The organism is Enterobacter cloacae complex sp. P14RS, from assembly GCF_014895895.1.
GTDB lineage: Bacteria > Pseudomonadota > Gammaproteobacteria > Enterobacterales > Enterobacteriaceae > Enterobacter > Enterobacter bugandensis.
In genome coordinates, this window is the sequence record NZ_JADBQM010000004.1 from 56,532 (window position 1) to 113,980 (window position 57,449).

Below are 57,449 nucleotides of genomic sequence, written 5' to 3' on the forward strand. Positions count from 1 at the left end.
TTGTTGCCAAGCATGACTACAGGCTTGAGCGGATGTGCCAGACCTTTAAGGTGCTGTTTTTGTTTAGTACTCAGATTCATCGTATATTTTTGCTTACGTTGGGATTGAAAACGGTTCATTCTACCGCCATCTCCCTTATATCGCCAAATAGCTGCGTAGAAATTTACGTCACAGGCAAGCAACGATGAACCAGGACGGAAATGTTAAATGACAGGTAAAAAGCGTTCTGCCAGTTCCAGCCGCTGGCTTCAGGAACACTTTAGCGATAAATATGTTCAACAGGCACAGAAAAAGGGGTTACGTTCCCGTGCCTGGTTTAAACTTGATGAAATACAGCAAAGTGACAAACTTTTTAAGCCGGGGATGACGGTTGTCGACCTCGGTGCGGCACCTGGCGGATGGTCCCAGTATGCGGTAACGCAGATCGGCGGAACGGGCCGAATCATCGCGTGCGATCTTTTACCAATGGATCCCATCGTTGGTGTCGACTTCCTTCAGGGCGACTTTCGTGATGAATTAGTGCTGAAAGCGTTACTTGATCGTGTTGGTGACAGTAAGGTCCAGGTTGTCATGTCGGATATGGCACCAAATATGTGCGGAACACCGGCGGTGGATATCCCCCGCGCCATGTATCTGGTGGAGCTAGCGTTAGAAATGTGTCGTGATGTACTAGCGCCTGGTGGTAGTTTTGTTGTGAAGGTGTTTCAGGGCGAAGGTTTCGAGGAGTATCTTAAGGAAATTCGCTCCCTGTTTGCGAAGGTCAAAGTTCGTAAGCCGGACTCTTCCCGGGCCCGTTCCCGTGAAGTGTATATTGTAGCGACCGGGCGAAAATGATAACCGGGAGATTTCAGACGAAAGTTTGAATGAAACTGGATATAGAGTATCCTGACGCTGTTTTTAACACAGTTGTAATATGAGGTTAATCCCTTGAGTGACATGGCGAAAAACCTAATACTCTGGCTGGTCATTGCCGTTGTGCTGATGTCAGTATTCCAGAGCTTTGGGCCCAGCGAGTCGAATGGCCGCAAGGTGGATTATTCTACCTTCCTGCAAGAGGTCAATCAGGACCAGGTTCGCGAAGCGCGTATCAACGGACGTGAGATCAACGTTACCAAGAAAGATAGTAACCGTTACACGACTTACATCCCGGTGAACGATCCTAAGCTGCTTGATAACCTTCTGACCAAAAACGTCAAAGTGGTAGGCGAGCCGCCAGAAGAACCAAGCCTGCTGGCTTCTATCTTCATTTCCTGGTTCCCGATGCTGCTTCTTATCGGCGTCTGGATCTTCTTTATGCGCCAGATGCAGGGCGGCGGTGGCAAAGGTGCCATGTCGTTCGGTAAGAGCAAGGCGCGTATGCTGACGGAAGACCAGATCAAGACCACGTTTGCTGACGTCGCCGGTTGTGACGAAGCAAAAGAAGAAGTGGGTGAACTGGTTGAATACCTGCGCGAGCCGAGCCGTTTCCAGAAACTGGGCGGTAAGATCCCGAAAGGCGTCCTGATGGTAGGCCCTCCGGGTACCGGTAAAACCCTGCTGGCGAAAGCCATCGCGGGTGAAGCGAAGGTGCCGTTCTTTACTATTTCAGGTTCTGACTTCGTTGAAATGTTCGTGGGTGTCGGTGCATCTCGTGTGCGTGACATGTTCGAGCAGGCCAAGAAGGCAGCACCGTGCATCATCTTTATCGATGAAATCGACGCCGTAGGCCGCCAGCGTGGCGCGGGCCTGGGCGGTGGTCACGATGAGCGTGAGCAGACCCTGAACCAGATGCTGGTTGAGATGGACGGCTTCGAAGGTAACGAAGGTATTATCGTTATCGCGGCGACTAACCGTCCGGACGTACTTGACCCTGCGCTGCTGCGTCCAGGCCGTTTCGACCGTCAGGTTGTTGTCGGTCTGCCGGATGTTCGCGGTCGTGAACAGATTCTGAAAGTGCACATGCGTCGCGTACCGCTGGCGCCAGATATCGACGCGGCCATCATTGCGCGCGGTACCCCGGGCTTCTCCGGTGCGGACCTGGCTAACCTGGTCAACGAAGCTGCACTGTTTGCCGCTCGCGGTAACAAGCGCGTGGTCTCCATGGTGGAGTTCGAGAAAGCGAAAGACAAAATCATGATGGGTGCGGAACGTCGCTCCATGGTGATGACGGAAGCGCAGAAAGAGTCCACGGCTTACCACGAAGCGGGTCACGCGATTATCGGTCGCCTGGTGCCGGAACACGATCCGGTACACAAGGTAACGATTATTCCGCGCGGCCGTGCGCTGGGTGTGACCTTCTTCCTGCCTGAGGGCGACGCGATCAGCGCCAGCCGTCAGAAGCTGGAAAGCCAGATTTCGACCCTGTACGGCGGTCGTCTGGCGGAAGAGATCATCTACGGGCCAGAACATGTTTCTACCGGTGCGTCGAACGACATTAAAGTGGCGACAAACCTGGCGCGTAACATGGTGACTCAATGGGGCTTCTCCGACAAACTCGGTCCGCTGCTGTATGCAGAGGAAGAGGGTGAAGTATTCCTGGGTCGCTCCGTGGCGAAAGCAAAACATATGTCCGATGAGACGGCACGTATCATCGACCAGGAAGTGAAAGCGCTGATTGAACGTAACTACGGTCGCGCGCGTCAGATCCTGAACGACAATATGGACATTCTGCATTCGATGAAAGATGCGCTCATGAAATATGAGACCATCGATGCACCGCAGATTGACGACCTGATGGCTCGCCGCGAAGTGCGTCCGCCAGCTGGCTGGGAAGACCCAGGCGCTTCCAACAATTCTGACAACAATGGTACCCCGCGCGCGCCGCGTCCGGTCGATGAACCGCGTACGCCAAACCCGGGCAACACCATGTCAGAGCAGTTGGGCGACAAGTAAGTCACTGCTGTTGAAGCGTTTGTCTGTACCCCAAACCCTGGAGCTTGCTCCGGGGTTTTTCTTTTCCGTTAAACCATACTAAAACCAGGGATTTGACCATGAAACTCTTCGCCCAGGACTCGCATCTTGATCTTTCACATCCGCACGTGATGGGGATCCTGAATGTTACCCCTGACTCCTTCTCTGACGGCGGCACGCATAACACGCTTATCGACGCGGTTAAGCACGCAAATCTAATGATCAATGCGGGTGCCACCATCATTGACGTGGGCGGTGAATCGACGCGTCCCGGCGCGGCAGATGTTTCGGTGGAAGAAGAGCTGGCGCGCGTGGTGCCGGTGGTTGAGGCAATCGCGCAACGTTTCGAGGTGTGGATCTCCGTCGACACGTCCAAACCAGAAGTGATCCGTGAAGTGGCGAGAGTGGGCGCTCACATTATCAATGATATCCGCTCGCTGACCGAACCAGGTGCGATCGAGGCCGCTGCTGAAACCGGACTGCCGGTATGCCTGATGCACATGCAGGGGCAACCGAAAACCATGCAGGAAGCGCCGAAGTATGATGATGTCTTTGCCGACGTGAATCGCTTCTTTATTGAGCATATTGAACGCTGTGAGCGTGCAGGCATCCCAAAAGAGAAATTGCTGCTCGACCCGGGGTTCGGTTTCGGTAAAAATCTCTCACACAATTATGCGTTGCTTGCGCGCTTATCGGAATTTCATCACTTTGGTCTGCCGCTGCTGGTGGGTATGTCGAGAAAGTCGATGATTGGCCAATTGCTGAATGTAGGACCGAGCGAGCGCCTGAGTGGCAGCCTGGCCTGCGCGGTAATTGCGGCGATGCAAGGCGCGCACATTATCCGTGTCCATGACGTCAAAGAAACAGTAGAAGCCATGCGTGTGGTGGAAGCCACACTGGCAGCGAAGGAAAACAAACGCTATGAGTAACCGTAAATATTTTGGTACCGATGGTATCCGTGGGCGCGTAGGCGATGCTCCAATTACCCCTGATTTTGTTCTGAAGCTCGGCTGGGCTGCCGGCAAGGTGCTGGCGCGTCATGGCTCACGTAAGATCATTATTGGTAAAGATACCCGTATTTCGGGCTATATGCTGGAATCTGCGTTGGAAGCGGGTCTGGCAGCGGCAGGGCTTTCAGCCTCGTTTACTGGCCCAATGCCAACGCCTGCTGTTGCCTACCTTACGCGCACCTTCCGCGCGGAAGCGGGAATTGTGATCTCGGCGTCTCATAACCCGTTCTACGACAATGGCATCAAGTTCTTCTCCATTGACGGCACCAAGCTGCCGGACGAAGTGGAAGAGGCCATTGAAGCCGAAATGGAAAAAGAGATCACCTGTGTTGATTCCGCCGAGCTGGGTAAAGCGAACCGTATCGTCGATGCGGCGGGTCGTTATATCGAATTCTGCAAAGGCACCTTCCCGAACGAGCTGAGCCTGGCGCATCTTAAAATTGTGGTGGACTGTGCGAACGGTGCGACCTATCACATTGCGCCGAATGTCTTCCGCGAGCTGGGTGCGAAAGTGATCGCCATCGGCTGCGAGCCGGATGGTCTGAACATTAACGAAGAAGTCGGGGCGACGGACGTGCGCGCCCTGCAGGCGCGCGTGCTGGCGGAAAAAGCCGATCTGGGTATTGCCCTGGACGGCGACGGTGACCGCGTGATCATGGTTGACCACGAAGGTAATAAAGTCGACGGCGATCAGATCCTCTACATCATTGCCCGTGAAGGCCTGCGCCAGGGGCAGCTGCGCGGCGGTGCGGTAGGGACCCTGATGAGCAACATGGGTCTGGAGCTGGCGCTGAAACAGCTCGGTATTCCGTTTGTTCGCGCGAAAGTGGGCGACCGCTACGTGCTGGAAAAATTGCAGGAGAAGGGCTGGCGTATTGGCGCTGAGAACTCAGGTCACGTGATCCTGCTCGACAAAACCACTACCGGTGACGGCATTGTTGCCGCGCTTCAGGTGGTTGCCGCGATGGCGCGCAACCATATGAGCCTGCACGATCTGTGCAGCGGGATGAAAATGTTCCCGCAGATCCTGGTGAACGTGCGTTTCACTGCGGGTAAAGGCGATCCGCTGGAAAATGACAACGTGAAAGCGGTAATGGCTGACGTTGAAGCGGCGCTGGGCAGCCGTGGACGCGTGCTGCTGCGTAAGTCCGGTACCGAACCACTGATCCGCGTGATGGTGGAAGGCGAAGACGAAGCGCAGGTCACCGAATTTGCGCACCGTATTGCGGATGCCGTAAAAGCTGCATAATCTTGCATGCTAAATGTTTAAAAAGGCGGCGTTTGCCGCCTTTGTTTTAAGCAATTAATGGCTTTTTGCTGTTTTTTTCCGCAGTTGATACAATGCGTCGAAAATGCCCTTGCGAAGGTGATTCGCTTTGGTTAGTATTCACACCCGCTTCAGTGGGAAACAAAAATCCTGCTAATTGGTCGAAGCATTGGTATGCGGCAAATCCGCAAGGAACAGGTTGATTATGTACGAAGCTCTTTTAGTTATTTTCCTTATTGTAGCCATCGCTCTCGTAGCGCTGATTATGCTGCAGCAAGGTAAAGGCGCTGATATGGGAGCCTCCTTCGGAGCAGGCGCTTCCGGTACGCTGTTCGGTTCAAGTGGTTCTGCGAACTTCATGACCCGCACGACGGCGATTCTGGCTACGCTGTTCTTCATCATCAGTCTGGTGCTGGGCAATATCAACAGCAACAAGACCAGCAAAGGAAGCGAGTGGGAAAATCTGAGCGCGCCAGCCAAAACTGAGCAAACTCAGCCAGCTGCACCGGCTAAGCCAACCAGCGATATCCCGCAGTAAGTATTCCGTACCGAGGTGGTGGAATTGGTAGACACGCTACCTTGAGGTGGTAGTGCCCTAACGGGCTTGTGGGTTCGAGTCCCATCCTCGGTACCAATATTCCAGAAGAAAGACGTCGCAAGACGTCTTTTTTTTCGTCTGTAGCTTTTGCCTTTCGTAGGCCCGTTAAGCGCAGCGCCACCGGGCAAAATGGCGGGTGGCGCTGCGCTTACCCGCCCTACAAAAGCCAAACAAAAAGGCGCCCATTGGGCGCCTTTTGCATGTTACATCAGCGATTACTTCTTATCGCTATTCTCCAGGTTTTCAACCTGCGGCAGGCCGTTACCGGAATTCGCGGAGAGCAGACCATTCTCAACGTAGTTGAACAGCTTCTCACGGGTATCGGTGATGTCCAGGTTACGCATGGTCAACTGACCAATACGATCGTCCGGAGAAAACACAGACTCACCTTTTTCCATGGTCAGACGCTCGGCTTTATAGGTCAGGTTGTCCGACACGGTGTTAAGAATGGAGTAGTCGTTACCACGACGCAGTTCCAGCGTCACTTCACCGGTGATCGCGCTCGCTACCCAACGCTGCAGCGCGTCACGCAGCATCAGCGCCTGCGGATCGAACCAGCGACCCTGATACAGCAATTTGCCCAGTTGACGACCATGAGAGTGATACTGCTCGATGGTGTCTTCGTTGTGAATACCGGTCAGCAGACGCTCGTAAGCGATGTGCAGCAGCGCCATCCCCGGAGCTTCATAGATGCCGCGGCTTTTCGCTTCGATGATACGGTTTTCAATCTGATCGCTCATGCCCAGACCGTGACGACCGCCGATGCGGTTTGCTTCCAGCATCAGTTCAACGTCGTCAGAGAAGGTCTTGCCGTTCAGGGCAACCGGATGACCACGTTCGAAACGCACGGTCACCTCTTCTGCCGGGATCTTCACGCTCTCGTCCCAGAACTTCACGCCCATGATCGGGTTAACGATCTTCACGCTGGAGTTCAGGAACTCCAGGTCCTTCGCTTCGTGCGTCGCGCCCAGCATGTTGGAGTCGGTAGAGTAGGCTTTCTCAACGGACATTTTGTAGTCAAAGCCGCAGGCAATCATAAACTCAGACATCTCATGACGACCACCCAGCTCGTCGATGAAGTCGGTGTCCAGCCACGGCTTGTAGATCTGCAGCTCCGCGTTGGTCAGCAGGCCATAACGATAGAAACGTTCGATATCGTTACCTTTATAGGTGCTGCCGTCACCCCAGATGTTTACGCCATCTTCTTTCATGGCGGCAACCAGCATGGTGCCGGTGACGGCACGGCCCAGCGGGGTAGTGTTGAAATAGGTCAGGCCGCCCGTGGTGTTATGGAATGCACCGCACTGAATAGCGGCGATACCTTCAGCAACCAGTTGCTTACGGCAGTCAATCAGTCGCGCGTTTTCTGCGCCATACTCTTTAGCGCGACGAGGAATAGCATCGTAATCGTCCTCATCCGGCTGACCCAGGTTCGCAGTATAGGCATACGGAACCGCTCCCTTCTGGCGCATCCACAGCAGTGCAGCGCTGGTATCCAGGCCGCCTGAGAAAGCGATGCCAATACGTTGTCCTACCGGAAGATGCTTGAGAATCGTCGTCATAGAATAAAACCCTGCTTGATTGACTGATTAGAGACCGCTTTCGCTCTCTTGTGCATTTTTATGCAAAATAAGTGAGTATTCATTTAATCATCTTTTGTCGAAGACCGGAAGAGACTCATGCGTTTTTTGTAAAAAATTTGGTCTGTTCTCTCTGGCGGAAGCTGGGTTGACAGGTGGGGTCAACTATCAATATACTAAACGCCGATTTTACGTCCCGTCTTCGGTACCAAATCCCAGCATTATTTGCAAATTCTGTCCAAAACGCGTAGAATTTGCCACGTTTCAGGCGCGGGGTGGAGCAGCCTGGTAGCTCGTCGGGCTCATAACCCGAAGGTCGTCGGTTCAAATCCGGCCCCCGCAACCACTTTCCCATAAAGTTCTTTTTCAAATATACTGTGAAGACTTAGAGCCTTCGTAGCTGGATTTGAAAAAATTCTTTCGGAGAGTGCTCCAGGCCACAGTTGTGGCTATAGGGTTCAGTTATCTAAAGCCCCGATTTATCGGGGTTTTTTGTTATCTGACTACAGAATAACTGGGCTTTACGCCCTTTTTTTATGTCTTGGGGGTGGGCTTGTCCACATTAGAGCAAAAATTAACAGAGATGATTACTGCACCGGTCGAAGCACTGGGCTACGAACTGGTCGGCATCGAATTCGTTCGCGGCCGTACATCGACGCTGCGCATCTATATTGATAGTGAAGATGGCATCAATGTTGATGATTGTGCTGATGTCAGCCACCAGGTGAGTGCGGTTCTTGATGTTGAAGACCCGATTACCGTTGCGTACAACCTGGAAGTTTCCTCACCTGGCCTGGATCGCCCGATGTTCACGGCCGAGCACTATGTGCGCTTTACCGGTGAAGAAGTGGCTCTCGTTCTGCGTATGGCCGTACAGAACCGCCGTAAATGGCAGGGAATTATCAAAGCCGTTGATGGTGAAATGATCACGGTAACAGTCGAAGGCAAAGATGAAGTGTTCGCGCTGAGTAATATCCAGAAGGCGAACCTGGTTCCCCACTTTTAACAGTCTGGATTGAGGTGAAAAGCCCGCGATGAACAAAGAAATTTTGGCTGTTGTTGAAGCCGTCTCCAACGAGAAATCACTGCCGCGTGAGAAAATTTTCGAAGCGCTGGAAAGTGCACTGGCTACAGCAACCAAGAAAAAATACGAACAAGAGATCGATGTTCGCGTAGAAATCGATCGTAAAAGCGGTGACTTCGATACATTCCGTCGTTGGGTAATCGTTGAAGAAGTGACCCAGCCGACCAAAGAGATCACCCTGGAAGCGGCACGTTTTGAAGACGAAAGTCTGAACGTGGGTGACTACGTTGAAGATCAGATTGAATCTGTGACCTTCGACCGTATCACCACCCAGACCGCTAAGCAGGTTATCGTGCAGAAAGTGCGCGAAGCCGAGCGCGCGCTGGTTGTCGATCAGTTCCGCGATCAGGAAGGCGAAATCATCACTGGCGTGGTGAAGAAAGTGAACCGTGACAACATCTCTCTGGAAATTAAATCCGAAGGGATGCCGGGCAACGCTGAAGCCGTGATCCTGCGTGAAGACATGCTGCCGCGTGAAAACTTCCGCCCGGGCGACCGTATTCGTGGTGTTCTGTACGCCGTGCGCCCTGAAGCGCGTGGTGCACAGCTGTTCGTGACCCGTTCTAAACCAGAAATGCTGGTTGAACTGTTCCGCATCGAAGTGCCGGAAATCGGCGAAGAAGTTATTGAGATCAAAGCAGCAGCTCGCGATCCAGGCTCTCGTGCGAAAATTGCGGTGAAAACCAACGACAAGCGTATCGACCCGGTCGGTGCTTGCGTCGGTATGCGCGGTGCGCGCGTTCAGGCGGTTTCTACCGAACTGGGCGGCGAGCGTATTGATATCGTTCTGTGGGACGACAACCCGGCGCAGTTCGTGATCAACGCAATGGCTCCGGCTGATGTCGCGTCTATCGTTGTTGACGAAGACAAACACACCATGGATATCGCTGTTGAAGCGGGCAACCTGGCGCAGGCGATTGGCCGTAACGGTCAGAACGTACGCCTGGCGTCACAGCTGAGCGGCTGGGAACTCAACGTCATGACCGTTGATGACCTGCAGGCTAAGCATCAGGCTGAAGCCCATGCGGCGATCGATACCTTCACCAAATACCTCGACATTGACGAAGACTTCGCCACTGTTCTGGTAGAAGAAGGTTTCTCTACGCTGGAAGAACTGGCCTATGTGCCAATGAAAGAGCTGCTGGAAATTGACGGTCTGGATGAGCCAACCGTTGAAGCCCTGCGTGAACGCGCTAAAAACGCACTGACCACCCTGGCACTGGCTCAGGAAGAAAGCCTTGGCGATAAGAAGCCGGCTGATGACCTGCTGAATCTGGAAGGTCTTGATCGTGCGATTGCGTTCAAGCTGGCTGCCCGTGGTGTTTGTACGCTGGAAGATCTCGCTGAGCAAGGCGTTGATGACCTGGCCGATATCGAAGGTTTAACCGACGAGAAAGCCGGCGAACTCATCATGGCCGCACGTAATATTTGCTGGTTCGGCGACGAAGCGTAATAAACTGTAGCAGGAAGGAACAGCATGACTGATGTAACTGTAAAATCGCTGGCTGCTGAGATTCAGACCTCCGTGGACCGCCTGGTACAGCAATTTGCTGATGCAGGGATCCCGAAGTCCGCTGATGACTCGGTGACCGCGCAAGAAAAACAAACCTTGTTAACGCACCTGAACCGCGAACACGGTTCTACGCCTGACAAGTTAACGCTGCAGCGCAAAACGCGCAGCACGTTAAACATTCCTGGTACCGGTGGCAAAAGCAAATCGGTACAAATTGAAGTCCGCAAGACGCGCACCTTTGTAAAACGTGATCCGCAAGAGGCAGAACGCCTTGCCGCGGAAGAGCAGGCACAGCGTGAAGCGGAAGAACAAGCTCAGCGTGAGGCGGAAGCAGCCGCCAAACGTGAAGCAGAATTAAAAGCTGAACGTGAGGCCGCAGAAAAAGCGAAACGCGACGCCAGTGATAAAGTGAAGCGTGACGCTGCGGAAAAAGACAAAGTGAGCAATCAACAGACAGACGAAATGACCAAAACCGCCCAGGCTGAAAAAGCCCGCCGTGAAAATGAAGCTGCCGAGCTGAAGCGTAAAGCGGAAGAAGAAGCCCGCCGTAAGCTGGAAGAAGAAGCTCGCCGCGTCGCTGAAGAAGCGCGCCGTATGGCAGAAGAAAACGAGAAGAATGGCGTGAATACCGCTGAACCGACTGAAGACACCAGCGACTATCACGTGACCACTTCTCAGCATGCGCGTCAGGCTGAAGATGATAACGACCGTGAAGTAGAAGGCGGCCGTGGCCGTGGTCGTAATGCAAAAGCCGCGCGTCCGGCTAAGAAAGGTAACAAACACGCTGAATCTAAAGCTGACCGCGAAGAAGCTCGTGCAGCGGTTCGCGGTGGTAAAGGCGGTAAGCGTAAAGGTTCCTCTCTGCAGCAGGGCTTCCAGAAGCCAGCTCAGGCGGTTAACCGTGACGTCGTGATTGGCGAAACCATCACCGTTGGCGATCTGGCGAACAAGATGGCGGTTAAAGGCTCTCAGGTCATCAAAGCGATGATGAAGCTGGGCGCAATGGCGACCATCAACCAGGTTATCGACCAGGAAACCGCACAGCTGGTTGCCGAAGAGATGGGCCACAAAGTTATCCTGCGTCGTGAAAACGAGCTGGAAGAAGCAGTAATGAGCGACCGTGACACTGGCGCTGCGGCTGAACCGCGTGCACCGGTTGTGACCATCATGGGTCACGTTGACCACGGTAAAACCTCTCTGCTCGACTACATTCGTTCTACGAAAGTTGCCTCCGGCGAAGCGGGTGGCATTACCCAGCACATCGGTGCTTACCACGTAGAAACCGAAAACGGCATGATCACCTTCCTGGATACCCCAGGCCACGCAGCGTTCACCTCAATGCGTGCTCGTGGTGCTCAGGCTACGGATATCGTTGTACTGGTTGTTGCAGCAGACGATGGCGTTATGCCACAGACCATTGAAGCTATCCAGCACGCGAAAGCGGCGCAGGTGCCTCTGGTTGTTGCGGTCAACAAAATCGATAAGCCAGAAGCCGATCTGGACCGCGTGAAGAACGAACTGTCTCAGTACGGCGTTATGCCGGAAGAGTGGGGCGGCGAAGCGCAGTTCATCCCTGTATCTGCAAAAGCGGGTACTGGTATCGACGACCTGCTGAACGCTATCCTGCTTCAGGCCGAAGTTCTGGAACTGAAAGCCGTTCGTAAAGGTATGGCGAGCGGTGCGGTAATCGAATCCTTCCTGGATAAAGGTCGTGGTCCGGTTGCAACGGTTCTGGTTCGCGAAGGTACGCTGAACAAGGGCGACATCGTTTTGTGTGGCTTCGAATACGGTCGCGTTCGTGCGATGCGTAACGAACTGGGTCAGGAAGTGCTGGAAGCAGGTCCGTCCATTCCAGTGGAAATCCTAGGTCTGTCCGGTGTTCCGGCTGCCGGTGATGAAGTGACCGTTGTGCGTGACGAGAAGAAAGCGCGTGAAGTGGCACTGTATCGTCAGGGCAAATTCCGTGAAGTTAAGCTGGCGCGTCAGCAGAAATCTAAACTTGAGAACATGTTTGCGAACATGGCTGAAGGCGAAGTTCACGAAGTGAACGTCGTTCTGAAAGCGGACGTTCAGGGTTCTGTGGAAGCGATCTCCGACTCCTTGCTGAAACTGTCTACCGACGAAGTCAAAGTGAAGATCATCGGTTCTGGCGTAGGTGGTATCACCGAAACCGACGCAACCCTGGCTGCGGCATCCAACGCTATCCTGGTTGGCTTCAACGTGCGTGCTGATGCATCTGCTCGCCGCGTGATCGAAGCGGAAAGCCTGGATCTGCGCTACTACTCCGTCATCTATAACCTGATCGACGAAGTGAAAGCCGCGATGAGCGGTATGCTGTCTCCTGAGCTGAAACAGCAGATCATCGGTCTGGCTGAAGTGCGTGACGTGTTCAAATCACCGAAATTCGGTGCGATCGCGGGCTGTATGGTTACCGAAGGTACCATCAAGCGTCACAACCCAATCCGCGTACTGCGTGACAACGTGGTTATCTACGAAGGCGAGCTGGAATCCCTGCGCCGCTTCAAAGATGACGTTAACGAAGTCCGTAACGGCATGGAATGTGGTATCGGCGTTAAGAACTACAACGACGTTCGCGTTGGCGATATGATCGAAGTGTTCGAAATCATCGAGATCCAACGCAGCATCGACTAATCCTTAGGGATAAGTCCATATGTAGGCCGGGATCGCCTCGTGCCACCCGGCAATAATTTTAAAAGGGGCTTTTAGCCCCTTTTTTGTCTGGAGAATTTATTATGGCGAAAGAATTTGGTCGCCCACAGCGCGTGGCGCAGGAGATGCAGAAAGAGATCGCACTCATCCTGCAACGCGAAATCAAAGACCCGCGTATCGGTATGATGACCACCGTCTCTGGCGTGGAAATGTCTCGTGACCTGGCCTATGCCAAAGTGTTCGTGACCTTCCTGAACGATCAGGACGAAGCGGCGGTTAAAAACGGCATTAAAGCACTGCAGGAAGCCTCTGGTTTCATCCGCTCTCTGCTCGGCAAAGCGATGCGCCTGCGTATTGTTCCCGAGCTGACCTTCTTCTACGACAACTCGCTGGTCGAAGGTATGCGCATGTCCAACCTGGTGACCAGCGTGGTGAAACATGACGACGAACGTCGTGTTAACCCGACGGACGACAGCAAGGAGGACTGATGAGTCGTCCTCGTCGTCGCGGTCGCGACGTGCATGGCGTGCTGCTGCTAGATAAACCGCAGGGTGCATCCAGCAACGACGTGCTGCAAAAAGTGAAGCGTATTTATAACGCTAACCGTGCGGGCCACACCGGCGCGCTGGATCCGCTGGCGACCGGCATGCTGCCGATTTGCCTGGGTGAAGCAACAAAGTTTTCCCAGTACCTGCTCGATTCCGATAAACGCTACCGCGTTATCGCTAAACTGGGCCAGCGTACGGATACTTCCGACGCGGATGGTCAGGTGGTGGAAGAGCGCCCGGTGACCTTCAGCGCCGAACAGCTTGATGCGGCCCTGGAGAGCTTCCGCGGAGACACGATGCAGGTGCCGTCGATGTATTCGGCGCTGAAATATCAGGGCAAGAAGCTCTACGAATATGCGCGCCAGGGAATTGACGTCCCGCGCGAAGCGCGTCCGATAACCGTGTATGAGCTGCTGTTCATTCGCCACGAAGGTGACGAGCTGGAGCTGGAAGTCCACTGTTCGAAAGGGACCTATATTCGCACCATCATTGACGACCTGGGTGAAAAGCTGGGCTGCGGCGCACATGTGATCTACCTGCGTCGTCTGGCGGTCAGTAAATATCCGGTGGAACGCATGGTGACGCTTGAGCAGCTGCGCGCGCTGGCTGAACAGGCACAAGCGCAGGGAGTTGAACCAGCAGATTTGCTGGATCCATTGCTGATGCCAATGGACAGTCCGGCAGCGGACTTCCCGATCGTTAATCTTCCTTTAACATCGTCCGTTTACTTTAAAAACGGAAACCCGGTTCGTACGACGGATGCGCCGCTGGATGGACTGGTACGCGTGACGGAAGGTGACGAAGGGAAATTCATCGGTATGGGCGAAATGGACGGTGAAGGGCGCGTTGCGCCGCGTCGTCTGGTCGTCGAATATCCGGTCGACGCGTGACGGTGATTACGCCTCACCTTGCGATAAGCAGGGGAGACGAGTAGAATATCGCCGCTTAACGCCCGGTAAATTGTTTAACAATCTGCGGGGCGTACATGGGGTCGCTGAATTAGAGATCGGCACCCTTACATTTTTTATACTTTGGAGTTTGAAAATGTCTCTAAGCGTTGAAGCTAAAGCTAAAATCGTTTCTGAGTTTGGTCGTGGTACTAACGACAGCGGTTCTACCGAAGTTCAGGTTGCACTGCTGACTGCACAGATTAACCACCTGCAGGGTCACTTTGCAGAGCACAAAAAAGATCACCACAGCCGTCGTGGTCTGCTGCGCATGGTTTCTCAGCGTCGTAAACTGCTCGACTACCTGAAGCGTAAAGATGTTGCACGCTACACCGCGCTGATCGAGCGTCTGGGTCTGCGTCGCTAAGTCTTGCGAGTTTCAGAAAAGGGGGCCTGATGGCCCCTTTTTTCAACCAGACGGCAGCAATTCAATGGAAACTATTGTATTGTTGCTATAAATGATCTTCATTGCAGAGGTTCGCGCGGCTAATGAGAGGCTTCACCCATGGGGGTGTCGGTTGTCATTAGTCGCGAGGATGCGAAGAAGGTCGGGTTAAATCGACAGCACGCCGGCGGTGTGCTGTCATACATTTAAGAAAGGATAGAATTTTGCTGAATCCGATCGTTCGTAAATTCCAGTATGGTCAACATACCGTCACGCTGGAAACCGGCATGATGGCACGCCAAGCGACTGCTGCCGTTATGGTAAGCATGGATGACACCGCGGTATTCGTGACCGTTGTGGGCCAGAAAAAAGCTAAACCAGGTCAGGACTTCTTCCCGCTGACCGTTAACTACCAGGAGCGTACCTACGCTGCCGGTAAAATTCCGGGTGGCTTCTTCCGTCGTGAAGGCCGTCCAAGCGAAGGCGAAACCCTGATCGCGCGTCTGATTGACCGCCCGGTTCGTCCGCTGTTCCCGGAAGGCTTCGTTAACGAAGTGCAGGTTATTGCGACCGTTGTTTCCGTTAACCCACAGGTTAACCCGGACATCGTTGCGATGATCGGTGCCTCCGCTGCCCTGTCACTGTCTGGTATTCCATTCAATGGCCCAATCGGTGCCGCGCGCGTCGGTTACATCAATGACCAGTACGTTCTGAACCCAACTCAGGAAGAGCTGAAAGAAAGTAAGCTGGACCTGGTTGTTGCCGGTACTGAAGCGGCTGTGCTGATGGTTGAATCCGAAGCTGAACTGCTGAGCGAAGACCAGATGCTGGGCGCTGTGGTGTTCGGTCACGAGCAGCAGCAGATTGTTATCCAGAACATCAACGACCTGGTGAAAGAAGCCGGTAAGCCACGTTGGGACTGGCAGCCAGAAGCAGCAAACGACGCGCTGAACGCACGCGTTGCGGCACTGGCAGAATCTCGTCTGAGCGACGCTTACCGCATCACCGACAAACAGGAGCGTTACGCTCAGGTTGACGCGATCAAATCTGAAGTAACCGCGACCCTGGTTGCCGAAGACGAAACGCTGGACGCTAACGAAATTGGCGAAATTCTGCACGCTATCGAGAAAAACGTTGTTCGTAGCCGCGTACTGGCAGGCGAGCCGCGTATCGATGGCCGTGAAAAAGACATGATTCGTGGTCTGGACGTACGCACGGGCGTACTGCCGCGTACTCACGGTTCTGCGCTGTTCACCCGTGGTGAAACGCAGGCGCTGGTTACCGCAACCCTGGGTACCGCACGTGACGCGCAGATCATCGATGAACTGATGGGCGAGCGTACTGACAACTTCCTGTTCCACTACAACTTCCCTCCGTACTCTGTGGGCGAAACCGGTATGGTTGGCTCACCGAAGCGTCGTGAAATTGGTCACGGTCGTCTGGCGAAGCGCGGCGTGCTGGCAGTGATGCCGGAAGCTGACAAATTCCCGTACACCGTTCGCGTGGTTTCTGAAATCACCGAATCCAACGGTTCTTCTTCCATGGCTTCCGTGTGTGGTGCCTCTCTGGCGCTGATGGATGCGGGCGTGCCGATCAAAGCCGCCGTTGCGGGTATCGCAATGGGTCTGGTGAAAGAAGGCGACAACTTCGTTGTTCTGTCTGACATTCTGGGTGACGAAGACCACCTGGGTGATATGGACTTCAAAGTAGCGGGTTCCCGCGACGGTATCTCTGCCCTGCAGATGGATATCAAAATTGAAGGTATCACCAAAGAGATCATGCAGGTTGCTCTGAACCAGGCTAAAGGTGCGCGTCTGCACATCCTGGGCGTGATGGAACAGGCTATCAACGCGCCACGCGGTGACATCTCTGAATTCGCTCCGCGTATTCACACCATCAAGATCAATCCAGACAAGATCAAAGATGTTATCGGTAAGGGCGGTTCCGTTATCCGCGCGCTGACCGAAGAGACCGGCACCACCATCGAAATCGAAGATGACGGTACTGTGAAGATCGCAGCAACCGACGGCGAGAAAGCGAAATTCGCTATCCGTCGCATCGAAGAAATCACTGCTGAAATCGAAGTGGGCCGCGTCTACGCGGGTAAAGTGACCCGTATCGTTGACTTTGGTGCGTTCGTTGCCATCGGTGGCGGTAAAGAAGGTCTGGTTCACATCTCTCAGATCGCTGACAAGCGCGTTGAGAAAGTGACCGATTACCTGCAGATGGGTCAGGAAGTGCCGGTTAAGGTTCTGGAAGTTGACCGTCAGGGCCGTATCCGTCTGAGCATTAAAGAAGCAACCGAGCAGTCTCAACCTGCTGCGGCACCGGAAGCTCCGGCTGCTGAACAGCAAGGCGAGTAAGTTGCCATTTGCCCTCCGCTTTGCGGAGGGCCTGTTATCAGGCAGGACGCCTTGTTAAGCCGCCGGGGGACAGGACGTTCATCCAATAGTTGTCTTCGGGAGTGGGAAATGAAGCCTTTTTTGCTCTGGTGTTTCGTTGCGACAGCTTTAACGCTGGCAGGATGCAGCAACTCTGCCTGGCGTAAGAGCGAAGTCCTCGCAGTGCCATTGCAACCGACTTTGCAGCAGGAAGTGATTCTGGCACGCATGGAACAAATACTTGCCAGTCGGGCTTTAACCGATGACGAACGCGCACAGCTTTTATATGAGCGCGGAGTGTTGTATGATAGTCTCGGTCTGAGGGCATTAGCGCGAAATGATTTTTCACAAGCGCTGGCTATCCGACCTGATATGCCTGAAGTATTCAATTACTTAGGCATTTATTTAACGCAGGCAGGCAATTTTGATGCTGCCTATGAAGCGTTTGATTCTGTACTTGAGCTTGATCCAACTTACAACTACGCGCACTTGAATCGCGGTATCGCATTGTATTACGGCGGTCGTGATAAGTTAGCGCAAGATGATCTGCTGGCGTTTTATCAAGACGATCCTAATGATCCTTTCCGTAGCCTGTGGCTTTACATCGTTGAGCGGAAGCTCGATGAGAAGCAGGCAAAAGAAGCACTACAACAGCGCTTCGAGAAATCGGATAAGGAACAGTGGGGATGGAACATTGTCGAGTTCTACCTGGGCAACATTAGCGAAGCAACGCTGATGGAACGCCTCAAGGCGGACGCAACGGATAACACCTCGCTCGCTGAGCATCTCAGTGAAACCAACTTCTATTTAGGTAAGTACTACCTAAGTCTGGGGGATATGGACAGCGCTACGGCACTGTTCAAATTAGCGGTTGCTAACAACGTACATAACTTCGTTGAGCACCGTTATGCATTGTTGGAATTATCGCTCTTGGGCCAGGAGCAAGACGACCTGGCAGAATCGGACCAGCAATAGCTGACGACATAAACATCAGCCCGTAATCTTTTGATTGCCATCACCTTCACTGGTGAGGGCGTTGTTGTTCGTCAATACACCTACTTTGAGCCGGTTCACACTTTTCAATGAAAATTGCTAATCATTTTCACGATGAGCTAAGTAGACTGGCCGCCATTGACATTGAGGCACTCGTACTACATGGCTGAATTCGAAACCACTTTTGCAGATCTGGGCCTGAAGGCTCCTATCCTTGAAGCCCTTAACGATCTGGGTTACGAAAAACCATCTCCGATCCAGGCAGAATGTATCCCGCATCTGCTTTCTGGTCGTGACGTGCTGGGCATGGCCCAGACTGGTAGCGGTAAAACTGCAGCGTTCTCGCTGCCGCTGCTGAACAACATCGATCCGGACCTGCGTGCACCGCAGATCCTCGTCCTGGCTCCAACTCGTGAACTGGCTGTTCAGGTTGCTGAAGCAATGACGGAATTCTCTAAACATATGCGCGGCGTAAACGTGGTAGCCCTGTACGGCGGCCAGCGTTATGACGTGCAGTTACGCGCCCTGCGCCAGGGCCCACAGATTGTCGTCGGTACGCCGGGCCGTCTGCTGGATCACCTGAAGCGCGGTACTCTGGACCTCTCTAAACTGAGCGGCCTGGTACTGGATGAAGCAGATGAAATGCTGCGTATGGGCTTCATCGAAGACGTAGAAACCATCATGGCGCAGATCCCGGAAGGTCACCAGACCGCTCTGTTCTCTGCAACCATGCCAGAAGCGATCCGTCGCATTACCCGCCGCTTCATGAAAGAGCCGCAGGAAGTGCGTATTCAGTCCAGCGTGACCACTCGACCGGACATCAGCCAGAGCTACTGGTCCGTGTACGGCATGCGCAAAAACGAAGCGCTGGTCCGTTTCCTGGAAGCGGAAGATTTTGATGCGGCGATTATCTTCGTGCGTACCAAAAATGCGACCCTGGAAGTGGCTGAAGCGCTGGAGCGTAACGGCTACAACAGCGCAGCGCTGAACGGCGACATGAACCAGGCCCTGCGTGAGCAGACGCTGGAGCGTCTGAAAGACGGTCGTCTGGATATCCTGATTGCAACCGACGTGGCAGCACGTGGTCTGGACGTTGAGCGTATCAGCCTGGTTGTCAACTACGACATCCCGATGGACTCCGAGTCTTACGTTCACCGTATCGGTCGTACCGGTCGTGCGGGTCGTGCTGGCCGTGCGCTGCTGTTCGTTGAGAACCGCGAGCGTCGTCTGCTGCGCAACATTGAACGCACCATGAAGCTGACCATTCCAGAAGCCGACCTGCCAAACGCGGAGCTGCTGGGCAAACGCCGTCTGGAAAAATTCGCCGCGAAAGTACAGCAGCAGCTGGAAAGCAGCGATCTGGATCAGTACCGCGCGCTGCTGTCGCAGATCCAGCCTGTCGCTGAAGGCGAAGAGCTGGACATGGAAACTCTGGCTGCAGCACTGCTGAAAATGGCTCAGGGCGAACGTAGCCTGATCGTGCCACCAGATGCGCCGATGCGTCCTAAGCGTGAGTTCCGTGACCGTGACGATCGCTTCGAACGTCGTGGCGACCGTAACGACCGTGGTCCACGCGGCGATCGTCCAGAGCGTGGTGGTGAAGACCGTCCACGTCGTGAACGTCGTGACGCTGGCGACATGGAACTGTACCGCATTGAAGTGGGCCGTGATGATGGTGTTGAAGTTCGTCACATCGTTGGCGCGATTGCTAACGAAGGCGACATCAGCAGCCGTTACATTGGTAACATCAAGCTGTTTGCATCCCACTCTACCATCGAACTGCCAAAAGGCATGCCGGGCGAAGTACTGCAGCACTTTACTCGCACCCGCATCCTGAACAAGCCGATGAACATGCAGCTGCTGGGCGATGCACAGCCACGTCCTGACCGCGGTGGCGAACGTCGTGGCGGTGGTCGCGGTTTCGGCGGCGAGCGTCGTGAAGGCGGTCGCAGTGAAGGTCGCGGTGGTGAAGGTCGTCGTTTCTCCGGCGAGCGCCGCGAAAGCCGTGGCCCACGTCGTGAAGAAGGCACCAGCCGTCGTCGTTTCGGTGACGCGTAAGCCTTTCGCTTCTGACGTAAAGTAAAATATACAGCCCCGATACACGCTATCGGGGCTTTTTTTATTCCCTTTGTACTCTTGTACTGGTACAGTGCATCGCACTAAAATGCAGAACCGCATGATTAACTGGAGAAAAGGCTGTATGGCGACACTAACCACCACCCAAACGTCACCTTCGCTGCTTGGCGGCGTGGTGATCATCGGCGGAACCATTATAGGTGCCGGGATGTTTTCCCTGCCCGTGGTCATGTCCGGTGCGTGGTTCTTCTGGTCGCTGGCCGCGCTGGTGTTCACCTGGTTCTGCATGCTGCATTCCGGCCTGATGATCCTTGAAGCGAACCTGAACTACCGAATTGGCTCCAGCTTCGACACCATCACCAAAGATCTGCTGGGCAAAGGCTGGAACCTGGTGAACGGCCTTTCCATCGCATTTGTGCTCTACATCCTGACCTACGCGTACATCTCAGCAAGCGGCTCGATTCTGCATCACACCTTTTCGGAGATGTCGCTGAACGTTCCGGCGCGTCTGGCCGGGCTTTGCTTTGCGCTGGGCGTGGCGTTTATCGTCTGGATGAGCACCAAAGCGGTGAGCCGCATGACGGCGATTGTGCTGGGCGCGAAGGTCATCACTTTCTTCCTGACCTTCGGCAGCCTGCTGGGGCACGTTACGCCCGCCACGCTGTTTAACGTTGCGGAAGTTAATACCTCCTACACGCCGTATCTGCTAATGACTCTGCCGTTCTGTCTGGCGTCGTTCGGCTACCACGGCAACGTGCCGAGCCTGATGAAGTACTACGGCAAGGATCCGCGCACCATCGTGAAGTGCCTGGTCTACGGCACGCTGCTGGCGCTTGGGCTGTATGTGATTTGGCTGCTGGGGACAATGGGCAACATCCCGCGCCCGGAGTTTATCGGCATTGCGCAAAAGGGCGGTAACATTGACGTGCTGGTGCAGGCTCTGAGCGGCGTACTGAACAGCCGCAGTCTGGATCTGCTGCTGGTGATTTTCTCTAACTTTGCGGTGGCGAGTTCTTTCCTCGGCGTAACGCTGGGCCTGTTTGACTACCTGGCGGATCTGTTTGGCTTTGACGATTCTGCGATGGGGCGTTTCAAGACGGCGCTGCTGACCTTCCTGCCGCCGATTGTCGGCGGTCTGCTGTGGCCGAACGGTTTCCTGTACGCCATCGGCTATGCAGGGCTGGCGGCCACCATCTGGGCGGCGATTGTGCCGGCGCTGCTGGCACGTAAATCACGTAAACGCTTCGGCAGCCCGAAATTCCGTGTCTGGGGCGGTAAACCGATGATTGCGCTGATCCTGGTATTTGGGGTGGGTAACGCGCTGGTTCACGTGCTGTCGAGCTTTAACCTGTTGCCTGTGTACCAGTAAACACATTGCCCGGTGGCGCTACGCTCACCGGGCCTACAGGGACCGCGTAGGCCGGATAAGGCGAAGCCGCCATCCGGCAAAAAACTACCCCACCAATTCTTCTTTCACCTGCATCGCCAGATCAAACGAATGTAAACGCGCCTGGTGATCGAAAATCTGGCCGTTGACCATAATTTCATCCGCCTGTGTTTCACGCAGCACTGCTTCCAGCCCGTGACGCACTTTTGCCTTATCACCCACCAGCGACATGCTCAACGCCTGCTGCACGCCATACTGCTCGGAGGCCGACCACAGCTGATGCATATTTTCCACCGGAGGCGGCAACTGGCCCGTCTCGCCGCGGCGCAGCTTCACAAACGCCTGCTGCATAGAGGTAAACAGGAATTCCGCGTCGCGATTGCTGTCAGCGGCAATGATGTTGATACACACCATCGCGTACGGCTTCTCCAGACGCTCGGACGGTTTGAAGTTCGTACGGTAGAGGTGCAGCGCCTGATGCAGCATATCCGGCGCGAAGTGGGAGGCGAACGCGAACGGCAGCCCCAGCTGCGCGGCGAGCTGCGCGCTATACAGGCTCGAGCCTAACAGCCATACCGGGATCTTCTCGCCATAGCCCGGCACCGGGCGCACGTGCGGGTTCGGATCGCGCGCGTCGAACCAGTCCACCAGTTCCGCCACGTCGCGCGGGAAGTTATCGATATCGCCGCTCATATGGCGGCGCAGGGCGCGCATGGTCGGCTGGTCGCTGCCCGGCGCGCGGCCAAGCCCCAGGTCAATACGGCCCGGATAGAGGGTATTCAGCGTCCCGAACTGCTCGGCTATCACCAGCGGGGCGTGGTTCGGCAGCATCACGCCACCGGAGCCAAGGTGCAAAGTGGTGGTATTCGCTGCCAGGTAGCCAATCAGCACCGATGTAGCGGCGCTGGCAATGCCGACCATGTTGTGATGTTCTGCCAGCCAGTAGCGGTGATAGCCACGCTTTTCGGCCAGCTGAGCCAGATCGAGAGAGTGCGTGAAGGCTTCTCTTGCCGAGGAGCCTTGTGGGATCGGTGCCAGATCCAGCACCGAAAACGGAAGGGTTTTGTCAGTCATAACAGCTCACTTTGTCGACGGTCAATCTTTAATACTGCATTAAAAAATGATAACCGTTGTTAACAAAGTGAGCCTTTTTTAGGCCTGAAGTTCCAGCCCGGCCAGACGTTTCCAGTAACCGTTGCAGTCGCTGTTTGCCGTCAGCGGCAGCGGCGACGCGCCGTTTTCGTTAGCGCGGAAGGCGTCCAGCATCGCGAAAACGCTGGTATCCAGCGGCGACAGGCGCACCATGTCCACCAGTCCGTCCATCGACGCCAGCTCGTTGCCGAGGTTATAGACGTAACCGCTCATGGTCTGAATGCCGTTCAGGACGAATACCTGCTGGTTCTCCTGCGACAGCATGCTGCGCCCGTTCGGGTACTTGATGCAGCAGGTTTCACATTCATCTTTCGGGCGGTCTTCCGATCGCGCGGTGAAGCAGCGGGCAGAGTAGGCCAGCGGCAGATGACCGTAGCTCAGCACTTCCACTTCGAACTGATGGCGAATGCCCAGCTCGTCGCACTGATTCAGCAGGTTTGCCAGCCAGTCACGGGAGAGCTCCACCGGCATGCACCAGCGGGTCATTCCCTGTTTGAGCAGCAGGCGCAGGGTGACGGCGTTATAGCAGTTCAGCGCATGGCCTGCGACAAACGGCAGCCTGCGTTCGGCGCACATGTTCACTACCCCCAGGTCGCTCGCCTCCAGCAGAAACTCACCGTTTTCCACGTAGCGCTTCAGCTCGCCTAGTTCAGAAGAGGCCTGCACCAGCGCGAGCGTTGACAGCACCACCTGCTTGCCGCTCCCGGCCAGGCTTTTCGCCATCTCCAGCCAGTCGCCCACTTTGGTTGCGCGGCGTTTGCTGCATACTGCTTCACCGAGGTAAATCACATCGGCGCTGCTGGTGGCGGCCTGTTGGTAAAAATCTTCCAGCGTCTCTTTTGGCCAGTAGTAGAGCACCGGCCCTAATGAATATTTCATGGTTATCTCACTGCCATTTACGGTGATACGCGCCCAGCGTGGTTTGCGTGCCTTCGGACATCGATCCGAGCGTCTCCATCCACGCCGCCTGTGGGGCGTAGTTCTGCGGGTCCGCCATGCAGCGGTCGATGGCCTGACGCCACACTTTCGCCACCTGGCTCACATAGGCCGGACTGCGCTGGCGACCTTCAATTTTCACCGAGGCAATATTGGCGGCCAGCAGCTCCGGCAGCAGCTCCAGCGTGTTAAGGCTGGTGGGCTCTTCCAGCGCGTGGTAGCGCTCGCCGTCGACCAGGTAGCGGCCTTTGCACAGCGTCGGATAACCCGCGTTTTCACCGTCCTGATAGCGGTCGATCAGAACTTCATTCAGACGCGACTCCAGCCCCTGTGGGGTCTGCTGCCAGCGGACGAAGCGGGCAGGGGAGCAGGCCCCGACGGTATTCGGCGATTCACCGGTTAAGTAAGAAGAAAGATAGCAACGGCCTTCGGCCATGATGCACAGACTACCAAAGGCAAAAACCTCCAGCGGCACTGGCGTGACGCGCGCGAGTTGCTTAACCTGATGAATAGAGAGCACGCGCGGCAGCACCACGCGGGCGACGTCAAAGTGTTGATGGTAAAAACGCACCGCCTCTTCGTTGGTGGCAGATGCCTGAACAGAGACGTGGCGCTCAATATGCGGATAGCGTTCTGCCGCATACTCAAGCATGGCGAGGTCGGCCAGGATTAACGCATCGGCGCCCAGCTGTGCTGCCATATCCACCGCGCGCTGCCAGCGGGCGTAGCCGTCAGGGTGGGCAAACGTGTTGATGGCAATATGCAGCTTGCGGCGGTGCTGATGAACGAAGTTAACGGCTTCCTGAAGCTTTTTCTCCGTAAAGTTAAGGCCAGCAAAATGGCGGGCGTTGGTGTCATCTTTCAGCCCGATATAGACCGCATCGGCCCCATTCTCGATGGCCGCCTTAAGCGCCGGAAGGTTTCCGGCAGGGCAGAGCAGCTCCATAAATTATCCTGATGTAGTCGATAGCAAAATTGTTAACGAGCTGGGATTTTAATTAACCCATACGCGACAATTTTTGATTTAAGGCAGCTAATGGCGTATTGATGGCACCAATAATGGGGTACGTCCGACGATGGTTTGTTGATTTACGCCGCTATGTTGTGGAATGGATGTGGCAAAATAGCGGGACTATAGCTATCAGGGAGTAAAGCTCGTGCTGGATAAACTGCGTTCACGTCTCGTACAATTCGGTCCATCAATGCTGAGCGTGCCGGTCAGGCTGGCGCCGTTCGCGCTTAAACGCCAGGTGCTGGAGCAGGTCCTGAGCTGGCAGTTCCGTCAGGCGCTGCAGGATGGCGAGCTGGAGTTTCTGGAAGGGCGCTGGTTAAGCATTGAGGTGCGTGACATCGGGCTGCGCTGGTTCACCTCCGTAGAGAACGACCAGCTGATCGTTCGTGAGTCTGCCGAGGCGGACGTGAGCTTTAGCGCCAACGCCAGCGACCTGCTGATGATTGCCGCGCGTAAGCAGGACCCGGACACACTCTTCTTCCAGCGCCGTCTGGTGATTGAGGGCGACACGGAGCTTGGCCTGTACGTTAAGAATTTAATGGATGCCATTGAGCTGGAGCAGATGCCGAAAGCGCTGCGCGTGATGTTGATGCAAATGGCAGATTTTGTTGAGGCGGGGCTGAAATCCCCGCCGGACAGTAAACACACTTCAGTAGGTGAGCCATGCTGATTCGAGTCGAAATAGGGATTGATGCACCGGGTATCGATGCGTTATTACGCCGCTCTTTTGAGAGCGATGCGGAAGCCCAACTGGTCCACGATCTCCGTGAAGACGGCCTGATCACGCTGGGGCTGGTTGCCACCGATGACGAAGGTCAGGTTGTCGGCTATGTTGCCTTCAGCCCGGTGATCGTTCAGGGTGAAGATCTTCAGTGGGTGGGCATGGCACCGCTGGCGGTAGATGAAAACTACCGCGGGCAGGGCCTGGCGCGCCAGCTGGTCTATGAAGGGCTGGACTCGCTGAATGAGTTTGGTTATGCCGCCGTGGTCACGCTGGGCGATCCGGCGTTCTATGGCCGTTTAGGCTTCGAGCAGGCCGCGCATTACGATCTTCGCTGCCGCTGGCCGGGTACCGAATCCGCCTTCCAGGTGCATCGCCTGGCGGATGATGCCCTGAACGGCGTAAATGGTCTGGTGGACTACCACGACCATTTTAATCGCTTTTAATCAGGCTCTCGCGTAGCGCCTCAAAGGAGCCGTCTCCGGTCACGAGGCGCTCCTTCTGGCGCTTCGTTAGTTGCTTAATACGGTACTCCAGCCTGAGTGCCAGCGATCTGTCCCCCACGGCGGCAGAAAAAGCCAGCTGCAGTTCGCCTTTCCCCCGCAGCGCTTTTGCCCCTTTCCCCGTTTGATGTTGTAAAAAACGCCGCGCCACATCGGTGGTGATCCCGGTGTAGAGTGCGTTATCAGCGGTTCGGACAAGATAGAGAAACCAGCACACGGTAAACAGATTCAGTATGTTAAGGTGAACGCACCATAGCATGAGAGAGAACGAAAATGGAAACACTGGCCGCCATTAACCGCTGGCTGGCAAAGCAGCACGTCGTGACCTGGTGCGTATATAGCGAGGGCGAAATGTGGTGCGCCAACGCCTTTTACTACTACGATCCTGAACGCGTCGCTTTTTACGTCATGAGTGAGGACAAAACGCGGCATGCCCAGATGACCGGCCAGCAGGCAAAAGTGGCGGGCACGGTAAACGGTCAGCCGAAAACGGTCGCGCTGATCCGCGGCGTGCAGTTCAAGGGTGAGATTCGTCGTCTGGAAGGTGAAGAAAGCGACGCACAGCGTAAACGCTACACGCGCCGCTTCCCGGTTGCTGCTGCGCTAAAAGCCCCGGTGTGGGAAATCCGGATTGATGAGCTGAAATTTACCGACAACACCCTGGGCTTTGGCAAGAAGCTTCACTGGCTACGCGCCGAGCAGGCGTAGCGCTTCGCGGTTAAACGCCGGGAGATCGTCCGGGGTCCGGCTGGTGATCAGCTGGTCGTTATCGTTGACCACCTCCTGATCGTAAAACTCGGCCCCTGCGTTTTTCAGATCGATAACGATCGGTTTCACCGCCGTAAGCTTACGCCCGCGGACCACTTCAGCGCTGATCAGCAGCTGCGGGCCGTGGCAGATGGCAAAGACCGGCTTGCCGGTGCCGACGAAGTCACGGGTAAAGGTGACGAAACGCTCGTCCCCGCGCAGGGAATCCGGTGAATGGCCGCCCGGTAACAGCAGGGCGTCGAAATCTGACGGGCTGACGTTATCGATGGACTCATCGATGGTCACGCTGGCTTCGCCCTTGTGGCCCTTCACGGTTTTACCCGCTTCTTTCTCAATGGTGATGACCTCGTGGCCTGCCTTGCGGAATGCCTCAGCTGGCGACGTAAATTCTGAATCTTCAAACTCGTCGGTAATCAAGACTGCGATTTTTTTACCCATGCTTCCTCCGTTGTTTTCGCTTCAGACTGTTTTTTCCCCGTTTGTGGTAAATACTTACCGGTAACAGACTTTTAAGTGTGGTAGAGCAGGCCCAGATCGCAAACGGACAATTCTGTAAAGGGGATAAGATGAGTCAGGTACTGATTACCGGCGCAACCGGGCTGGTGGGTGGACATCTGCTGCGGCTGCTGATCCAGGACCGGCATATCAACTATATTGCCGCCCCGACGCGCCGCCCGCTGTTGGATATCACCGGCGTCTATAACCCGCACGATCCCCAGCTCACCGACGCGCTGGCGCAGGTGCAGGATCCTATAGATATCGGCTTTTGCTGCCTGGGCACGACGCGGCGTGAGGCGGGCAGTAAAGAAGCGTTCGTCCATGCGGACTACACGCTGGTGGTGGATACCGCCCTGACGGCCAAAAAGCTGGGGGCAAAACATTTCCTGGTGATGAGCTCGCACGGCGCCAGCACCGGCTCACCGTTTTTTTACAATCAGGTGAAGGGCAAAATGGAAGAGGCGCTGATTGCGCAGAAGTGGGAGCGCCTGACAATCGTGCGGCCTTCCATGCTGATGGGCCATCGCGACGAACGGCGTTTTAACGAATCCTTCTTCGCCCCGCTGTTTCGCATCCTGCCGGGTAACTGGAAGTCCATCGAGGCGCGGGACGTCGCGCAGGCGATGCTGAAAGAGGCACTGGCACCGTCGCAGGACGGCGTCAATATCATCCCTTCGGCAAAACTGCGTGAAATCGCGCAGGGCGAGGCGTAAACTTCTCCGGCTTATTAAATAACACTCTCCGGGGAATGGTATGACTGGTCAGTCTTCATCTCAGGCGGCAACACCTGTCCAATGGTGGAAGCCCGCACTCTTCTTTCTCGTGGTCATCATTGGCCTCTGGTATGTGAAATGGCAGCCGTACTACGGCAAAGCCTTCACCGCCGCCGAAACGCACAGCATCGGTAAATCTATACTCGCTCAGGCTGATGCCAGCCCGCTGAAGGCGGCATGGGATTACGCCATGGTCTACTTCCTGGCAGTGTGGAAAGCTGCCGTCTTAGGGGTAATCCTGGGATCGCTGATTCAGGTACTTATTCCGCGAAACTGGCTGGTGAAAACACTCGGGCAGCCGCGCTTTCAGGGCACGCTGCTGGGGACGATTTTCTCTCTGCCGGGCATGATGTGCTCCTGCTGTGCCGCACCGGTAGCGGCGGGTATGCGCCGCCAGCGCGTATCCATGGGCGGTGCGCTGGCATTCTGGATGGGGAACCCGCTGCTCAACCCGGCGACGCTGGTGTTTATGGGCTTTGTGCTCGGCTGGCATTTTGCAGCTATCCGTCTGGTTGCCGGGCTGCTGACGGTGCTGGTGGTGGCGACGCTGGTACAAAAACTGGTGAAGGATACTGCCGTCGAACCCGCAGCCGTTGAACTGGACGTCAGCGAACTGCAGGGCGGTTTCTTTACTCGCTGGGGTAAGGCGTTGTGGCAGCTTTTCTGGAGCACCATTCCGGTCTATATCCTGGCGGTACTGGTTCTGGGCGCGGCGCGCGTCTGGCTCTTCCCGCATGCGGATGGCGCAATCGACAACACGCTGATGTGGGTGATTGCGATGGCTGTTGCAGGCTGCCTGTTTGTGATCCCCACGGCGGCAGAAATTCCGATTGTCCAGACCATGATGCTGGCCGGTATGGGTACCGCACCGGCGCTGGCGCTGCTTATCACCTTGCCGGCAATCAGCCTGCCGTCGCTCATCATGCTGCGTAAGTCTTTCCCGGCGAAAGCGCTGTGGCTGACGGCGGGGCTGGTGGCGTTGAGCGGAGTGATGGTGGGGAGTATTGCGTTGATGTAAAAAAAGCCCGGTGGCGCTCGCGCCTACCGGGCCTTTAGTCAGACGTGGATTACTTAATGTAGGTAAACGCGGTGGTGACGTGCTTCACGCCGCTCACCCGGCTGGCGATATCCGCCGCCGCTTTCCCTTCACGATCGGTCACCAGACCCAGCAGGAACACTTCACCGTTTTCGGTCGTTACTTTTACGTTAGAGGATTTCACCTGGTCTGAACCCAGCAGCTGGGAGCGGACTTTGGTGGTGATCCAGGTGTCAGACGACGCGGTGCCCAGGCTGATTGGCTGACCCTGGCGGATTTCATTGAAGACTTCCGTGGTGCCCTCAACGCCCATTGCGATCTGCTTCGCGCGGCTGGAGAGTTCGGTATTCGGTGCCTGACCCGTCAGCAGGACTTTGCCCTGATAGGCCGTCACGTTGATACGCGCTTCTTTCTTGATTTGTTCGTCTTTCGACAGCGCACTGTTGACCCGCAGCTCCAGCGTACCGTCATCCACCTGCGTTCCCACAGAGCGCGGATCGGTCGCCGCTTTGGTGCCTACTGCGGCAGTACCCACAACGGCCGCAGCAATACATCCCTGAAGCAGTAATGCAGACATAAGGACTGCGAGGGTCGATAAAGCCTTCATAAAAACTCCTTAATCATCCTGGTGAGGGAAAAGCGTGTTATCGATCAAATCGCATAAGCAGTTCACCGTGAGCATATGCATCTCCTGGATACGTGCGCTACGGTGAGACGGAATGCGGATTTCCACATCCTGCGGCCCGAGCAGACCCGCCAGCTCACCGCCGTCATAGCCGGTTAAGGCGACGATGGTCATGTCGCGGGTAACGGCGGCTTCAACGGCTTTGACGATGTCCCGGCTGTTGCCGCGCGTGGAGATCGCCAGCAGCACATCGCCGGCATGCCCCAGGGCGCGCACCTGCTTTGCGTAAATTTCGTCGTGCAGACGATCGTTAGCAATCGCTGTTAAGACCACATTATCGGTATTAAGTGCAATGGCAGGTAAACTCGGGCGTTCGGTTTCAAAACGGTTAATCATGCTGGCAGCAAAATGCTGTGCGTTGGCGGCTGAGGTTCCGTTGCCACAACAGAGGATTTTGTTGCCGTTAAGCAAGGATTGCACCAGCGTCATTGCAGCGCGAGAGATCGCGTCCGGAAGGGCTTCCGCCGCGGCAATCTGAGTCTGGATGCTTTCTGTGAAGCACACTTTAATTCTTTCGAGCACGTTATCCCTTTTAAATCTTAATTATGCGTCTTCGCCAAAAGCGTTTTTAAGCCATTCGATCTCATTTCCGGTGAAGGCTATCACATCGAAACGGCAATCCACAGTATCAAAGCTCCCATTATGGCGGGCAAGCCACAAGTGGGCAGTCTGTAATAATTTATGTTGTTTGGCGAGCGTCACGCTGGCGGCAGCACCGCCAAAACGGGAAGACTGTCGAAAGCGGACTTCTACAAACACAATCACCTGACCGTCTTTCATGATCAGATCAATTTCGCCGCCGCGCCCGCGGACGTTAGCGGCGATAAAGCGCAGTCCTTTGCCTTCGAGCCAGCGACGCGCTTTTAACTCCCACGCATCGCCGGTCTCTTTACGGCTTAACTGGCCGGGACGATTTGCCCCTGCTGGTATTTGAGCCATGATAACTTCCTGTTAATCACACAGTCCTGAGTGGCGGTCAGATCGCCGGTGTTGCCGTTAAGCTCAAAGCCCGGCACCTGACGCATCTGGGTAAAGTGGTTTGCCAGCGCCCACGCATCAACACCCATCGCATACAGACGCGCCAGAGAGTAGTCGTTACGTACGGAGCTTAGCGCCTGCTGCATCAGCGCCGGGTTGCTGCCCGCCAGCATCGGGATTTCGCTGTACTGCAGGCCGTCCATTTCCAGACGGAAATCCGGGCCTGCGGTGCCCTGTGCGCTGCGGGAGCTGGCGTAGAGCGTTGCACCGCTCTGGCTGCCGTTACGCATCGCGATCATCGGCTTGATAAAGGCGATCTCCTGCGGCGTGGCAACGATATAGGCCGCATCCACTTTACCACCACCGCTTATCTGCGCGTCGGTTGGCGGGGCAGGGATGGTCAGGCCGCCAATGGTCACGCTCTGCTGCTGCGGCAGGCTGGCGGAAACCGGACTGCCGTTAAGCGCGATACCCGCTCCACCGTTAACGCCCGCACGCAGTTCTGAGACGGAACCGAATTTCTGCTGCAGCACGATGCCGCCGCCCAGCTTCTGCCACTCGTCGGCAAAAGCATTAGCCACGCGATCGCCCAGCGTACTACGTGGGATCAGCAGCAGCGGGGCCTGTTTACCCTGCTCGTGGATATGACGCGCCGCATCGCGGGCTTCATCTTCCGGAGAGAGTGCGAAGTAGCAAATATTGGCCCGGTTCTGAACCTGTTCCGGCTGGTTGAGCGCCAGTACGTTCAGCGTGGTATTGCTCTTCATCAGCTCTTCCACGTTGTTTTTCAGCAGCGGGCCGACAACGATGCTTGCCCCGTCCTGCTGAACCTGCGCCAGCACCTGGTCAAGCGGCTTCGAACTGGTGTCGTAGATTTTCAGCTCAGCGCCAGGGTTCGCGCTGGCGGTCGCCACGGCCTGCGGCTGTGCTGCAGGTTGAGCGGTAGGTTGTGCCGGCTGCTGTTGAGGCTGTTCTGCCGTAGCCTCTGGTGCAGGCGTCGCTTGTGCCTCAACCGGAGCCTGTGCTGCTGGTGCTGCCGTCGCTGGAGGGGTAGTCGGTGCGGTAACCGGGTTTTGCATTGTACCCTGCGCCGGGGTTTGTGCGGTGGTCAGGTCACTGGTCTCGGCGGCTGAGGGGCTGACAACGTCGTTCACGTTGGCCGCCTGCGCTGCCTGCACCGGAACCGCACTGCCCGTTACCGGCGTGGTGCCGTTTTTCGCCGCTTCAAAGCCCTGTTGAATCGTACGGCCAAACACTGCCGCCTGGCCATTCAGCGGCAGAAGCAGCGCAATTTTGCTTGTCGACGCAGGCTTAAAGTTCTGCACATTCACCAGTTGGGTTGGCAGCATTTTTGCGCCCGGGTTCTGCGGGTAACGGGTCTGCCAGTCGGTAATACCGGCTTTCAGCATTTTTGGATCGCTGCGGTTGTTAAACCACATCTGCTGCAGATCAAGCCAGCCCTGAAGCACGTTTTCGTCCGCGTTAATGACCAGCGCCTTTGCCTGATCCTCGGTCATCGAGGCAAGCGCCTGCCAGGTGGCATCAATATTTTTCTGCTTGTCGGCACCGGCGAGCAGCGGCTCCTGGGCAATCAAGGCACGCAGGAGCGTCAGGGAAGGGCGCCCCTGCTCAGCGGTAATGCCCGCCTGCCAGAAGCGCGCCTGCTGGTTTTTATCCAGCGCGCTCAGGTCGATGCTCCCCAGGATCTTTTTCGCGCCATCATAATCTTTCTGCGCGACCTTCAGCTCGGCAGAGAGCAGGCTCTGCTCAAGTTGCTGAGTATCGTTAAGCTCTTTCGGCAGTTGGCCGAACAGCTCGGCAGCCTGCTGGGTTTTGCCCTCTTTCAGCAGTGCACGAATGGCGAGTAATTGCCAGTTGATCCTGGTATCATTTGTACTCTGCGACATTTGTTGCAGATAAAAGCCAGAATCAGCCTGAGCGGAGCCCTGAAGATGGGCGGTGCTCTGGTCAGGTGCCTGGGTGCCACAGCCTGCAAAAATCAGGGCTGCGAGCAGCAGCGGCACGCTGCGCGTGGCTTTTTTTCGAAGAAACGTTAACGGTACCATACTGTATCCAGTGATTTTTTTACGCAATGCTCAATATTAAATCGGCAATACGGACGAAACAATGAAACAACACGAAACGGCAGATAATTCTCAAGGCCAGCTTTATATTGTACCTACTCCTATCGGGAATTTGTCTGATATTACCCAACGTGCGCTGAACGTATTGCAAGCTGTTGATTTAATTGCCGCTGAAGACACCCGCCACACCGGTTTACTGTTGCAACATTTCGCGATTAACGCCCGTTTGTTTGCCCTGCACGATCACAATGAGCAACAAAAAGCCGAAACGCTGGTGGCGAAGCTAAAAGAGGGGCAGAACATCGCGCTGGTCTCTGACGCCGGGACGCCGCTGATTAACGATCCTGGCTACCATCTGGTGCGCACCTGTCGCGAAGCCGGGATTCGCGTTGTGCCGCTGCCGGGGCCGTGCGCCGCGATTGCTGCATTGAGCGCCGCAGGTTTGCCGTCTGACCGCTTCTGCTATGAAGGCTTCCTCCCTGCCAAATCCAAAGGCCGTCGCGATGTATTAAAGGAACTGGAAGCCGAGCCGCGTACCCTGATCTTCTACGAATCCACTCACCGCCTGCTGGAAAGCCTGGAAGATATGGTCACCGTCTGGGGCGAATCCCGCTACGTGGTGCTGGCGCGTGAGCTGACCAAAACCTGGGAAACCATTCACGGCGCGCCAGTCGGTGAACTGCTGGCGTGGGTGAAGGAAGACGAAAACCGCCGCAAAGGCGAAATGGTGCTGATTGTCGAAGGGCATAGGGCGGAAGAGGATGCCCTGCCTGCTGATGCGCTGCGCACTCTGGCCTTGCTGCAGGCCGAACTGCCGCTGAAGAAAGCGGCGGCATTAGCAGCAGAGATTCACGGCGTGAAGAAAAATGCGCTGTATAAGCATGCGCTGGAGCAGCAGGGGGAGTAATTTCTGATACTGTTTTGCCGGGTGGCGGCTGCGCCTTACCCGGCCTACAGATTTATTTACTCTTTTATTTCCCAGGCATTGCCTCAAATACCAGCGTTTCCAGCGGCTGCAGCGTAATCACCACCGCGTTTTTGTACTCCTCAGGTACGGTTGAATTACTGCCGTACACCGCTTTGAGACTAAACTTCGCCGCGTCTCCCGTGGGTATTTCGAATTCTTTCGCTAAATCAAGATAGTAGCTTTGCGGCTTGTCCGAGGGGTTACGCAAGCCGAGTATGGCTTTCTCTTTACTCCACGAAGCCCAGCCGTAAACCTGCAGCGCCGTCGGGTCTCCGCCAATCCAGTGCGTATCCACCAGCACGCTGGCATTGTCACGCGACCATTTTGCGGCCTGCGCCAGCGTATCCCACTTCGCCTTGTTCAGCATTGAAGGGGTGATATACAGTTCCTGCAACTGGGTGCCGGTGGCGAAGTAGCTCCAGACCTGATCGGCAAAATCACTGTCCGTTTGCACCTTCTCCAGCCCGTAATAGGCATTCTCAGCGCTGACGATGCCGTGATACATCAGCGAGTTCAGCGGAAACAGCGGGCCTTTGCGCACAATGGAGCGGTACGTTTCGGCATCGCGGTAGGTCATCCACTGCTGCACCGGCGTGCCGGGACCGTACAGGTTGATGTCATCACCCTGACGCCAGATGGAATCCGCATAGAACAGCCAGGACGGACTGGCGTTGGTGCCGGTCGTCAGGTTGATAAACAGATTCGGGTTGGCGCTGCGCATGTTATGCAGCAGAGCGATGGAGGCGTCAAAATCCGAGGCGAACGGGCTACCCGGGATATGCGCGTTGGCATTACCCATCCCGTCCAGCTTGAACGAGGTAATGTGCTCGTTTTTGATAAGCTTAACGATCTGCTCATTGAAGTTTTTAAAGTAGTTAGGCCCTGACAGGGCCAGCTTCCCGTCGACGGTTTCGAACCCATACTCTTTTGCATGCGAGACGCGAATGTCGCGCGGTTTGTTGTAGCCTCCCCACGGTGAGAGCCACAGTCCGACCGAGCTGTGCAGGCTGTCGGCTTTTTCCCGTACCTTGCCAAAACCGTTGCCGAATGCCGGGCCAAACAGCCAGCGCCCGGTCAGGTCGTCCCAGCCATCGTCCAGCAGGAAGGCGTCCAGCGCCACGCCGCGTCCGGCGATAAATTCCTTATTCCATTCATCCATCCGCCCCAGCACGTCCTGTTCGGAATAGGGGGTAAAAAAGCCAATATCCATCCAGCTGTTGTAGTGGAGGTAAGGCTTATACGGACGCGGACGCACGGTATTAATGAACTGGTTTACGCTGCGACGCAGCTGGCTGGTTTCCGGGAAGGTGCCGAAGTAGGTGGTATAGCTGACCGGCGTTGCGGGCTGAATCGGCGTTTTTAACTCTACGTTGAGGTTGGTCGTCGCTTCATAGGCGTAGGTGTTAACGATGGGCTTGTCCGGGAGAATAAAGAACGAGTCCGCGACAATCGGCGAGCTGTTGATCGCCCCGTCAACGTAAGGTGCCTGCGTCTGCTTTTTCGTCGGGAAGAAGGTGATTTTTGCCACGTCACGCGGCTGGCCTACCGCCGCGAGGGTGTAATCGATGCTGGCGTATTTATCTTTCACCAGGTTGAGCTTTACCGTCACGTTAAAATCCGGACGCGAAAAGTCGATGACAATGGCGCTGTCCTGCTTTTCGACGTGCTTGATTTTGAAATCAGCGGTGTGGATTTTGGTTTCGTCCGGCAACGTCAGAAAGAACAGTTCCTGCGGGGTGATGGGGTGGTCGGCTTTTTTGTCAGTTACCACTACCGTTGAATTGGCGTCATCAAAGGACAGGGCAATCTTGTCGTTAGTGAGCGTGTAGTTCGCTGCCATCGCGCCATGGGAAACGCACAGGGCAAGCATTGAGAGGGTGAGCACTTTTTTCATTAAAGTAAGATCCTCTTAGTTATGCTTCTGCCGGAATACGCAGACGGTTAGCCGAACCGCAAACGGCGATTTTGCTTCGGACCACCTCTTTCATGGCGTCCATCCCAACGCGCATGTAGAAGCGCGGATCGTTGCCCTGCGGGTTCTCGGCAAACCAGGCTTTGACCGCATCAGAGAAGGCGATTTTCAACTCGGTTGCGACATTAACTTTGCACACGCCCAGTTCAATAGTGCGGCGCACATCATCATCCGGAACATCGCTCGCACCGTGCAGCACCAGCGGAACCGCTACCACCTCGCGGATCTCAGCCAGGCGCTGGAAGTCAATTTTGGGGCGTTTGGTATAGAGGCCGTGCGCGGTGCCGATGGCAACGGCGAGGCTGTCCACGCCGGTCAGCTCAACGAAGCGTTTCGCCTCCTGCGGGTCGGTCAGGAATGCGCTTTCGGCGTCGACGCTCATGTCATCTTCAACACCCCCCAGACGGCCCAGTTCCGCCTCAACGCTACAGTCGTTGAGGTGGCAAAAATCGACCACCGATTTCACCAGCTTCACGTTTTCTTCAAAGGGATAGTGGCTACCGTCGATCATTGCGCTGCGTACGCCGGCATGTACCTTGCGACGAATGTCATCCAGCGATTCGTGATGATCGAGATGCAGCGCCAGCGGCATGTCGTAGCTGAGGGAGTATGCGCTGCACAGAGCGTAGATCTCCTCCAGCGCTATGTGTTTAAAAGTACCCGGCGTCCCGGCGAGGATCACAGGCGATCGCATTTCGCTGCACACTTCGAGGATCGCCTGGATCGTCTCGGCGTTATGGATGTTAAAGGCCGGAACGGCATAGCCCTTTGTCTGCGCGTCCTGCAAAAGATATTTGGTCGAAATAATACTCATAATACGATCCTCTTAAGCCTGCCACGGATGAATAACCACGCCCTGTACCACACGGTTGACCGTTCCGCTGGCGGATGGTGTGTCCGGCGTGTTGCCAACATGCAGAGACTGGGTTAGCGCAAAGACCTGGGCGTATACCAGGAAGCAGAACGCCTGCTCCATATCGTTGAATGGACGGGAAGGCGGCAGCAGGATATGCGGCCCCGCTTCAATGGCTGGATCGTTTTCGGCGGCGATGGCGACCACGCGCATGGCCTGACGATCGCGGCGCAGTTCGGCCAGCAGATCCAGATCGTACTGACGTGTATACGGATGGCTTGAGATAAACACCACCACCAGCGTTTCGTTATCCACCAGTGACTTAGGCCCATGACGAAAGCCCGTTGGTGAATCGTAGAACGCCGCCAGCTTGCCCGCAGTCAGCTCCAGCACCTTCAGCGCAGACTCGCGCGCCGCGCCCTGCAGACCGCCGCTTCCCAGATACACAACGCGTTTCCACGGTTCGTTGCCAAAGACGCCCTCGCTGAAATCCCCGAGCGAGGTGAGGATCGCCTGGCAGCGATCGGCTACGTCCCGGAAGCTTTGGCTGCCGATCGTCTCTGGTGCGAATACGGCCAGACAGCTCGCCATCATGGTGGTAATGCTGCTGGTCATCGCGAACCCGCGATCGTGCGTTTCGGCTGGCATCAGCAGGGCAAAGGCGTTATCGCTCTCGACGGCGTTCTGGTACAGGCTTCCCGCCTCGTTGCAGGTGATCGACAGGTGGTAGCACTCGGGCACGAACCGGTTCGCCAGCTCAACGGCGGCGACGCTCTCTGGACTGTTGCCGGAGCGGGCAAAAGAGACCAGCAGCAGAGGGTGTGCCGGGCTGAAGTAATCCATCGGGTTGGTGACCAGATCGGTTGTCGGTATGGCGGAGACGTTTTTACCGGTGTGGCTCGCAAGCCAGGGGGCAATTATTTCGCCAATAAACGCGGAGGTGCCCGCGCCGGTGAGGACGATCCGCAGGTCTCGCTTACGCAGCAGCGGCGTCAGGAAACCGTCAATCGAGGTGCGCAGATTATCGATGTTGTTGAGTGAGCGGATCCAGCAGGCAGGCTGCTGGCGGATCTCTTTTTCGGTCCAGGTGCCGGTTGTGGCGGCGGTGGTTTGTTGCATAACTCAGTCCTTAGTCGTGTGAATTCCACATCAGACGCTGGCAAACGTGTCGCTATCTTTCGTTTCGTTTCACTTACTCACATTAGCAGTTAAACAAAATCTATAGGAAAGAAATCGAAAGTTCAATAATGGAAAAGGAATAAAACGAAAAGTGTGATCGTGAAAGGAAAGGGTAAAGCCAAGGAAAGGAAAAGAACGGCCTTACGATTTGATGCCGTAAGGCCGCCGTGACACGCAATGTAAACTACGAAGGTGAACGCTGTGAAAGTAACCGGATCATATTCCTTCCTCTACGGGGGCTTCCTCGCGACAGCGACCAAGCTCATCCACCAGGCTGGTCAGGCCGCGGTGGCCGCACTCCAGCGCCTGCAGACGAAACGCTTCGCTACTTAATCCGTCACGTTCCAGCACCATTTCCAGCAAAAGCTGCAGGTTGGTGCCGGTAATCACTTCGCTACCCGGTCTTTGCATCGCGAGCGTCGAGGCCACGCGAAACGGCGTGCCGCCGAGAAGGTCGGTGAGGAAAATAATATCCTGCTCTGGGTCCAGCTCATTCACCGCCTGCTCAAGCTGAGCGGTCAGCCTGGCAGTGGTGGAGTTTTCCGGAAAATCGATGGCGATAAACTGCGGCTGCTCGCCAAGGATCTGCCTCATCGCCTGTTCAAGCCCGCTGGCAAAGCCGCCGTGACCCGTCAAAATTATGCCTAACATCGCAACCTCTTTGCTTTTACAGGAAGTGACAGAATTTACCGACAACGCCCAGCACCACGGTGATACCGATCAGCCGCAGCGGGCTCCAGCCGCGGCGCACCAGCCAGAACATGGTCAGGGTGTAGACCAGCGGCAGGAACGCGGGCATCAGCTTGTCGATCACGTCGGTTTGCAGTTTAACGACCGCATCACCCGCCTTGATTTCAAGCGTCGTATTGAGTCGGACGTAGGTCGCCACCAGCGCGCCGATCACCGTCATCCCGACAATAGAGGCCGCGTGGCCCACCTTTTTGGTGTTGGCTTTGATCAGCGGAATGGCGGCAACGCCCATTCGGTATGCGTAGTGCGCCAGGCCAAAGCGCAGGCCGAGATGCACCACGTTGAACAGCACGATAAAAACTACCGCGCCAAGAATGGAGCCTTGCAGCGCCAGGCTGGCACCAATACCGCCGCAGATGGGTAACAGGGTCAGCCAGAACATGGCGTCACCAATGCCTCCGAGCGGGGCTCCGACCGCAATTTTGGTGCTCTGAATGCTGTTTACATCCTGCTTGGAACGCTCCATGGCCAGAATAATGCCGATAACGAAGGTCACCAGAAACGGATGGGTGTTAAAGAAGCCCATATGACCTTTCATCGCCCGCGCCAGGTCCCGCTTATTGGTGTGGATCTTTTTCAGCGCGGGCAGCAACCCGTACAGCCAGCCGGAGGCCTGCATACGTTCATAGTTAAACGAGGCCTGCAGCAGCATGGAGCGCCAGGCCACGCGGTTAATGTCTTTTGTGGTCAGCTCCGCGCCAATGGTCTGGTCTTCATAGACGTTTTCATTCACGCCGCTCAGCAGCGTCTCTTCACTGACAGACGCGCCCGGCAGGGTGGTTTGATTAGATGCCATCTTCAAATTCCTCTTTCTGGGCCGCGGGCGCCGTCGGTTCAGGCGATTTACGCAGCAGGTCGATCAGCGCCATCGCCAGCGCCGCTGCGGCAATCGCCAGTACCGGAAGCTTCAGCCAGGCCGCAGCGACAAAACCGATAATGAAATAAGGGATGTAAACGTTTTTCATCATGATCTTCAGCAGCACGGCGAAGCCGATCGCTGGCATGATGCCGCCCGCGACGCCGAGACCGTCAATCAGACGCTCCGGCAGGATAGCAATGGCGGTTTTCGCGTGTTCAGCGCCAAAGTAGATGGGCAGAAACGCGCACAGGAAATAAAAAATGCCGAGCGCCAGCAGCGCCAGATAGTTGACTCGCTCTATGCCGTCGGTGTCCGCGTTGGCCGCCATGCGATCGCAGCGGGACATTACGCCGGACATCACGGAGAAGAGGAAGGTGATACCCATCTGCACCGCCACGGCAAACGGCACCGCGACCCCAACGGCGACATCCGGCTTCACGCCCGTGGTGATGGCAAACGTGGTGCCGACGATGGTGCCGATAATCACGTTTGGCGGCTGCGCGCCCGCCAGCGGCGCCAGACCCATCCAGACCAGCTCTAAGGTACCGCCGGTCAGGATCCCGGTATGCAGATCGCCCAGTATCAGGCCGACCAGAGGACCAAGCACCACCGGGCGGTGCATGTGTGTTAAGCCGTTAAACATATCCAGGCCCGCGATAAAGGCAAGAAGCCCCAGCGCGAATGCCTGCCACAGACTGATTTCCATTGTGAATCCCTCAAAGCAGTTTAAAGAGATCCAAAGCGGTCTCTGTTGGGACGCCCTGAACAAAGCATTCCACCCCGGCCGCTTTCAGGCCGTTGAACGCAGCGATATCGTTCGCGTCGACAGAGACCGTTTTGGCAATTTGCTGTTTGCCACTGGCGTAGTGCATGTTTCCGACATTGATACGGGTGATGGGGACGCCGCCTTCAACCAGCTTCAGAAAATCGGCGGGTGATTTGCAGACCAGCAGGATTTTCTGGCGGTCAGCGGCGCGGTGAATATTGTCGATCACTTTTTGCAGCGACCAGAAACGCACGGCGATCCCTTCCGCGAGCACCATTTCCATCAGGTTTTGTTGAACCGGATCGTCTGCAACCTCGTCATTTGCCACCAGCACCAGGTTTGCCCCCGCAAACCCCACCCACTGCACGCCCACCTGTCCGTGGATCAGGCGTTCATCAATGCGGCATAAGACAATGTTTGGCATAGCGTTTTCCTCTTTTTAATTATGCGTGTGGAGTCGTTACGCCTTCGCAGGCGGCATGGTACTGCTGGAGTATGTCCTGAATGTGGTCAATGATGAGTTCCCGCGGCGTTGACTTGAGAGCGCCCTCGCGAACTTTGCTGTACTGCAACGGCAAATACTGGCTGATAAGCGGCAGCGGAATGGGTTCGTCTGCCAGATTGCGCACCAGTCGTTCAAAGGCATCGTCAATCTGGCTGTCCGGCCAGTAATAGCGCACGCGGTCGGAGTAGCTGTAGCCGCGGGCCAGGCGTCGGGCGTTGCCGTCACCGTGATAGTGGCTTTGCCAGTATTCCGGGCGATCGAGCATCACGTTTTCCAGAACGTGACGCAGGCCCGAGCTGGCTTTCGCCGGGAGCAGTTCTTCTTCAATGGCGGCCAGTGAGAACAGCGCTTCACGCAGGGCAAAGGTCAGGGCAGGGCCGACTTTTAAAATAGCGAAGTGATCGTTCACCAGCTGGCGCAGCGCCTGCGGCGTCTGGTAATCGGTAGAGTGTGCTTCAAATACCAGCGTGTCATAGGCTTCAACCATTTTGCTCAGGGCGACGGCTTTATGTGGCTGATAGTCACAAACGTGCGCATGGTCGAACTCAACGCCGGGCTGAACCACCAGGCCAATAATGCGCGGCCAGATGTCGCTTAACCCTTCCTTCTCGAATGCCTGGCGGTGTGCCTCAAGCGTGGCGCGCGCCGCCTCTGGCGTCGTGACCTCAAGCTCGGTCAGCGTTTCATGCGCGCCGCCGGGAACCGGAACTTCCGTGCCGATAACGTAGACCAGATCGGCTACACCAAATTGCTCAAGACAGGTTGTTTCGGCAATTTTTGCCAGACGCGCGGCGCGCCCGGCAACGATCGCATCGGTTAAAGGAACCGGATCGTCTTCACAGGACATGCTGCAATCGAGGTGAATTTTTTTAAATCCGGCCGTCACGTAGTGCCTGATCAGATCCTCGGCGTTCGCCATCGCCTGCAAAGCCGGCAGGTTTTGCCAGCGGTTGGGTCCTAAATGATCGCCGCCGAGGATCAGCTGTGACGTCGGGAAACCAAGCGAGTCCGCCAACTGGCAGACAAACCCGTGAAAATCAGCGGGCGTCATGCCGGTATAGCCGCCAAACTGATCCACCTGGTTTGAGGTGGCTTCAATCAGCAGTGGCGTTTGGCGTGAATGGGCGTAACGAATGGCAGCTTCAAGTACCAGTGGATGTGCGGAACAGACGGCATAAATCCCGTTTGCATTCCCCCGTTTATGTTGTTCCACCATTTCTGTCAGATGTTTCACTTTCCTCTCCATTTCGGATGGTAATGATTTTTATCTTTCGTTTTGTTTCATTTAATCCTGCATTATGGCGGTGTAAAAATAAAACGAAAGATAATGGTTTTCCGATCTGTTTCACAAAAGAAACACAATGAAAGGTTTCAGCTGTTCACAGGCTTGCATATGTCCTCCAGACAGCGCTTGCATTCGCTAAAAAGAAAGGCGTTAATAGACAAAACGAAATGAAATGAAAGTTTATTGATTAAGGATCTCGTATGAGCAGCAGCGATTCATCCGCAGAGAAACGCATCACCGGCACCAGTGAAAGGCGGGAGCAGATCATTCAGCGGTTGCGGGCGCAGGGAAGCGTGCAGGTTAACGATCTGTCTCATCTGTACGGCGTATCGACGGTGACGATCCGTAACGATCTGGCGTTTCTGGAAAAGCAGGGCATCGCCGTTCGTGCCTACGGCGGGGCGCTGATCTGCGAAGGGAATGCGCCTGGCATCGAGCCTTCTGTTGAGGATAAAAGCTCGCTCAATACGGCGGTGAAGCGCAGCATCGCTCAGGCCGCCGCCGCGCTGGTGAAGCCGGGGCACCGCATTATTCTGGATTCCGGCACCACGACTTTTGAGATCGCTCGTATGCTGCGCCAGCACACGGATGTCATTGCGATGACTAACGGGATGAACGTGGCGAATGCGTTGCTGGAAGCAGAAGGGGTAGAGCTGCTGATGACCGGCGGGCACTTGCGGCGTCAGTCGCAGTCCTTCTACGGCGACCAGGCGGAACAGTCCTTACAGAATTATCACTTTGATCTGCTGTTCCTGGGCGTCGACGCTATCGATCTCGATCGCGGTGTGAGCACGCACAACGAGGATGAAGCACGCCTGAACCGCAAAATGTGCGAGGTGGCAGAGCGTATTATTGTCGTGACCGACTCCAGCAAGTTTAACCGCTCAAGCCTGCATAAAATCATTGATACGCAACGGATTGATATGATTATCGTTGATGAAGGTATTCCGGCGGAGAGTCTGGAAGGATTACGGAAAAGCGGGATTGAGGTGGTGCTGGTTTAAGATTTTTTACCCTCTCCCCTATGGGGAGAGGGAAGGCTGAGGGGCCATCACGTCACCGGCGCCGGGTTAAACACCGCCAGCTGGTTATGCAATCCCCACTGGTCCGAGAAAGTTTTCTTCCTCCCGCTCGCTACGTCCAGAATAAAATGGAACAGTTTCCAGCCCACGTCCTCAATACTCTCTTCCCCGGTGGCGATGGTGCCCGCGTTGATATCCATTAAGTCATACCAGCGGTTTGCCAGCTCGGTGCGCGTCGCCATCTTGATCACCGGGACCGCCATCAGCCCGTACGGCGTGCCGCGCCCGGTGGTAAAGACCTGCACTGTAATACCGGAGGCCACCTGCTGGGTGCCGCACACAAAATCGCTGGCAGGTGTTGCCGCATAAATAAGGCCGCGCCTGGTTGGCCGCTGGCCCGGAGAGAGCACTTCCACAATCGCGCTCTGACCGGATTTGGCAATCGAACCGAGGGCTTTTTCCACCACGTTCGCCAGGCCGCCTTTCTTGTTACCCGGCGAAGGGTTGGCGCTGCGGTCGGTTTTGCCCATATCAAGATAATTATCGTACCAGGCCATCTCCTCCAGCAGGCGTTTGCCCACCTCTTCGTTGACTGCGCGCGGCGTCAGCAGATGGATGGCGTCACGCACTTCGGTTACCTCGGAGAACATCACCGTGGCGCCGCAGCGAACCAGCAGATCGGACGCATAGCCCACTGCCGGGTTGGCCGTCACGCCGGAAAACGCATCGCTGCCGCCGCATTGTGTTCCCACCACCAGTTCCGATGCCGGGCACGTTTCACGCTGGCGGCGGTTGAGTTTGTCCAGATGATGCTCTGCTACCTGCAAAATATCGTCGACCATTGAACGAAAACCAACGTGGCGCTCGTCCTGCAGGCGCACGATGCTGGCCCCGTCTGCCGGGATGGCTTTGGCATCCTCGGTACCCTGCAGCAGACGTTCTGGCTGCAATTTTTCACAGCCGAGACCGATTACCATCACCTCGCCGCCAAAGTTCGGATTCAGGGCGATATTGTGGATAGTACGGATCGGCACGACCGCCGCGGGCGCGTTGATCGCTACGCCGCAGCCGTACAGGTGGTTAAGACCCACCACGCCGTCGACGTTCGGGTACTTTGGCAGCAGATCGCGTTCAATGATTTTCACCACGTAATCCACCACGCCCGCCACGCAGTGCACGCTGGTGGTAATGCCGAGCAGGTTTTTGGTGCCGACGCTACCGTCCGCATTGCGGTAGCCTTCAAAGGTATAGCCCTCCAGCGGCGGCAAAGCTTCAGGAACGCGGGTCGCCAGCGGAAGCGTATTCAGCGGCGGTGCTTCTGGCAGCGCCACCAGCGACTCCTCAATCCAGCTACCCTGCGGAATAGCGCTTACCGCATAGCCAATGACTTCGCCGTAGCGTACGATTTCACCGTGGGCAGGAATATCGACCAACGCGACCTTGTGCCCCTGCGGAATATGCTCAATCAGCTCCAGCCCGTCCGGGAAGCGGGTGCCTGCTTTTAAGCCATTGTCGTTGACAATAATCGCCACGTTATCCGTATCGTGAACCTTAATATAAAACGCCGTCGGGGGTGCCTCTCTAATTGCAATATCGGTCATTATTCACTCTTCTCCGGCAAAGTTTCAGCTATGAAAAATAACTCGTTGGATAATCGTTTTCTTAACGTAGAAATAAAGCATGTCAGGAGAAGAAAAGTGAAAATGTGATCGCGATCGTTTCAGGCGGACTAATCCTTGATTCTGTGCATTAGCGCCCACTGCTTTGTGCATATGCTCAAAATAGCATTGAGATGTAACGCAATACTTGAGCATCAAAACAATGTGCTGACGTGTAGAGCCGATTATACTGAATGACGATTTTATAACGCCACCATTCAGTCAGAGAAATAAATATAAAGGATCTTTTCTGGAATAAATATTACTGGCTAAAACTGCGGAATTAAAAAAGGGTTAAGTGATGAATAACGATATCTTCCCGAATAAGTTTAAAGCTGCCCTCGCGGCGCACCAGATTCAGATTGGCTGTTGGTCCGCGCTGGCAAACCCTATCAGCACCGAAGTGTTAGGCCTGGCCGGATTCGACTGGCTGGTGCTGGACGGCGAACACGCGCCGAACGATATCAGCACCTTTATTCCGCAGCTGATGGCGCTGAAAGGTAGCCCCAGCACTCCGGTGGTGCGCGTGCCAACTAACGAGCCGGTGATTATCAAGCGTCTGCTGGATATCGGTTTCTACAATTTCCTGATCCCGTTTGTGGAAACGGAAGAACAGGCGGCGCTGGCCGTGGCTTCAACGCGCTATCCGCCGGAAGGGATCCGCGGCGTCTCAGTATCGCACCGCGCCAACATGTTTGGCACCGTGCCGGACTACTTCGCCCAGTCCAATAGCAACATCACTATTTTGGTTCAGATTGAAAGCCAGCAGGGCGTTGATAACGTCGATGCGATTGCAGCCACAGACGGCGTGGACGGTATCTTCGTCGGTCCAAGCGATCTGGCTGCGGCGTTTGGGCATCTGGGCAACGCCAGCCACCCGGACGTACAGCGCGCAATCCAGCACATCTTTGCCCGCGCCAAAGCGCACGGCAAACCGTGCGGCATTCTGGCGCCGGTTGAAGCCGATGCCCGCCGCTACCTGGAGTGGGGAGCCACGTTCGTTGCCGTCGGCAGCGACCTCGGCGTGTTCCGCTCAGCGACGCAGAAATTAGCGGACGCTTTTAAAAAATAACCATCATTGAGGAAACAGATTATGACGCTGAAAGTGGGTTTTATTGGTCTTGGGATCATGGGTAAACCAATGAGTAAGAACCTGATTAAAGCGGGTTACTCACTGGTGGTATCCGATCACAATCCACAGTCTGTGGCTGAGGTGATGGCGACGGGCGCGGAAACAGCTACTACCCCTAAAGCCATTGCTGAGCAGTGCGATGTCATCATCACCATGCTGCCAAATTCCCCTCACGTCAAAGAGGTCGCGCTTGGGGAAAACGGCATCATCGAGGGTGCGAAGCCGGGCCTGGTGCTAATTGATATGAGCTCTATTGCCCCGCTCGCGAGCCGTGAAATCAGCGAGGCGTTAAAAGCGAAGGGCGTAGAGATGCTGGATGCGCCCGTCAGCGGCGGCGAGCCGAAAGCCATCGACGGTACCCTGTCGGTGATGGTGGGCGGCGATAAGGCCGTGTTCGACAAATACTATGACCTGATGAAAGCGATGGCAGGCTCCGTAGTGCATACCGGAGACATTGGCGCGGGCAACGTTACCAAGCTCGCGAACCAGGTGATTGTGGCGCTGAACATTGCCGCCATGTCTGAGGCGCTGACGCTGGCAACCAAGGCGGGCGTCAATCCGGACCTGGTTTATCAGGCAATCCGTGGCGGTCTGGCGGGCAGTACGGTGCTGGATGCCAAAGCGCCGATGGTGATGGATCGTAATTTCAAACCCGGTTTCCGCATTGATCTGCACATCAAAGATCTGGCGAACGCGCTGGATACGTCTCACGGCGTGGGTGCACAGCTGCCGCTGACCGCTGCGGTTATGGAGATGATGCAGGCGCTGCGGGCGGATGGCCTGGGTACGGCCGATCACAGCGCGATTGCGTGCTACTACGAAAAACTGGCGAAGGTGGAAGTGGCGCGTTAATAGCATCTTGCCCGCACCTGAGGGTGACAGCGGCGCGCAAACCCTCTATACTGCGCGCCGAAGCTGACCAGACAGTCGCCGCTTCGTCGTCGTCCCTTTCGGGGGAGACGGGCGGAGGGGAGGAAAGTCCGGGCTCCACAGGGCAGGGTGCCAGGTAACGCCTGGGGGGGAAACCCACGACCAGTGCAACAGAGAGCAAACCGCCGATGGCCCGCGCAAGCGGGATCAGGTAAGGGTGAAAGGGTGCGGTAAGAGCGCACCGCGCGGCTGGTAACAGTCCGTGGCACGGTAAACTCCACCCGGAGCAAGGCCAAATAGGGGTTCACATGGTACGGCCCGTACTGAACCCGGGTAGGCTGCTTGAGCCAGTGAGCGATTGCTGGCCTAGATGAATGACTGTCCACGACAGAACCCGGCTTATCGGTCAGCTTCAACTTCTTCCAGAACCCCGCTTCGGCGGGGTTTTTGCTTTTAGGGTTTCGTAGCCCAGGTATGCGCATCGCCACCGGGCAACTCGCACAAACGACATCAATTCTCATATTTGCGACATTAAGCACATTTCACTGCATGACCCTTTCGGGCATCGCCATGCCTACCGCAAACGATCGTTATCACAAAATTTCACCCTAAAAAATGGTGAATTTACAGTATTGTTAATTTGTTGCGAATGTTAACTGAACGATCGCAAATATTTTCTTATTTGATATAAACATATTGAAATTAAAAACATTCAGGCTATGAATGTGTGACGTATTCCACTGTTTATAAAAAGCTGTCCAAAAATCCTCTGCAAAATTTGATAATTTGAAAGAATGTTTAAAAGGAATAACGGTTATTTATTGGCCTTTAATTGTCTGAAAGTTCATCTTTATTGATTTATTTAACGTAGAGAAATTTATCAAGGTTATCGCCATAAAATAAATTTATTACTGCTGATTTTATTGATCGATATCAGCGTAATGGTGTGCTTTTAATTTTATATGGCATTGATTATAAAGTATTTTTTAGGTTCTTGTTGTGCCCGTGAAATGCGCGGGGAAGCAAATTGTGAGTAACAGCACATACCCCCTGAAACATTATTGGGTAGAATCCGCTGCGTCATAGGGAAATAAGCGCAGAATATTATGAATACTATTATTCTACCGAAAACTCAGCACCTCGTGGTATTTCAGGAAGTCATTAAAAGTGGCTCCATAGGTTCTGCCGCAAGACAACTAGGCCTGACGCAACCCGCCGTCAGCAAAATCATCAGCGACATCGAATCCTACTTCGGGGTGGAAGTGATGGTGCGTAAAAACACCGGCGTAAAACTCACTGCCGCTGGTCAGGTGCTGCTGTCATACGCTGAGTCGATCACCCGCGAAATGAAAAACATGGTGAGCGAAATCAACAGCCTCAGTTTTAGTACCGTCATGGACGTCTCCTTTGGCTATCCGTCGCTGATTGGCTTCACCTTCCTGTCTGAGATGATCAAAAAATTCAGGGAAGTGTTCCCGAAAGCGCGCGTCTCCATGTATGAAGCGCAGCTCTCTTCATTCCTGCCCGCCATTCGCGACGGTCGGCTGGATTTTGCCATCGGCACGCTGAGCGACGGAATGTTGCTTCAGGACCTTCACGTTGAGCCACTGTTTGAATCCGAGTTTGTGCTGGTGGCGAGTAAATCACGAACGTGCACCGGCCCGACCAGACTGGCATCACTTACGCATGAGCAGTGGGTGATGCCGCAAACCGATATGGGCTACTACAACGAACTCCTGACCACCCTGCAAGACAACCGCATCAGCATTGAAAACATCGTCCAGACCGATTCCGTCGTCACTATCTATAACCTTGTCCTGAATGCTGATTACCTGACGGTGATCCCCCGCGACATGATTGCGCCGTTCGGCTCAGACCAGTTTATTGTGCTGCCCGTGGAAGATGAATTACCCGTGGCGCGCTATGCCGCCGTGTGGTCGAAAAATTACAGTATTAAAAAATCGGCGTCAGTATTAGTTGAACTGGCAAAACAATATTCGTCGATGGATATCGATAAACGACGATAGAAATAATTAAGTTTTAAAACACCCGGAGCGACGCTTTTTAACGCTCTGATACCCTGACTTTGCCTGAAAAGAATGAATTATTATAACGAGGATATTATGCACATTACCTACGATCTCCCGGTGACCATTGAAGATATTCAGGACGCCAGAAAACGCCTGGCGGGAAAAATTTATAAAACCGGCATGCCGCGCTCAAATTATCTCAGCGAACGCTGTAAGGGTGAGATATTCCTGAAATTTGAAAATATGCAGCGTACCGGTTCGTTTAAAATACGCGGGGCGTTTAATAAGTTAAGTTCGCTGACGGATGCAGAAAAACGCAAAGGGGTGGTGGCCTGCTCCGCAGGTAATCACGCTCAGGGGGTGTCGCTCTCCTGCGCCATGCTAGGTATCGACGGCAAAGTGGTGATGCCGATGGGCGCGCCAAAATCCAAGGTCGCCGCTACCCGCGACTACTCCGCCGAAGTGGTGCTGCACGGCGAGAACTTCAACGACACCATAGCTAAGGTGAGCGAAATCGTCGAGATGGAGGGGCGCATATTTATTCCGCCTTATGACGATGCGAAAGTCATTGCCGGGCAGGGCACCATCGGCCTCGAAATTCTCGAAGATCTTTACGACGTGGATAATGTGATTGTTCCTATCGGCGGCGGCGGGTTAATCGCGGGGATTGCAACGGCAATTAAATCCATCAACCCGACAATCAATATTATCGGCGTACAGTCTGAAAACGTTCACGGCATGGCGGCTTCCTGGCAGGCCGGAGAAATAACCAATCATCGCGTTACCGGCACATTAGCCGACGGCTGTGACGTGTCTCGTCCGGGTAAATTAACCTTCGAAATTGTTCGTGAACTGGTCGATGACATTGTGCTGGTGAGTGAAGACGATATTCGCAACAGCATGATTGCCCTTATTCAGCGAAATAAAGTGGTGACGGAAGGTGCGGGCGCGCTGGCCTGCGCGGCGTTATTAAGCGGCAAGCTTGACCACTATATTCAGGGCCGTAAAACCGTCTGCATTATTTCCGGCGGCAATATCGATCTCTCCCGTGTTTCCCAAATTACCGGCTTCGTTGACGCATAAAGGTGACCTATGAGCAACACAGAAAGCATTATCGTTGGCCAGACAAAAACGTCCTCCTGGCGTAAGTCTGACACCACATGGACGCTCGGCCTGTTTGGTACCGCCATTGGCGCAGGCGTGCTGTTCTTCCCCATTCGCGCAGGCTTTGGCGGACTGATCCCCATCCTGCTGATGCTGGTTCTCGCCTTCCCGATTGCGTTTTACTGCCACCGCGCGCTGGCGCGCCTCTGTTTGTCCGGCAGCAACGTCTCCGGCAACATCACCGAAACGGTGGAAGAGCACTTCGGGAAAACCGGTGGGGTGGTGATCACCTTCCTCTACTTCTTCGCCATTTGCCCGCTGCTGTGGATTTACGGCGTCACCATTACTAACACCTTTATGACCTTCTGGGAAAACCAGCTCCAGATGCCTGCGCTGAACCGCGGCGTGGTGGCGCTGTTCCTGCTGCTGCTGATGGCCTTTGTGATCTGGTTCGGGAAAGACCTGATGGTGAAGGTGATGAGCTACCTGGTGTTCCCGTTCATTGCCAGCCTGGTGCTAATTTCCCTGTCGCTGATCCCGTACTGGAACTCGGCGGTAATCGACCAGGTCAACCTGAGCGATATCGCCTTTACCGGTCATGACGGCATTCTGGTCACGGTGTGGCTGGGGATCTCCATCATGGTCTTCTCCTTTAACTTCTCGCCCATCGTCTCCTCGTTCGTGGTCTCCAAGCGCGAAGAGTACGAGCCGGAGTTCGGGAAAGCATTCACCGAGCAGAAATGTTCCAAAATCATCGGTCGCGCCAGCCTGCTGATGGTGGCGGTGGTGATGTTCTTCGCCTTTAGCTGCCTGTTTACGCTCTCTCCGCAGAACATGGCGGATGCCAAAGCGCAGAACATTCCGGTGCTCTCTTACCTGGCGAACCACTTTGCCTCGATGTCGGGCAGTAAATCCACGTTCGCCACGGTGCTGGAATACGGCGCCTCCATCATCGCGCTGGTCGCTATCTTTAAATCCTTCTTCGGCCACTACCTGGGCACGCTGGAGGGGCTGAACGGCCTGATCCTCAAGTTCGGCTACAAGGGCGATAAGAAGAACGTCTCCGTCGGCAAGCTGAACACCATCAGCATGATTTTCATCATGGGCTCCACCTGGATTGTGGCCTACGCCAACCCGAACATTCTCGACCTTATTGAAGCCATGGGGGCGCCAATTATCGCTTCTCTGCTGTGTCTGCTGCCGATGTACGCCATTCGTAAAGCGCCCGCGCTGGCGAAATACAAAGGCCGGACCGAGAACATCTTCGTGACCGTGGTCGGCCTGCTGACCATTCTGAATATCGTTTACAAACTGTTTTAAGCCAAAGCTCAGGAAGAGCGGAGTAACACATGACTGAATTTCCGGTAGTACTGGTTATTAACTGCGGATCGTCCTCCGTTAAGTTTTCGGTGCTGGACGCAGCAGGCTGCGATGCCCTGCTGACGGGCATTGCGGACGGCATCAACACTGAAAAAGCCTTTATTTCCGTGAACGGGGGTGAGCCGGTCAGACTGGCTCACCAGGACTACGAAGGGGCACTGGCCGCCATCGCCCTCGAGCTGGAGAAGCGCGACCTGATGAGCAGCGTGGCCCTGATTGGCCACCGCATCGCTCACGGCGGCGATCTCTTCAGCGAGTCGACCCTCATCACGGAAGAGGTCATTGAGCAGATCCGCCTGGTTTCCCCACTGGCGCCGCTGCATAACTACGCCAACCTGAGCGGCGTGGAAGCTGCAGAGCGCCTGTTCCCCGGCGTGCAGCAGGTGGCGGTATTTGACACCAGTTTCCATCAGACCATGGCGCCGCAGGCGTATCTGTACGGTCTGCCGTACCGCTATTTTGAAGAGCTGGGCGTGCGCCGCTACGGTTTCCACGGCACCTCTCACCGCTACGTGTCCGGGCAGGCGCACGCGCTCCTCGGGCTGTCCCCCGATGACAGCGGCCTGGTGATTGCCCATCTCGGCAACGGGGCGTCCATCTGCGCGGTGCGCAACGGTAAAAGCGTCGATACCTCAATGGGGATGACGCCGCTGGAAGGGCTGGTGATGGGCACGCGCTGCGGCGACGTGGACTTCGGCGCAATGGCGTGGATTGCCCAGCAGACCGGTCAGTCGTTCGAGGATCTGGAGCGCGTGGTCAACAAAGAGTCCGGGTTGCTGGGCATCTCCGGTATCTCCTCCGATTTACGCGCGCTGGAGAAAGCCTGGCATGACGGCAATGACCGGGCGCAGCTGGCGATAAATACCTTTGTCCACCGCATAGCGCGGCATATCGCCGGTCATGCCGCGTCTCTGCACCGTCTGGATGGCGTGATTTTCACTGGCGGCATCGGTGAAAACTCCACGCTGATCCGCGCGCTGGTGGCGGAACATCTGAAGGTGTTTGGCATCGCGCTCGACGAGGCGAAAAACGCTCTGCCGGGCAGCGCGGGTGCGCGCGTCATCTCCACCGAGTCGTCCCGCGTGACCTGCGCGGTTATCCCTACCAACGAAGAAAAAATGATCGCGCTGGACGCCCTCCGTCTTGGGAAGGTCATCCCGGCTGCGGCTTACGCCTGATAAAGCGAGAATCTGATGAAAGTAACAATCGATACGGGCGTCGCGCCCTACAGCGACGCATGGGCCGGGTTTCGCGGTGAAGAATGGAAAAACGCCGTTAACGTCCGCGATTTTATTCAGCATAACTACACCCCTTATGAAGGCGATGAAGCTTTCCTCGCGCAGGCGACGCCAGCAACGACGGCGCTGTGGCAGAAGGTGATGGTCGGCATTCGCCAGGAGAATGCCACCCACGCCCCGGTGGATTTCGACACCAACATTGCCACCACCATTACCGCCCACGGACCGGGCTATATCGACCAGGATCTTGAGACGATCGTCGGCCTGCAAACCGACAAGCCGCTCAAGCGCGCCCTGCATCCGTACGGCGGGATCAACATGATCCGCAGCTCGTTCGAAGCCTACGGGCGGGAAATGGATCCGCAGTTCGAATACCTGTTTACCGACCTGCGTAAAACCCACAACCAGGGCGTGTTTGACGTTTACTCCCCGGAGATGATGCGCTGCCGTAAATCTGGCGTGCTGACCGGTCTGCCGGACGGCTACGGGCGCGGGCGCATTATCGGCGATTACCGCCGCGTGGCGCTGTACGGCATCAGCTATCTGGTGCGCGAGCGTGAACTGCAGTTTGCCGATCTGCAGGGCAGGCTGGAGCGCGGTGAAGATCTGGAGGCGACGATCCGCCTGCGCGAGGAGCTGGCGGAGCATAAGCGTGCGTTGCTGCAGATCCAGCAGATGGCGGCGAATTATGGCTTTGATATTTCACGTCCGGCGATGAACGCGCAGGAAGCGGTGCAGTGGGTCTACTTTGCCTACCTTGCCGCAGTGAAATCCCAGAACGGCGGGGCGATGTCGCTGGGGCGCACGGCCTCGTTCCTTGATATCTACATTGAACGCGACATGCAGGCGGGGCGGCTGAACGAGGTGCAGGCCCAGGAGCTGATCGACCACTTCATCATGAAGATCCGCATGGTGCGCTTCCTGCGCACGCCGGAGTTCGACACGCTCTTCTCCGGCGATCCGATCTGGGCCACGGAAGTGATCGGCGGCATGGGGCTGGATGGCCGTACGCTGGTGACAAAAAACAGCTTCCGCTACCTGCATACCCTTCATACCATGGGGCCCGCGCCGGAGCCGAACCTGACGATCCTCTGGTCCGAACAGCTGCCGATCGCGTTTAAGAAATACGCCGCGCAGGTGTCGATCGTCACCTCGTCGCTGCAGTATGAGAACGACGATCTTATGCGCGCCGACTTCAACAGCGACGACTACGCCATTGCCTGCTGCGTCAGCCCGATGGTGATCGGCAAGCAGATGCAGTTCTTTGGCGCACGCGCCAACCTTGCTAAAACGCTGCTGTACGCGATCAACGGCGGGGTGGACGAGAAGCTGAAGATCCAGGTCGGCCCGAAAACCGAGCCGCTGCTGGATGAGGTGCTGGATTACGACACCGTGATGGCGAGCCTCGACCACTTTATGGACTGGCTGGCGGTGCAGTACATCAGCGCGCTGAATCTCATTCACTACATGCATGATAAGTACAGTTACGAAGCCTCGCTGATGGCGCTGCACGATCGTGACGTCTATCGCACCATGGCCTGCGGCATTGCCGGGCTGTCGGTGGCGGCGGATTCCCTGTCGGCGATTAAGTACGCCACGGTGAAACCAGTGCGCGACCACACCGGTTTGGCGGTGGACTTCGTCATAGAAGGCGACTATCCGCAGTACGGCAATAATGACGATCGCGTGGACAGCATCGCCTGCGACCTGGTGGAGCGATTTATGAAGAAGATCCAGGCGCTGCCGACGTATCGCAACGCGGTGCCGACTCAGTCGATCCTGACTATCACCTCCAACGTGGTCTACGGCCAGAAAACGGGCAACACGCCGGACGGACGCCGCGGCGGCACGCCGTTTGCGCCTGGCGCCAACCCGATGCACGGTCGCGACAGGAAAGGGGCGGTGGCTTCGCTAACGTCGGTCGCCAAGCTGCCGTTTACCTACGCGAAAGACGGGATCTCCTATACCTTCTCCATTGTGCCGCAGGCGCTGGGCAAGGATGAACTGGTGCGCAAAACCAACCTGGTGGGGTTGTTGGATGGGTACTTCCATCACGAAGCGTCTATTGAGGGCGGGCAGCACCTGAACGTCAACGTCATGAACCGGGAGATGCTGCTGGATGCCATTGCCCATCCGGAGAACTACCCGAACCTGACCATCCGCGTATCCGGCTATGCGGTACGGTTTAACGCTCTGACGCGCGAGCAGCAGCAGGACGTGATTTCGCGTACGTTTACGCAGGCGATGTAATTCCAATTGCCATTGTGCCTCCTCCTTAGAGGAGGCTTTTAATTTCGTGAATACTGTCACATTTAGAAAATACCCTCCTCGTTTACACCTCCAGTAGCAATTTTTACTCCAGCGTCAGGAAATCCCTATAAAAATTGTGACTTTTTTCTCCCTTTCTCCGGCTATGATTTTCTCACACCAATAACAAACACCTGCTGCTCTCTGAATCGCAATCGCTGGCGATCGGAACCTAATAAAAACAATTGTTTACCCTACAAAATAAGCGAGTGCCCAATGAATATGGCAACAAACAGCAGTGTGATTGTGAGTGATTCCCCTGCGGCAAGGCGGGCGGGAATGAGCGAAAGCGAATGGCGAGAGGCGATCAAATTCGACAGCACCGACACGGGCTGGGTCATCATGAGTATCGGGATGGCCATCGGCGCGGGAATCGTTTTTCTTCCGGTGCAGGTTGGATTAATGGGGCTGTGGGTCTTTTTGCTCTCCTCGATTATTGGCTATCCGGCCATGTACCTCTTCCAGCGATTATTTATTAATACGCTGGCGGAATCCCCGGAATGTAAAGACTACCCGAGCGTGATTAGCGGTTATTTAGGTAAAAACTGGGGCATCTTATTAGGTGCGCTCTATTTCGTGATGCTGGTCATCTGGATGTTTGTCTATTCCACGGCTATCACCAACGACAGCGCATCCTATTTGCACACCTTCGGTGTCACCGAGGGGTTGCTGTCGGAAAATCCCTTCTACGGCTTATTCCTGATCTGTATTCTGGTCGCCATCTCTTCGCGTGGTGAAAAGCTGCTGTTTAAAGTCTCCAGTCTGATGGTGCTGACCAAATTATTTGTGGTGGCGGCGCTGGGGCTTTCGATGATTGGTCTCTGGCATTTAGCCAACGTGGGCATGCTGCCGCCAATGGGGTTGCTGATAAAAAATGCCATTATTACGCTGCCCTTTACCTTAACCTCCATTCTGTTTATTCAGACCTTAAGCCCGATGGTGATTTCCTATCGTTCACGGGAAAAATCCGTTGAGGTGGCGCGTCATAAGGCGCTGCGGGCGATGAATATCGCCTTTGGCATACTGTTTGTCACGGTCTTCTTCTACGCCGTCTCTTTCACCCTGGCGATGGGACACGACGAAGCGGTGAAAGCCTACGAGCAGAACATTTCCGCCCTGGCGATTGCGGCGCAGTTTATCAGCGGCGACGGCGCGGGCTGGGTCAAAATCGTCAGCGTGATCCTCAATATTTTTGCCGTGATGACCGCCTTCTTCGGTGTCTATCTCGGCTTCCGCGAAGCCACGCAGGGGATCGTGATGAATATCCTGCGCCGTAAAATGCCGGCTGAACGTATTAATGAAAGCATCGTCCAGCGCGGGATCATGCTGTTCGCTATCCTGCTGGCCTGGAGCGCGATCGTGTTAAACGCGCCGGTACTGAGCTTCACCTCTATCTGTAGCCCCATCTTCGGCATGGTGGGCTGCCTGATCCCTGCGTGGCTGGTCTACAAGGTACCGGCGCTGCATAAATATAAGGGCGTATCGCTGGTGATTATTGTCATCACCGGGCTGCTGCTTTGTGTTTCTCCTTTCCTCGCATTTTCCTGAGGGCAAATAAGGTCGTAACGATGTCTGAGCAAACTCATCCTTTATGGAATCAATTTATTCGCGTAGTGCAGGAAGAAGTTAAGCCTGCGCTGGGGTGCACCGAGCCCGTTTCTCTGGCCCTTGCCTGTGCGATTGCCGCAGAGCAACTGCCTGGCGACGTCACGAAGATTGAGGCGTGGGTATCGCCGAATCTGATGAAGAACGGGCTTGGCGTAACGGTGCCGGGCACCGGCATGGTCGGGTTGCCCATTGCGGCGGCGCTGGGTGCCATCGGTGGCAATGCGCAGGCGGGGCTGGAGGTGCTGAAAGATGTCACCGCCGATGCGCTGGCGCGGGCCAAAGCAATGCTTAACGCCGGTCTGGTGCAGGTGAAATTGCAGGAGCCGTGCGATGAGATCCTCTATTCACGTGCCTGCGTCTACGCCGGTGAGGCCTCGGCCATGGTGACCATTGCGGGCGGACATACCCGCGTGGTGGAGGTGGTTTGTCACGGCGAAACGCGCTTCAGTCTTGACGAGCGGCAGGCCGAGGTAAGTAACGATCCGCTGGCTGTACTGTCAAACACCACGCTCTCGCAGATCCTGGAGTTTGTCGAACAGGTACCGTTCGAGGCGATCCGCTTTATCCTGGAAGCAGGGCAACTGAACGACGCGCTCTCTCGTGAAGGGCTTAGCGGGAAGTGGGGGCTACACATTGGCACCACCCTCAATAAGCAGCGCGCACGCGGATGGATGGCGCAGGATCTGGGTTCAGACATCGTTATCCGCACCAGCGCGGCCTCGGATGCCCGCATGGGCGGCGCGACGCTGCCGGCGATGAGCAACTCGGGCTCCGGGAATCAGGGGATTACAGCCACCATGCCGGTTGTCGTGGTCGCTGAACATGTTCAGGCCGATGACGAATGGCTGGCGCGGGCGCTGATGCTCTCGCATCTGTCGGCTATCTACATCCATTACCAGCTTCCGCGTTTGTCCGCGCTGTGTGCGGCGACAACGGCCGGTATGGGGGCCGCCGCAGGAATGGCGTGGCTGTTGGGCGGAAGCTATCAGACGATTGCAATGGCCATCGGCAGTATGATCGGTGACGTCAGCGGGATGATCTGCGACGGGGCGTCTAACAGTTGCGCCATGAAAGTCTCGACCAGCGTCACCAGCGCCTGGAAAGCCGTGATGATGGCGCTGGATGAGTCGGGCGTGACGGGCAACGAGGGGATTGTAGCGCACGACGTGGAGCAGTCGATCGCGAACCTGTGCGCGCTGGCGTGCCGCTCAATGCAGGCAACGGACCGGCAGATTATTGAGATTATGGCGAGTAAGGTGTAGCGATTGGCATTCGTCCCTCTTCCCAAAGGGGAGAGGGACCGATCGAGCAACTCTTACACCGGCAAATCAATCAGCAGCGCGCGCAGCGGCGTATCTGCCACCAGGGTGATATTCGCTTCGTCACGAATAAACGCCCCGTCGCCGCAGGTGAGCGCTTCTTTCTCTTCCGCGTGCGTTACCGCATGCACCGTACCGTGAATGGACTGCAAATAGGCGCGCGGGCCGTGC

Annotated in this window: 53 protein-coding genes, 2 tRNA genes and 1 other RNA gene (2 of these 56 cut by a window edge); 35 read left to right on the plus strand and 21 right to left on the minus strand. The window is 55.6% G+C overall.

Annotation, left to right across the window (positions count from 1 at the left end; all coding sequences use genetic code 11):
- Positions 1-80: the start of a ribosome assembly RNA-binding protein YhbY gene (gene yhbY / locus IM295_RS02235; protein WP_003861814.1), read on the minus strand. It extends 214 nt beyond the left edge of the window; 80 of the gene's 294 nt are visible here — the first part of the coding sequence; it begins with the start codon at positions 78-80; the stop codon falls past the left edge of the window.
- Between the two features lie 127 nt (positions 81-207).
- On the opposite strand from yhbY, the gene rlmE reads away from it, so the two are divergent.
- The 6 genes from rlmE to IM295_RS02265 all read left to right on the plus strand — a co-directional run bounded on the left by rlmE (position 208) and on the right by IM295_RS02265 (position 5,800).
- Positions 208-834: a 23S rRNA (uridine(2552)-2'-O)-methyltransferase RlmE gene (rlmE, locus tag IM295_RS02240; RefSeq protein ID WP_003861812.1), complete on the plus strand. Its 627-nt coding sequence runs from the start codon at positions 208-210 to the stop codon at positions 832-834.
- A 102-nt stretch (positions 835-936) separates the two neighbouring features.
- Positions 937-2,871, plus strand: coding sequence for an ATP-dependent zinc metalloprotease FtsH (gene ftsH, locus IM295_RS02245; protein ID WP_013098921.1), 1,935 nt, complete (start codon positions 937-939; stop codon positions 2,869-2,871).
- A gap of 98 nt (positions 2,872-2,969) precedes the next feature.
- On the plus strand, positions 2,970-3,818 hold the full coding sequence (gene folP / locus IM295_RS02250; RefSeq protein ID WP_014885377.1) for a dihydropteroate synthase: 849 nt from the start codon (positions 2,970-2,972) through the stop codon (positions 3,816-3,818).
- Positions 3,811-5,148 (plus strand): phosphoglucosamine mutase, encoded by a 1,338-nt coding sequence (glmM, locus tag IM295_RS02255; protein WP_028014552.1) that lies wholly within the window; start codon positions 3,811-3,813, stop codon positions 5,146-5,148. Before folP ends, glmM begins: the two co-directional genes overlap by 8 nt.
- 223 nt (positions 5,149-5,371) lie before the next feature.
- On the plus strand, positions 5,372-5,704 hold the full coding sequence (gene secG, locus IM295_RS02260; RefSeq protein WP_003861803.1) for a preprotein translocase subunit SecG: 333 nt from the start codon (positions 5,372-5,374) through the stop codon (positions 5,702-5,704).
- A 9-nt stretch (positions 5,705-5,713) separates the two neighbouring features.
- Positions 5,714-5,800, plus strand: a tRNA-Leu gene (locus IM295_RS02265).
- A gap of 179 nt (positions 5,801-5,979) precedes the next feature.
- Here IM295_RS02265 and argG read toward each other — a convergent pair.
- A complete protein-coding gene (argG, locus tag IM295_RS02270) occupies positions 5,980-7,326 on the minus strand; it encodes an argininosuccinate synthase (protein ID WP_028014551.1) in 1,347 nt (448 codons plus the stop codon).
- A gap of 287 nt (positions 7,327-7,613) precedes the next feature.
- On the opposite strand from argG, the gene IM295_RS02275 reads away from it, so the two are divergent.
- The 12 genes from IM295_RS02275 to mtr all read left to right on the plus strand — a co-directional run bounded on the left by IM295_RS02275 (position 7,614) and on the right by mtr (position 21,310).
- Positions 7,614-7,690 (plus strand) — tRNA-Met (locus IM295_RS02275).
- Positions 7,691-7,897: 207 nt separating this feature from the next.
- A complete protein-coding gene (gene rimP, locus IM295_RS02280; protein ID WP_014833432.1) occupies positions 7,898-8,350 on the plus strand; it encodes a ribosome maturation factor RimP in 453 nt (150 codons plus the stop codon).
- Between the two features lie 28 nt (positions 8,351-8,378).
- Positions 8,379-9,881: a transcription termination factor NusA gene (gene nusA, locus IM295_RS02285; protein WP_014885374.1), complete on the plus strand. Its 1,503-nt coding sequence runs from the start codon at positions 8,379-8,381 to the stop codon at positions 9,879-9,881.
- 24 nt (positions 9,882-9,905) lie between these two features.
- A complete protein-coding gene (gene infB, locus IM295_RS02290; RefSeq protein ID WP_041907885.1) occupies positions 9,906-12,593 on the plus strand; it encodes a translation initiation factor IF-2 in 2,688 nt (895 codons plus the stop codon).
- Between the two features lie 101 nt (positions 12,594-12,694).
- Positions 12,695-13,099 carry a 30S ribosome-binding factor RbfA gene (gene rbfA, locus IM295_RS02295; RefSeq protein WP_041907887.1) on the plus strand — a complete coding sequence of 135 codons (405 nt, stop codon included), beginning with the start codon at positions 12,695-12,697 and terminating at the stop codon, positions 13,097-13,099.
- Positions 13,099-14,049, plus strand: a complete 951-nt coding sequence (truB, locus tag IM295_RS02300; RefSeq protein ID WP_028014548.1) for a tRNA pseudouridine(55) synthase TruB — start codon at positions 13,099-13,101, stop codon at positions 14,047-14,049. The genes rbfA and truB overlap by 1 nt, the downstream gene beginning before the upstream one ends.
- 154 nt (positions 14,050-14,203) lie before the next feature.
- Complete coding sequence (rpsO, locus tag IM295_RS02305; RefSeq protein ID WP_003861789.1) at positions 14,204-14,473, plus strand: 30S ribosomal protein S15; 270 nt, start codon at positions 14,204-14,206, stop codon at positions 14,471-14,473.
- A gap of 242 nt (positions 14,474-14,715) precedes the next feature.
- On the plus strand, positions 14,716-16,854 hold the full coding sequence (gene pnp / locus IM295_RS02310) for a polyribonucleotide nucleotidyltransferase (RefSeq protein WP_028014547.1): 2,139 nt from the start codon (positions 14,716-14,718) through the stop codon (positions 16,852-16,854).
- Positions 16,855-16,962: 108 nt separating this feature from the next.
- The gene (gene nlpI, locus IM295_RS02315; protein ID WP_193066151.1) at positions 16,963-17,847 is read left to right on the plus strand and encodes a lipoprotein NlpI; all 885 of its coding nucleotides are present in this window, start codon (positions 16,963-16,965) and stop codon (positions 17,845-17,847) included.
- A 107-nt stretch (positions 17,848-17,954) separates the two neighbouring features.
- Complete coding sequence (gene yrbN / locus IM295_RS23260; protein ID WP_100122156.1) at positions 17,955-18,035, plus strand: protein YrbN; 81 nt, start codon at positions 17,955-17,957, stop codon at positions 18,033-18,035.
- Entirely contained in the window at positions 18,028-19,923 is a 1,896-nt protein-coding gene (locus tag IM295_RS02325; RefSeq protein ID WP_028014545.1) for a DEAD/DEAH family ATP-dependent RNA helicase, read from the plus strand. Before yrbN ends, IM295_RS02325 begins: the two co-directional genes overlap by 8 nt.
- A gap of 142 nt (positions 19,924-20,065) precedes the next feature.
- Positions 20,066-21,310 carry a tryptophan permease gene (gene mtr, locus IM295_RS02330; protein WP_047367119.1) on the plus strand — a complete coding sequence of 415 codons (1,245 nt, stop codon included), beginning with the start codon at positions 20,066-20,068 and terminating at the stop codon, positions 21,308-21,310.
- Positions 21,311-21,394: 84 nt separating this feature from the next.
- On the opposite strand, the gene IM295_RS02335 is transcribed toward mtr, so the two are convergent.
- From IM295_RS02335 to IM295_RS02345, 3 genes are all read right to left on the minus strand, one after another.
- Positions 21,395-22,402: a luciferase-like monooxygenase gene (locus IM295_RS02335; protein ID WP_048956698.1), complete on the minus strand. Its 1,008-nt coding sequence runs from the start codon at positions 22,400-22,402 to the stop codon at positions 21,395-21,397.
- A gap of 78 nt (positions 22,403-22,480) precedes the next feature.
- Positions 22,481-23,359, minus strand: a complete 879-nt coding sequence (locus IM295_RS02340) for a U32 family peptidase (RefSeq protein WP_028014542.1) — start codon at positions 23,357-23,359, stop codon at positions 22,481-22,483.
- A gap of 7 nt (positions 23,360-23,366) precedes the next feature.
- Complete coding sequence (locus IM295_RS02345; RefSeq protein WP_014885366.1) at positions 23,367-24,362, minus strand: peptidase U32 family protein; 996 nt, start codon at positions 24,360-24,362, stop codon at positions 23,367-23,369.
- A gap of 211 nt (positions 24,363-24,573) precedes the next feature.
- Between IM295_RS02345 and IM295_RS02350 the strand changes: the two genes are divergently transcribed.
- A complete protein-coding gene (locus IM295_RS02350; protein ID WP_028014541.1) occupies positions 24,574-25,098 on the plus strand; it encodes an SCP2 domain-containing protein in 525 nt (174 codons plus the stop codon).
- On the plus strand, positions 25,092-25,595 hold the full coding sequence (locus IM295_RS02355; protein WP_041907900.1) for a GNAT family N-acetyltransferase: 504 nt from the start codon (positions 25,092-25,094) through the stop codon (positions 25,593-25,595). Before IM295_RS02350 ends, IM295_RS02355 begins: the two co-directional genes overlap by 7 nt.
- On the opposite strand, the gene IM295_RS02360 is transcribed toward IM295_RS02355, so the two are convergent.
- On the minus strand, positions 25,582-25,911 hold the full coding sequence (locus tag IM295_RS02360) for a GIY-YIG nuclease family protein (RefSeq protein ID WP_045260079.1): 330 nt from the start codon (positions 25,909-25,911) through the stop codon (positions 25,582-25,584). The genes IM295_RS02355 and IM295_RS02360 overlap by 14 nt on opposite strands.
- A gap of 14 nt (positions 25,912-25,925) precedes the next feature.
- On the opposite strand from IM295_RS02360, the gene IM295_RS02365 reads away from it, so the two are divergent.
- The gene (locus IM295_RS02365; protein ID WP_193066152.1) at positions 25,926-26,360 is read left to right on the plus strand and encodes a YhbP family protein; all 435 of its coding nucleotides are present in this window, start codon (positions 25,926-25,928) and stop codon (positions 26,358-26,360) included.
- Here the strand turns inward: IM295_RS02365 and IM295_RS02370 are convergent.
- On the minus strand, positions 26,340-26,858 hold the full coding sequence (locus IM295_RS02370) for a type 1 glutamine amidotransferase domain-containing protein (RefSeq protein ID WP_028014537.1): 519 nt from the start codon (positions 26,856-26,858) through the stop codon (positions 26,340-26,342). The two genes, IM295_RS02365 and IM295_RS02370, sit on opposite strands and share 21 nt — an antisense overlap.
- A gap of 128 nt (positions 26,859-26,986) precedes the next feature.
- On the opposite strand from IM295_RS02370, the gene IM295_RS02375 reads away from it, so the two are divergent.
- Both IM295_RS02375 and IM295_RS02380 read left to right on the plus strand, forming a co-directional pair.
- Positions 26,987-27,631, plus strand: coding sequence for an NAD(P)H-binding protein (locus tag IM295_RS02375; RefSeq protein WP_193066153.1), 645 nt, complete (start codon positions 26,987-26,989; stop codon positions 27,629-27,631).
- Between the two features lie 40 nt (positions 27,632-27,671).
- On the plus strand, positions 27,672-28,709 hold the full coding sequence (locus IM295_RS02380; protein ID WP_193066154.1) for a permease: 1,038 nt from the start codon (positions 27,672-27,674) through the stop codon (positions 28,707-28,709).
- A 49-nt stretch (positions 28,710-28,758) separates the two neighbouring features.
- Here IM295_RS02380 and dolP read toward each other — a convergent pair whose 3' ends face one another.
- From dolP to IM295_RS02400, 4 genes are read right to left on the minus strand one after another with little or no spacing between them, the layout of a single operon-like run.
- Positions 28,759-29,334: a division/outer membrane stress-associated lipid-binding lipoprotein gene (dolP, locus tag IM295_RS02385; RefSeq protein ID WP_028014534.1), complete on the minus strand. Its 576-nt coding sequence runs from the start codon at positions 29,332-29,334 to the stop codon at positions 28,759-28,761.
- A 9-nt stretch (positions 29,335-29,343) separates the two neighbouring features.
- The gene (gene diaA / locus IM295_RS02390) at positions 29,344-29,934 is read right to left on the minus strand and encodes a DnaA initiator-associating protein DiaA (protein ID WP_003861754.1); all 591 of its coding nucleotides are present in this window, start codon (positions 29,932-29,934) and stop codon (positions 29,344-29,346) included.
- Positions 29,935-29,955: 21 nt separating this feature from the next.
- Positions 29,956-30,351 (minus strand): YraN family protein, encoded by a 396-nt coding sequence (locus IM295_RS02395; protein ID WP_028014533.1) that lies wholly within the window; start codon positions 30,349-30,351, stop codon positions 29,956-29,958.
- Entirely contained in the window at positions 30,309-32,456 is a 2,148-nt protein-coding gene (locus IM295_RS02400) for a penicillin-binding protein activator (RefSeq protein ID WP_193066155.1), read from the minus strand. The genes IM295_RS02395 and IM295_RS02400 overlap by 43 nt, the downstream gene beginning before the upstream one ends.
- Positions 32,457-32,517: 61 nt before the next feature.
- Here IM295_RS02400 and rsmI point away from each other — a divergent pair, with 61 nt between their 5' ends.
- Positions 32,518-33,381 (plus strand): 16S rRNA (cytidine(1402)-2'-O)-methyltransferase, encoded by an 864-nt coding sequence (gene rsmI, locus IM295_RS02405; protein WP_150145168.1) that lies wholly within the window; start codon positions 32,518-32,520, stop codon positions 33,379-33,381.
- A 64-nt stretch (positions 33,382-33,445) separates the two neighbouring features.
- On the opposite strand, the gene IM295_RS02410 is transcribed toward rsmI, so the two are convergent.
- The 8 genes from IM295_RS02410 to kbaZ all read right to left on the minus strand — a co-directional run bounded on the left by IM295_RS02410 (position 33,446) and on the right by kbaZ (position 41,571).
- Positions 33,446-35,335, minus strand: a complete 1,890-nt coding sequence (locus IM295_RS02410; RefSeq protein ID WP_193066156.1) for an enterotoxin — start codon at positions 35,333-35,335, stop codon at positions 33,446-33,448.
- Between the two features lie 19 nt (positions 35,336-35,354).
- Positions 35,355-36,227 (minus strand): tagatose-bisphosphate aldolase subunit KbaY, encoded by an 873-nt coding sequence (kbaY, locus tag IM295_RS02415; RefSeq protein WP_048999522.1) that lies wholly within the window; start codon positions 36,225-36,227, stop codon positions 35,355-35,357.
- Positions 36,228-36,239: 12 nt separating this feature from the next.
- Positions 36,240-37,385 (minus strand): SIS domain-containing protein, encoded by a 1,146-nt coding sequence (locus IM295_RS02420; RefSeq protein ID WP_193066157.1) that lies wholly within the window; start codon positions 37,383-37,385, stop codon positions 36,240-36,242.
- Positions 37,386-37,661: 276 nt separating this feature from the next.
- The gene (agaF, locus tag IM295_RS02425) at positions 37,662-38,096 is read right to left on the minus strand and encodes a PTS galactosamine/N-acetylgalactosamine transporter subunit IIA (protein WP_126817020.1); all 435 of its coding nucleotides are present in this window, start codon (positions 38,094-38,096) and stop codon (positions 37,662-37,664) included.
- Between the two features lie 16 nt (positions 38,097-38,112).
- Positions 38,113-38,991 carry a PTS N-acetylgalactosamine transporter subunit IID gene (gene agaE / locus IM295_RS02430; protein WP_193066158.1) on the minus strand — a complete coding sequence of 293 codons (879 nt, stop codon included), beginning with the start codon at positions 38,989-38,991 and terminating at the stop codon, positions 38,113-38,115.
- Positions 38,981-39,760: a PTS N-acetylgalactosamine transporter subunit IIC gene (gene agaW, locus IM295_RS02435; RefSeq protein ID WP_193066159.1), complete on the minus strand. Its 780-nt coding sequence runs from the start codon at positions 39,758-39,760 to the stop codon at positions 38,981-38,983. The genes agaE and agaW overlap by 11 nt, the downstream gene beginning before the upstream one ends.
- A gap of 10 nt (positions 39,761-39,770) precedes the next feature.
- Positions 39,771-40,244, minus strand: a complete 474-nt coding sequence (gene agaV, locus IM295_RS02440; protein ID WP_028014524.1) for a PTS N-acetylgalactosamine transporter subunit IIB — start codon at positions 40,242-40,244, stop codon at positions 39,771-39,773.
- 19 nt (positions 40,245-40,263) lie between these two features.
- On the minus strand, positions 40,264-41,571 hold the full coding sequence (kbaZ, locus tag IM295_RS02445) for a tagatose-bisphosphate aldolase subunit KbaZ (RefSeq protein ID WP_193066160.1): 1,308 nt from the start codon (positions 41,569-41,571) through the stop codon (positions 40,264-40,266).
- 239 nt (positions 41,572-41,810) lie between these two features.
- Between kbaZ and IM295_RS02450 the strand changes: the two genes are divergently transcribed.
- Complete coding sequence (locus IM295_RS02450; RefSeq protein ID WP_048999518.1) at positions 41,811-42,614, plus strand: DeoR family transcriptional regulator; 804 nt, start codon at positions 41,811-41,813, stop codon at positions 42,612-42,614.
- Positions 42,615-42,661: 47 nt separating this feature from the next.
- Here IM295_RS02450 and garD read toward each other — a convergent pair whose 3' ends face one another.
- Entirely contained in the window at positions 42,662-44,233 is a 1,572-nt protein-coding gene (gene garD, locus IM295_RS02455; RefSeq protein WP_063438536.1) for a galactarate dehydratase, read from the minus strand.
- Positions 44,234-44,591: 358 nt separating this feature from the next.
- Between garD and garL the strand changes: the two genes are divergently transcribed.
- The 10 genes from garL (at position 44,592) to IM295_RS02505 (ending at position 57,221) form a co-directional block, all read left to right on the plus strand.
- Positions 44,592-45,362 (plus strand): 2-dehydro-3-deoxyglucarate aldolase, encoded by a 771-nt coding sequence (gene garL / locus IM295_RS02460; RefSeq protein WP_028014520.1) that lies wholly within the window; start codon positions 44,592-44,594, stop codon positions 45,360-45,362.
- Between the two features lie 21 nt (positions 45,363-45,383).
- On the plus strand, positions 45,384-46,274 hold the full coding sequence (gene garR / locus IM295_RS02465; protein ID WP_028014519.1) for a 2-hydroxy-3-oxopropionate reductase: 891 nt from the start codon (positions 45,384-45,386) through the stop codon (positions 46,272-46,274).
- A 59-nt stretch (positions 46,275-46,333) separates the two neighbouring features.
- Positions 46,334-46,710, plus strand: an RNA gene (rnpB, locus tag IM295_RS02470) — RNase P RNA component class A.
- Positions 46,711-47,398: 688 nt separating this feature from the next.
- Entirely contained in the window at positions 47,399-48,319 is a 921-nt protein-coding gene (gene tdcA / locus IM295_RS02475; protein WP_045260099.1) for a transcriptional regulator TdcA, read from the plus strand.
- 96 nt (positions 48,320-48,415) lie between these two features.
- Positions 48,416-49,405 (plus strand): bifunctional threonine ammonia-lyase/L-serine ammonia-lyase TdcB, encoded by a 990-nt coding sequence (gene tdcB / locus IM295_RS02480; protein WP_023326154.1) that lies wholly within the window; start codon positions 48,416-48,418, stop codon positions 49,403-49,405.
- A gap of 9 nt (positions 49,406-49,414) precedes the next feature.
- A complete protein-coding gene (tdcC, locus tag IM295_RS02485; protein WP_047367071.1) occupies positions 49,415-50,746 on the plus strand; it encodes a threonine/serine transporter TdcC in 1,332 nt (443 codons plus the stop codon).
- A 29-nt stretch (positions 50,747-50,775) separates the two neighbouring features.
- Positions 50,776-51,984 (plus strand): propionate kinase, encoded by a 1,209-nt coding sequence (tdcD, locus tag IM295_RS02490; RefSeq protein WP_193066161.1) that lies wholly within the window; start codon positions 50,776-50,778, stop codon positions 51,982-51,984.
- A 15-nt stretch (positions 51,985-51,999) separates the two neighbouring features.
- Complete coding sequence (gene pflB / locus IM295_RS02495; RefSeq protein WP_045260102.1) at positions 52,000-54,294, plus strand: formate C-acetyltransferase; 2,295 nt, start codon at positions 52,000-52,002, stop codon at positions 54,292-54,294.
- Between the two features lie 273 nt (positions 54,295-54,567).
- Positions 54,568-55,899 carry an amino acid permease gene (locus tag IM295_RS02500; protein ID WP_041907950.1) on the plus strand — a complete coding sequence of 444 codons (1,332 nt, stop codon included), beginning with the start codon at positions 54,568-54,570 and terminating at the stop codon, positions 55,897-55,899.
- A 20-nt stretch (positions 55,900-55,919) separates the two neighbouring features.
- The gene (locus IM295_RS02505) at positions 55,920-57,221 is read left to right on the plus strand and encodes a serine dehydratase subunit alpha family protein (RefSeq protein WP_155026265.1); all 1,302 of its coding nucleotides are present in this window, start codon (positions 55,920-55,922) and stop codon (positions 57,219-57,221) included.
- Between the two features lie 53 nt (positions 57,222-57,274).
- On the opposite strand, the gene IM295_RS02510 is transcribed toward IM295_RS02505, so the two are convergent.
- Positions 57,275-57,449, minus strand: the final stretch of a protein-coding gene (locus tag IM295_RS02510; RefSeq protein WP_028014512.1) for a pirin family protein. It continues 527 nt past the right edge of the window; only the last 175 of its 702 coding nucleotides appear in the window; its start codon lies beyond the right edge, outside the window — the gene reads right to left on this strand; its stop codon occupies positions 57,275-57,277.

Coding starts and splice junctions, on each gene's coding strand:
- rlmE (WP_003861812.1), top strand. CDS start 208: ATGACAGGTAAAAAGCGTTCTGCCAGTTCCAGCCGCTGGCTTCAGGAA.
- ftsH (WP_013098921.1), top strand. CDS start 937: ATGGCGAAAAACCTAATACTCTGGCTGGTCATTGCCGTTGTGCTGATG.
- folP (WP_014885377.1), top strand. CDS start 2,970: ATGAAACTCTTCGCCCAGGACTCGCATCTTGATCTTTCACATCCGCAC.
- glmM (WP_028014552.1), top strand. CDS start 3,811: ATGAGTAACCGTAAATATTTTGGTACCGATGGTATCCGTGGGCGCGTA.
- secG (WP_003861803.1), top strand. CDS start 5,372: ATGTACGAAGCTCTTTTAGTTATTTTCCTTATTGTAGCCATCGCTCTC.
- argG (WP_028014551.1), bottom strand. CDS start 7,326: ATGACGACGATTCTCAAGCATCTTCCGGTAGGACAACGTATTGGCATC.
- nusA (WP_014885374.1), top strand. CDS start 8,379: ATGAACAAAGAAATTTTGGCTGTTGTTGAAGCCGTCTCCAACGAGAAA.
- infB (WP_041907885.1), top strand. CDS start 9,906: ATGACTGATGTAACTGTAAAATCGCTGGCTGCTGAGATTCAGACCTCC.
- rbfA (WP_041907887.1), top strand. CDS start 12,695: ATGGCGAAAGAATTTGGTCGCCCACAGCGCGTGGCGCAGGAGATGCAG.
- truB (WP_028014548.1), top strand. CDS start 13,099: ATGAGTCGTCCTCGTCGTCGCGGTCGCGACGTGCATGGCGTGCTGCTG.
- rpsO (WP_003861789.1), top strand. CDS start 14,204: ATGTCTCTAAGCGTTGAAGCTAAAGCTAAAATCGTTTCTGAGTTTGGT.
- nlpI (WP_193066151.1), top strand. CDS start 16,963: ATGAAGCCTTTTTTGCTCTGGTGTTTCGTTGCGACAGCTTTAACGCTG.
- yrbN (WP_100122156.1), top strand. CDS start 17,955: ATGAAAATTGCTAATCATTTTCACGATGAGCTAAGTAGACTGGCCGCC.
- IM295_RS02325 (WP_028014545.1), top strand. CDS start 18,028: ATGGCTGAATTCGAAACCACTTTTGCAGATCTGGGCCTGAAGGCTCCT.
- mtr (WP_047367119.1), top strand. CDS start 20,066: ATGGCGACACTAACCACCACCCAAACGTCACCTTCGCTGCTTGGCGGC.
- IM295_RS02335 (WP_048956698.1), bottom strand. CDS start 22,402: ATGACTGACAAAACCCTTCCGTTTTCGGTGCTGGATCTGGCACCGATC.
- IM295_RS02340 (WP_028014542.1), bottom strand. CDS start 23,359: ATGAAATATTCATTAGGGCCGGTGCTCTACTACTGGCCAAAAGAGACG.
- IM295_RS02345 (WP_014885366.1), bottom strand. CDS start 24,362: ATGGAGCTGCTCTGCCCTGCCGGAAACCTTCCGGCGCTTAAGGCGGCC.
- IM295_RS02355 (WP_041907900.1), top strand. CDS start 25,092: ATGCTGATTCGAGTCGAAATAGGGATTGATGCACCGGGTATCGATGCG.
- IM295_RS02360 (WP_045260079.1), bottom strand. CDS start 25,911: ATGCTATGGTGCGTTCACCTTAACATACTGAATCTGTTTACCGTGTGC.
- IM295_RS02365 (WP_193066152.1), top strand. CDS start 25,926: ATGGAAACACTGGCCGCCATTAACCGCTGGCTGGCAAAGCAGCACGTC.
- IM295_RS02370 (WP_028014537.1), bottom strand. CDS start 26,858: ATGGGTAAAAAAATCGCAGTCTTGATTACCGACGAGTTTGAAGATTCA.
- IM295_RS02375 (WP_193066153.1), top strand. CDS start 26,987: ATGAGTCAGGTACTGATTACCGGCGCAACCGGGCTGGTGGGTGGACAT.
- IM295_RS02380 (WP_193066154.1), top strand. CDS start 27,672: ATGACTGGTCAGTCTTCATCTCAGGCGGCAACACCTGTCCAATGGTGG.
- dolP (WP_028014534.1), bottom strand. CDS start 29,334: ATGAAGGCTTTATCGACCCTCGCAGTCCTTATGTCTGCATTACTGCTT.
- IM295_RS02395 (WP_028014533.1), bottom strand. CDS start 30,351: ATGGCTCAAATACCAGCAGGGGCAAATCGTCCCGGCCAGTTAAGCCGT.
- IM295_RS02400 (WP_193066155.1), bottom strand. CDS start 32,456: ATGGTACCGTTAACGTTTCTTCGAAAAAAAGCCACGCGCAGCGTGCCG.
- rsmI (WP_150145168.1), top strand. CDS start 32,518: ATGAAACAACACGAAACGGCAGATAATTCTCAAGGCCAGCTTTATATT.
- IM295_RS02410 (WP_193066156.1), bottom strand. CDS start 35,335: ATGAAAAAAGTGCTCACCCTCTCAATGCTTGCCCTGTGCGTTTCCCAT.
- kbaY (WP_048999522.1), bottom strand. CDS start 36,227: ATGAGTATTATTTCGACCAAATATCTTTTGCAGGACGCGCAGACAAAG.
- IM295_RS02420 (WP_193066157.1), bottom strand. CDS start 37,385: ATGCAACAAACCACCGCCGCCACAACCGGCACCTGGACCGAAAAAGAG.
- agaF (WP_126817020.1), bottom strand. CDS start 38,096: ATGTTAGGCATAATTTTGACGGGTCACGGCGGCTTTGCCAGCGGGCTT.
- agaE (WP_193066158.1), bottom strand. CDS start 38,991: ATGGCATCTAATCAAACCACCCTGCCGGGCGCGTCTGTCAGTGAAGAG.
- agaW (WP_193066159.1), bottom strand. CDS start 39,760: ATGGAAATCAGTCTGTGGCAGGCATTCGCGCTGGGGCTTCTTGCCTTT.
- agaV (WP_028014524.1), bottom strand. CDS start 40,244: ATGCCAAACATTGTCTTATGCCGCATTGATGAACGCCTGATCCACGGA.
- kbaZ (WP_193066160.1), bottom strand. CDS start 41,571: ATGGAGAGGAAAGTGAAACATCTGACAGAAATGGTGGAACAACATAAA.
- IM295_RS02450 (WP_048999518.1), top strand. CDS start 41,811: ATGAGCAGCAGCGATTCATCCGCAGAGAAACGCATCACCGGCACCAGT.
- garD (WP_063438536.1), bottom strand. CDS start 44,233: ATGACCGATATTGCAATTAGAGAGGCACCCCCGACGGCGTTTTATATT.
- garL (WP_028014520.1), top strand. CDS start 44,592: ATGAATAACGATATCTTCCCGAATAAGTTTAAAGCTGCCCTCGCGGCG.
- garR (WP_028014519.1), top strand. CDS start 45,384: ATGACGCTGAAAGTGGGTTTTATTGGTCTTGGGATCATGGGTAAACCA.
- tdcA (WP_045260099.1), top strand. CDS start 47,399: ATGAATACTATTATTCTACCGAAAACTCAGCACCTCGTGGTATTTCAG.
- tdcB (WP_023326154.1), top strand. CDS start 48,416: ATGCACATTACCTACGATCTCCCGGTGACCATTGAAGATATTCAGGAC.
- tdcC (WP_047367071.1), top strand. CDS start 49,415: ATGAGCAACACAGAAAGCATTATCGTTGGCCAGACAAAAACGTCCTCC.
- tdcD (WP_193066161.1), top strand. CDS start 50,776: ATGACTGAATTTCCGGTAGTACTGGTTATTAACTGCGGATCGTCCTCC.
- pflB (WP_045260102.1), top strand. CDS start 52,000: ATGAAAGTAACAATCGATACGGGCGTCGCGCCCTACAGCGACGCATGG.
- IM295_RS02500 (WP_041907950.1), top strand. CDS start 54,568: ATGAATATGGCAACAAACAGCAGTGTGATTGTGAGTGATTCCCCTGCG.
- IM295_RS02505 (WP_155026265.1), top strand. CDS start 55,920: ATGTCTGAGCAAACTCATCCTTTATGGAATCAATTTATTCGCGTAGTG.